Source organism: Streptomyces sp. NPDC016845 (assembly GCF_044332585.1).
Classification (GTDB): domain Bacteria; phylum Actinomycetota; class Actinomycetes; order Streptomycetales; family Streptomycetaceae; genus Streptomyces.
The window spans coordinates 113,956-168,542 of the sequence record NZ_JBIRPI010000011.1; the positions used below are offsets into that span (position 1 = coordinate 113,956).

Sequence of the window (54,587 nt, forward strand, 5' to 3'; positions counted from 1 at the left end):
GGTGGCGGCGGCGCGCGCGGAGGCCGCCTGGCTGCGCGGCGACCCGGCGGGCGTCCTCGAAGCCGTCGAACCGGTCCGCGCCCACGCCGGACAGCTGCCCGCCCCGCCGCAGCTGCCCGAACTCGGCTACTGGCTCACCAAAGCGGGCCGGGCCGTGGCACCGGGCGACTCCGGGCACCCGTACGCGCTCCAGGCGGCGGGCCAGTGGGACAAGGCGGCCCGGCTCTGGCAGGAGGCCGGTTTCCCGTACGAGCACGCGGCGGCCCTCGCGGAGAGCCCGGACCCGGCGGTCAAGCTGAACGCGCTCGCGACGCTGGACGCGCTCGGCGCGCTGCCGCTGGCCCGCCGGGTCCGGGCCGAGCTGCGGGCGCTCGGTGTGCGGCACGTGCCGCGCGGTCCGCACGCGACGACGCGGCGCAACCCCGCGGGCCTGACGCCACGCCAGCTCCAGGTCGTCCGGTTCCTGGCGGAGGGGCTCACCAACCAGGAGATCGCGGACCGGCTCGTCGTCTCCGTCCGCACGGTCGACAACCACGTCCGCGCGGTCCTGGAGAAGCTCGACGCGCCCACCCGGCACCGGGCCGCCGCCCGCGCGCGAGAGCTCGGACTGCTCGACGCGGACAGAACGTAGGTAGCCGTCACGCCAGAAGTGAGTACCCGGCGCGCATGCCGGGCAGCGGTCCACGCCCGTAGAACGGGCATACCACACTCATCGTCTCCGGGGGCCCGCATGACCATCACACCTGCCCAGGCAGCGACACGCGAACTCGCCGACTTCAGCGGGGAGTTGATCGGGCCGCAGGACTCCGCGTACGCGGAGGCGCGCGCCGTCTACAACGCCATGATCGACCGGCGTCCGGCGCTCGTCGCGCGCTGCGCCGACGCCGCCGACGTCACGCGCACCATCGGCTTCGCCCGCCGCCACGGCCTTCCGCTCGCCGTGCGCGGCGGGGGCCACCACGGCGCGGGGCTCGGTACCTGTGACGGCGGGGTCGTCGCGGACCTGTCGCCGATGAACGCGGTCGAGGTCGACGCCGCCGCCCGCACCGTACGCGTCGGCGGCGGCGCCACCTGGGGCCTGGTCGACGCGGCCACGCACGAGCACGGCCTCGCCACGCCCAGCGGCATCATCTCCACCACCGGTGTCGGCGGGCTCGCGCTCGGCGGCGGCCTCGGCCACCTCACCCGCCGCTTCGGCCTGACCGTCGACAACCTCCTCGCCGCGGACGTCGTCCTGGCCGACGGCACACAGGTGCGCGCGGACGCCGACGAGAACACGGACCTGTACTGGGCAATCCGGGGCGGCGGCGGCAACTTCGGCGCCGTCACCGCGTTCACGTTCCGGCTGCACGAGCTGGCCACGGTCGTCGCGGGTCCCACCTTCTGGCCGGCCGAGCAGGGCGCCGAAGTCCTCGCCGCCTACCGGGACTTCATCCCGTCCCAGCCCCGCGACGTCAACGGCTTCTTCATGTACGCGACCGTGCCGCCCGCGCCGCCGTTCCCCGAGGAGCTGCACCTGCGCAAGGTGTGCGCCGTCGTCTGGTGCCACACGCACGACGACGCGGAGGCGGCGGGGAGGGCGATGGCCCCGTTCCTCGACGCGGTCCCCGAGCCGCTCCTCCACGCGGTCGCGCCGATGCCGCACCCGGCGCTGCAGTCGATGTTCGACGGGCTCTACCCGCCCGGCGACCAGTGGTACTGGCGGGCCGACTTCGTGCGGGACATCCCGGACGAGGCGGTGGCGCTGCACGCCAAGTTCGGGCCCGAGGTGCCGAGCATGCAGTCCACGATGCACCTCTATCCGATCGACGGCGCCGCGCACGACCACGCCGCCTCCGACACCGCCTTCCACTACCGGGACTCCCGGTGGGCGAGCGTCTACGCGGGCGTCGACCCCGACCCGGCCAACGCCCGGCTGATCAAGCGCTGGACGGTCGACTACTTCGAGGCGCTGCACCCGTTCTCGGCGGGCGGCGCCTACGTGAACATGATGATGGACGAGGGGCAGGAGCGCGTACGCGCAGGCTACCGGGGCAATTACGCCCGGCTCGCCCGTATCAAGGCGGCGCTCGACCCGGAGAACGTGTTCCGTCTCAACCAGAACATCGAGCCGGATCCGGCGGCCGGACCCTGACCTGACCTGGCCTGACCTGACCCGTCCCGGCCCGCCGTCGACGCGCCGGGTGCGCTCGGGGAACGTAGCGTGGCCCGCATGTGCTGGAGCGCGACGGCCGACCTCGTGGCGGGGAGCGCGATCACCGCCGTGGGGGTCGCCTGCGTGACGCGGGCCGCCCGGACCCGGCCGCGCGCCGTTCCGCTCGCGGCGCTCCCGCTGCTGCTCGGCGCGCACCAGATCACCGAGGCGGTGATCTGGAACGACAGCGGCGGTCACGGCCCCGCCGTCGTCGCCTGGGCGGTGATCGCCCTGCCGCTGCTTCCGCTCTGGATCCCGGCGGGGGTGCTGTGCGTGGCGCGGCCCCGGGCCCGCCTGCGGGTGTGGCCCCTGCTCGCGTGCGGGGTGGTGACCTCGGCCGCCCTCGCGTACGCCCTGGCGACGAGGACCGTCACCGCCACCGTCCGGGGCCACACCATGGCCTACGAGATCGGCCTGCCGCACGCCGGATTCCTCGTCGCCGGCTACCTCCTGGCCACGATCGGCTCCCTGCTCCTGTCCGGCGAGGCGGGCCTGATCCTGCTCGGCTCCCTGGTCGGGGCCGCCGCCGCCGTGTGCACGGCGCTCTGGCGGTGGGAGTTCGTGTCGACGTGGTGCGCGGCGGCGGCGGTGTGCTCGCTGGTGCTGTACGCGTGGACGCGCCGGGCGGCGGCAGCGGCGCCGGGCGCGCGCTGACGAACCCCCCTCACGGAGCAGGCCCTTGCTACTGGCATGCGCGAGAGTTAGAGTCTCTAACAGACGCAAGCAGCACTCACGCCATCGCCGTCAGGCCATTCAGGGGGTTCACCCATGACCAGCACCCAGTCACCGCACGTCGTCCTCGGTTCCGGCCCGGCCGGAACCGCCCTCGCCGAGGAGTTGGTGCGCCGCGGGCACCCTGTCCGGCTCGTCGACCGCAAGGGCGAGGGGTCCGAGCGGGCGGGCGTCGAGCGGTTCGCCGCCGACGTCGGCACCGCGCGGGGCGCGCGGGCCGCGGTGGCGGGGGCCGCCGTCGTGTACCACTGCGTCAACGTCGCCTACCACCTCCAGGTCGAGGCGATGCCGGGCATCCAGGAGGCCGTCATCGGGGCGGTCGAGGAGAGCGGGGCGCGCCTCGTCGTCCTCGACACGCTGTACCCGTACGGCGAGACCGGCGGCGCCGTGATGACGGAGGACTCGCCCTGGAACGCCACGTCCCGCAAGGGCCGGATGCGCGCGGACCTCGACGAGAAGTACCTGGCGGCGCACCGCGCGGGCCGCGCCCGGGTGGTGCTCGGCCGCTCCGCCGACTTCTTCGGGCCCGGCGTCCTGAACTCGACGCTCGGCGGCGCCGTCTTCCCGGCGGCGCTCGGCGGCGGCGAGGTCCCGGCCTTCGGCGACATCAGCCTGCCGCACAGCTACACGTACATCGGCGATGTCGCCGCCGGGCTCGCCACGCTCGGTGAACGCCCCGACGGCGACGGCCGCGTCTGGCACCTGCCGACCGCCCCGGCCCTGCCCACCCGCGAGATCCTGGCGATGGTGGAGCAGCGCACGGGCCGGCCCCTCGACCTCACGGTCATGGCGGAGCCGCGCCCGTTCGGCCCGTTCGACGAGCGGTTCATGGCCGAGTACGCCGAGATGTTCTACCAGCACACCGAGGTGCAGATCATGGACTCGACGGCCTTCGAGCAGCATTTCGGCGTACGCCCGACACCCCTGCCCGAGGCGCTGGACGCGACCCTCGCCTGGTACAGGGCCGCGCTGTGATCACAGGACAGGCTCAGCGCCTGATCTCCTTGATCTTGAGCATGCGCGTGATGACCTTGTCCAGCTCCGCGTCGTCGAAGACCTTCTTCCAGTCGTCGCGGACGATCGACTCGCGGCCGTAGTCCATCGCGATGAGGCAGGCGTCGGAGAACGGGTTGGAGCCCTTCAGGGTGTTGGCGAGGGCGACCTGGGTGTGGCCGAGGAGCATCGCGCGGGCCGCCTTCTCGGGGACGCCGACGGTGTGCACGGTCTCGTGCAGCGCCTCGGTGAGGAGCGCGCCGACCATGCAGGCGATGGTCTCGACGAGCGTCGGCTCCAGGACGGCGAGCTGCTTGACGGTGACCCAGTGGACATCGACGACGGGCGCGTACATGGAGCGGATGACGGCGTCGGCGAGCGCCTGCTTGCCGGCGTCGCCGCCCTCGTACGCGGCGACGACCTCCTGCGGCGCGGCGATGCCGCCGAAGGTGTCCTGCCACTCCTCCTTGGTGGTGCGCTCCAGGAAGACGGACGGGTGGCAGGGGTGCGCACAGGCGTAGTGCACGTCGTCACGGGCGAAGAGGAGGCCCGCGTACGCGGCGGCCGGGTCAAGCGTGAGGACGACGGTGCCCGGCTTCATCAGCGGGACGAGCTGCTCGGAGACGGTGCCGAGGACGATGTCCGGCACCGCGAGGATCACGACGTCGGCCTCCTTGGCGGCGACGTCGGAGTCGGTGAGGTCGCGGCCGAGGGAGCGGATCAGCTCCTGCCCCTTCGGGGACGCCTCGCTGAACAGGACCCGGAAGTCGCTGTCGACCAGGTTGTTGGAGACACGCTGGCCCATCTTGCCGGCGGCCCCGATGACGGCGACTGTCTTGTTCTCGGTGGCCATGGTCATTCGCTCCTCAGAGGGGTGTGCGGAAGGGTGTTGCTCAGGAGAGTGGTGATGCTGTGCCGCGTCCACTGGTGTTCGAGCCGGGCGGTGGCGTCGAAGCCCTCGTCCTGCCACGGGAGCCAGTGCTCCACGATCTGGTTGAGGCCGCGCTCGTCGGGGCGGACCGCGGCGGTCAGGCCCGCGTGGTCGAGCAGCCCCGTGCCGAGCGGGCAGCCCGCGTAGGTGAAGCCGACCCAGCCGTCGCGGCGGGTGAAGGCGAAGTCCTTGACGTGGACGTTCACCACGTACGGGGCGGTCGCCGCCACCACGTCGGCGGGGCGCTCCAGGCGGGCCACGCTGTTGCCGGGGTCGAGGACGACACCGAGGTGTGGGGTGTCGACGCCCTTGACGACGGACAGGAGGTCGTCGGTGGACACCTGCTCATACGTCTCCAGGCCGAGGGTCACACCTGCCGACACGTATGCGGGCAGCGCCTGCCGCAGCAGGGTGACGGCCTCGTCGACCGACGGCCGGTGGTCGGCCGTGTTCATCATCGAGCGGACGAGCGTCACGTCCAGCCGCCCGGCCATGTCGAGGTACTTGGCCAGGTGCTCGGGGCGGACGCCCCTCGTGCCGAGTTCCAGGCGCAGGCCCAGGTCACGGGCGGCGTCGCGGACGTCGGCGAGGCGCGCGGCGTCGTACGTCTCGATGTCCGGGTAGTCGCAGATCTGGAAGACCTGACCGCCCAGCTCCTTGGTGTCGACGAGCATGTCGAGCAGGGAGAGCGGCTTGGGCGCGCGTCCGGAGATCCGCCAGAAGTAGGCGTAGGTGCTGATGCCGTACGCCATCACGCCACCGCCGTACGGGAGGTGAGCGCCTCGGCCTCGTCGAGGATCGCGCCCACCGCCGCCGGGTCGTGGGCGAAGCGGCCGAGGAAGAGTCCGCCCGCGGAGCCGCCGAGGCGGGTGAGCAGGCCGGGCCCGGCGCTGCCGCCGTAGATGACGGTCGAACCGGCGTGCTGGGGGCGGGAGTCGAGCCACTCCCCCAGCGCCGCGCACACCGTGGTGATGTGCTCGGGCGAGGCGGGCTCGGGGGCGCCGATCGCCCACTGCGGCTCGTAGGCGAGGACGACCTTGCCACGCATGCCGTACAGCAGGCGGGCGGCCTCGGCGACGGTACGGCGGGCGGCCTCCGCCGGCTCGACGGGGTCGAGTTCTCCGACGCACAGGACGGGAACCAGCCCGTTGCGCAGGGCGGCGGCGGTCTTCGCGGCGACGACCGTGTCCCCCTCGCCGTAGAGGCGGCGCCGCTCGGCGTGGCCGACCTCGGCGTACCGGCAGCCGATCTCCTTCAGGTACGGCCCCGACACCTCGCCCGTGTACGCGCCGACGTCCTCCGTGGCGACGTCCTGCGCGCCCACGTCGACGCCGCTGCGCGCGAGGATCCCCGCCACGGGCACGATCGCCGGGAAGGCGGGCAGCACGAACAGGCGGGCCGCGCCGCTCGTGACGGCCGGGTGCCGGTCGGCCAGCTGGACGACCTTGCGCGCCCAGTTGAGGGTCTCGTGGTGGCCGAAGTACATCTTCAGGCTCACCCCGAGCAGGACGGGGGACGTCATCAGGCGGCCGCCTCGGACTCGTTCTCGTAGTCGCTCATCAGGCGGACCTTCGCGGCGGACGGCGAGGAGTCGTCGAAGCGGTAGGTCAGCCACTCGGCGGCGAGGCGGCGGGCCAGTTCGAGGCCGACGACGCGCTGGCCGAAGGTGAGGACCTGCGCGTTGTTGGAGAGCACCGCGCGCTCGACGGAGAAGGAGTCGTGGGCGGTGACGGCGCGGACGCCCTTGACCTTGTTCGCGGCGATCGCGACACCCAGTCCTGTGCCGCAGACGAGCAGCGCCCGGTCGGCCTCGCCGCGCGCGACCAGCTCGGCGGCGGCGATGGCGACCTTGGGGTAGGCGGTGTGCCCGTCGGCGTCCACACCGACGTCGGTCACGGAGGCGACCAGGCCGCTCGCCTCGAGGTCCGCCTTGAGGGCTTCCTTGTACTGGAATCCGGCGTCGTCGCAGCCGACGACGATCCGCAGCTTCTCACTCATGGGTGCGTGTCCTTCGTGGGGTTACTTGCAGGTGGTGAGCGCGCCGTGCACGGCGCGGACGATCAGGGCGAGGGAGTGCGCGCCCGCGTCGGGCGTGCCGAGCGACTTCTCGGCGTGCGGCCGGGCGCGGCCCATGCGGGGCAGGAGGTCTGCGGTGGCGCGGGCGGCGCGCTCGGCGGCGTCGGCGGCCGTGCCCCACGCGGTGGCGAGGTGGGCCCCGGCCGAGACCTGCTGGTCGAGCGTCTCGGCGAAGGGAACGAGCACGTCCACCATCGTCTTGTCGCCGACCTCGGCGCCGCCGGTCCTGCGGACGTTCTCGGACGCCTTCAGGACTCCGTGGGCGACGGTCGCCGGGGTCGGCCGTCCGGTGTCGCCGAGCGCGTCGGCGAGGGCGCGCAGGACGATGCCCCACAGCGCGCCCGAGGTGCCGCCCGCCTTGTCGGCCCAGGCGTCTCCGGCGGCGGTCAGGAGCGTACGGGCGCCCGCCCCTGCCCCGCCTGCCTCGCGGGCGGCGGCGTAGGCGGCGCCCGAGCCGCGCCGCATGCCGATGCCGTGGTCGCCGTCCCCGGCGACGGCGTCGATGCGGCCGAGCTCGTCGGCGTGCGTGTCGACGGTCTCCGCGAGCAGGCGCAGGGCGTCGAGGGCGGTGGCGGCGGCCCGGCGGGACTCCTCGCTCGCCTCTGCTCGGGGCGCGGTGCCGATCTCGGCCTCGTACACCTCCTCCTCGGTGACCACGGCCGCGACCGGGGCGGCGCCCTTGCGGTAGGCGGGGGTGTCGGCCGGGGCGGTCCACAGCGGTTCGAGGGTGGCGTCGAGCCAGGTCAGGGTGAGGGAGACGCCGGCCATGTCGAAGCTGGTGACGAGTTCGCCGACCTCCGGGTCGACCGTCTGCACGCCCGCCTCGGCGAGGAGCTGGGCCACGCGCCGGTAGACGACGAAGAGCTCCTCGTACTTGACGGAGCCGAGGCCGTTGAGGATGACGGCGGCGCGCTGCCCGTCCGGGGTGGTGACACCCTCGGGCAGCTCCTTCAGAAGCGCGGAGACGAGGAGTTCGGCCGCCTCGTCGGCGGAGGGCACGGCGGCTTCGCCGATTCCGGGTTCGCCGTGGATGCCGAGGCCGACGGCCATCCGGTCCTGCGGGACGGAGAACAGCGGGTGGTCGGCGCCCGGCAGGGTGCAGCCGGAGAAGGCGATGCCGAAGGAGCGGGTCCGGGCGTTGGCGTGCGCGGCGGCGTCGGTCACCTCGTCGAGGGACAGGCCCTGCTCGGCGGCGGCCGCCGCGGCCTTGAAGACGGGCAGGTCGCCCGCGATGCCGCGGCGCTTGTGGGCCTCGTCGGGGGCGGCGCTGGAGAGGTCGTCGGTGACGGCGAAGGCGCGGGTGGGGACGGACTCGGCGGTGAGGCGTTCGGCGGCCTGGCCGAAGTGGAGGACGTCGCCCGCGTAGTTGCCGTAGAGGAGGAGGACGCCGCCGCCGGACTCGGCGGCCCGTGCCACGTTGCGTATCTGCTGGGCGGAGGGCGAGGCGAAGACGTTGCCGACAGCGGCGCCGTGCGCGAGGCCCTGGCCGACCAGGCCGGAGAAGGCCGGGTAGTGCCCGGAGCCGCCGCCGATGACGACGGCCACCTGGCCCGGCGTCTTCGCGGTGGCCCGCACCACGCCGCCGGGAACGGGGCGCACCCAGCGCCGGTGGGCGGCGGCGAACCCTTCGAGGGCTTCGTCGGCGAAGGCGGCGGGGTCGTTGTAGAGGCGGGTCATCGCTGGTTCTCCGCGAGTGCAGGGGTGGTGGACGGGGAGTCGGGGGTACGGGCGGCGAGCCAGATCATCAGCGCGGCGGAGAGCAGCATGAAGGCGCCGACGAGGTAGAGCGGTACGTAGTAGCCGCCGGTCCAGTCCTTGAGCCAGCCGGTGATGTAGCTGGAGGCGAAGCCCGCGATGTTGCCCGCCGTGTTGATCAGGGCGATGCCGGCCGCGGCGGCCGCTCCGGTGAGGAAGCGGGAGGGGACGGCCCAGAAGACCGGGAGCGCGGCGAAGATCGAGCAGGCGGTGACCGTGATGACGGCGACGGTGGCGGCGGGCGAGCCCATGTAGAGGGCGAGCGGGATGGTGACACCGCCGACGATCGCGGGCCCTGCCACGTGCCAGGTGCGAGTGCCGTGCCGGGTGGCGTGGCGCGTCCAGAAGAAGAGGACGATGGCGGCGGGCAGGTACGGGATCGCGGTGATCCACGCCTTGTCCATCACGCTGAACGTGGTGTCGTACTGGTCCTGGAAGCCGTTGATGATCGTCGGCAGGAAGAACGCGAGCGCGTAGAGCCCGTAGACGAAGCCGAAGTAGACGACGGCGAGGATCCAGACGCGGGTGTTGGTGAACGCCCGCTTCAGGTCGCCCTTGGCGTGGCCTCCGTCGTTGCCACCGTCGTTGCCACCGTCGTGGCCGCCGTCGTTGCCGCCGTCGTGGCCGGTCTTCCCGGCGTTCTCGGCGGCCAGCTCCTTGGTGAGCCAGTCGCGCTCGCCGGGCGTCAGCCACTTCGCGTCGGCCGGGCGGTCGATCAGGTAGAACCAGGCGATGACGCCGAGCAGGATCGCCGGGATCGACACGAACAGGAACATCACGCGCCAGCCCTCGAGGCCGAACAGGCCGTGGTGGCCGATCAGCCAGCCCGCGAGCGGGGCGCCGAAGACGGTGGTCAGCGGCTGGGCGAGGTAGAAGAGGCCGAGGATCTTGGTGCGGTGGCGGCTCGGCACCCACTGGCTCAGGAAGAGGATCGCGCCGGGGAAGAACCCGGCCTCGGCGACGCCGAGGAGGAAGCGCAGCGTGTAGAGGCCGCCGCTGCTGTTCACCCAGGTGAAGAGGAGCGACACGATGCCCCAGGTGACCATGATCCGGGCCAGCCAGCGGCGGGCGCCGAACCGGTGCAGGGCCATGTTGCTGGGGACTTCCAGGACGATGTAGCCGAGGAAGAAGATCCCGGAGGCGAAGCCGAACTGGGCGGCGGTCAGGGCCAGGTCCTGGCCCATTCCGTTGGGCTCGGCGAACGACACCGCGGTGCGGTCCAGATAGTTCACGAAGAACATCAGGGCCACGAACGGGACGAGGCGGATCGAGATCTTCTTGATCGCCGACGTCTCGACGGCTGATCTCGCCTCCGTCGTCACGGGCGGCGCGGTGCTGGCAGGCATGGCGACTCCTCGGCTCGCCGGACAGCTCTGTCCGGACTTGGGTCACTCTCGGCGCAAGCGGCGGGCAGCGGAGGCTGTCCTCGCCGGTGGGGGCCGATCTGCGTGTCACGCTATGCCTGATTCGCAAATTGGTCACCAATTTACCAATGTGGCGAGCGTCGCACTTGCCGCTGCTGGTTGAACCCTTGACAAAGCTGGCTGCCAGGGATGACGCGCGAGGGGGCGGGCGGCCGTCTGGTCTACTGGTGACCGTGACCAGTCAGCCCGCCTCCGCCACGCCCGGCGACCAGCCCGACCTCGCCCGACTCCTGCGCCCCGTCGTGCGCGAGTCCTCGGTGAGCGAGGTCGCCAAGCGCCTCCTCGACCACCTCTCCGCGGGCAACATCCGGCCCGGGACCCGGCTGCCCGCCGAGCGCCAGCTCGCCGAGGCGCTCGGCGTCGCGCGCTCCAGCGTCCGGGGCGCGCTGTCCGCGCTCGACGTGCTCGGCATCATCGAGATCCGCCCCGGTTCGGGCTCGTACGTGCGCGAGGGCACCTCGGAGTTCCTGCCGCGCGCCATCAACTGGGGCCTGATGCTGGGTCAGCGCCGGACGAGGGACCTGGTCGAGGTCCGCACCTACATGGAGGGTGTGTCGGCCCGGCTCGCCGCCGAACGGGCGACGGACGAGGACGTGGCCCGTCTGGAGGAGCACCTGCGCCACATGCGGGAGGCGGGCAGCGACGTCAAGGCGTTCATCGATGCCGACATCGCCTTCCACCTGGAGTGCGCGAGCATCGCCCGCAACACGGTCCTCAGCGACATCCTGCACTCCATCCGGGCGCTGCTCCAGGTGTGGATGGAGCGGGTCAGCGACATCGAGGGCACGGTCAGCGGCACCCTGTGCGAGCACGACGCCGTGCTGAAGGCGATCCGCGACCGGGACCCGGAGGCGGCGGACCGGGCGATGGCCGAGCACATGCGGATGGCCAGCGCGCGGCTGCGGGAGTCTGTGGAGGTCTAGGGCTTTCAAAACCCTGAGGCTCTCCGACTCTCCGACTCTCCGACTCTCCGGCTCTTAGGCTCTAGAGCCCTGAGGCCCTAGCTGAACGTCCGGCGGTACGCCTGTGGGCTGACGCCAGTCGTGCGCTTGAAGCGGTCGCGGAACGCGGTCGGCGAGCCGAAGCCGACCTGCGCGGCGATCCGTTCCACGGGATGCCCGGTCGTCTCGAGCAGATGCTGGGCCTGCCGGATGCGGGCGCGGTGCAGCCACTGCAGCGGGGTGGTACCGGTCTGCTCGCGGAAGCGGCGCATCAGCGTTCGGGTACTGACACCCGCGCGGGCGGCGATGTCGGCGAGGGTGAGTTCGCTGTCCAGGTGGTCGCGGAGCCAGTCGAGCAGCGGCTCGAAGGAGGCGCCCCGCGGTGCGGGGGCCGGGGTGTGGTCGTGGACGATGAACTGCGCCTGGCCGCCCTCGCGTTCGAGCGGCATGACGGAGAGCCGGGCCGCGTCTGCGGCCACCGCCGAACCGTAGTCGCGGCGGATCATGTGCAGGCACAGATCGAGTCCGGCGGCGGCGCCGGCCGAGGTGAGGATCTGCCCGTTGTCGACGTAGAGGACGTCGGGGTCGACCTTCACCTCCGGGTAGGAGGCGGCGAGCAGGTCCGCCGCGATCCAGTGGGTAGTCGCCCGCAGCCCGTCCAGAAGTCCGGTGGCGGCGAGCGGGAAGGTGCCCGCGCAGATGGAGGCGATACGGGTGCCTCGCCCGGCCGCCGCCCGGAGCGCGTCATGGACGGCGGGTGACAGCGGGGCCGTGGGCGCCGCGGTGCCGGGCACGATGATCGTGTCGGCGCCCTTGAGACCCTCCAGGCCCCGGTGCGCGCGGATCGTGAACGTACCCGCGTCCACGTCCTCCCGCTCCGCGCAGACGCGGACCTGGTAGCCGGGTCTGCCGTCCGGGAGGCGGGTGCGGCCGAAGACCTCGATCGGAGTGGACAGATCGAAGGGGATCACGTGGTCGAGGGCGAGGACGGCGACGAGGTGCATGGCGAGAACATAGCGCGTGGCCGAGTTACCGCCACCGCCTGATGCCGTGTGCGCGGGTCGGAAACCGCTGCTGAAGCGGCTTGGCGTTATCCCGTTGGCACTCGGCATCAATGCCACTGGGAGCGGCGTCCGCGAGTGCTTAACGTCGGCATGAGCCCGGCGCGGACCGGGCCCGTCGCACGCGAAGGAACCTCCCTCATGCACGTCCAGATCGTCCTCTTCGACGGTTTCGATCCGCTCGATGTCGTCGCCCCGTTCGAGGTCCTGCACGCGGGCGGTGCCGCGTCCGGCGGCGCCGTCGGCGTGGAGCTGGTCTCCGCCGAGGGCCCGCGCGAGGTGGGCAGCGGGACCGGCGGGCTCACGCTGCGGGCGACGGGCACTCTCGACCCGGCGCGCGCCGGAGTCGTCCTCGTGCCCGGCGCCTCGGGACCGGTCGAGGAGAGCGGCACGGCCGAGCCCGCCATTCCCGTCCTGCTCGGCCGCACCCTGGACACCGCTCTCCCCGCGCTGCTCGGGGCCGCGATGGGCAACCCCGAGGTGACCGTCGCCACCGTCTGCGGCGGCTCGCTCGTCCTGGCCGTCGCGGGACTCATCGAGGGCCGCCACGCCACCACGCACCACATGGGCCTCGACCTGCTCGACGCCACCGGCACGCACGCGGTGCGGGCCCGCGTCGTCGACGACGGCGCCCTGGTCACCGGCGCGGGCGTCACCTCCGGCCTCGACCTGGCCCTCCATCTGCTGGAGCGCGAGGTCGGTCCGCAAGTCGCGCACGCCGTCCAGGAGTTGTTCGCCCACGAGCGTCGGGGCACGGTGTGGCGCGCCGAGGGCCCGGCGCCCGTCGCGTTCTGAGCACCCACCCGATCCGCCGCACCGCACCCCGTTGAGTGAAGAGGCACCCCGTTGAGTGAAGAGAGAGACGAAGTGTCCGTCGAAGGCATCTGGGACCTGTCCGTCGCGACCCCGATCGGCACGATCGACGCCGTCGTGGAGTTGCGTGAGGACGGCTCCGGGATCACCGGCAGCGCACACGGGGCGGGCCAGGAAGTGCCGCTCACGGAGGTGTCGCTGACCGGCGACCGGCTCAGCTGGAAGCAGGCCGTCACCAGGCCCATGCGGCTGAACCTGGTGTTCGCCGTGACCGTCGACGGCTCGACGATGAGCGGCACTTCGCGCGCGGGGCGGCTGCCCGCCTCGAAGGTCAGCGGCGTGCGCCGCGCCGACGCTCCGGGCGCGGGCCGCCGACCATGACGAAATTCCTGCTCAGCCTGCACGTCCTCGCCGCTGTGCTGACCGTAGGGCCGGTCACCGTCGCCGCGAGCATGTTTCCCAGGACCTGGCGGCAGGCGCTCGCGTCACCGGGCGAGGCCGAACCGGTGTCGACGCTGGGCACGTTGCACCGCATCTGCCGGGTCTACGCCGGGATCGGCATCGCCGTACCGCTGTTCGGGTTCGCGACGGCGAGCAGCCTGGGCGTGCTCGGCAGCGCCTGGCTGATCGTCTCGATCCTGCTGACGGCGGCGGCCGCCGCGGTCCTGGCGCTGCTGATCCTGCCCGCGCAGGAAGCGGCGCTCGGCGCGGTGCGGCAGTCCGGCGCGCCGCCCCTCCCCCGCAGCGCGGCTCAACTGGCAGCCCTCACCGGAGCGTTCAACCTGCTGTGGGCGACGGTCACGGTCCTGATGATCGTCCGCCCCGGTTCCACGACAGGGGCGTGACGGGGCGGCTGCGACCTCCGGGGGCTCCCGGCCGGGCGGCGGCCGGACGGGACCGCTCCCGCCGTGACCGGTTGAACACCTGACGAACACCCGGCGAAGCCCGGCGGCAGGACCCGCCGCCGCGCCGGGCGGGTCCGTACCGTCGCTTCATGAGCTGGCTCGAGATCTCCCTCACCGCCGCGGGGCTGCTGCTCGGTGCCGTCTCGATCCTCACGCCGTTCGTCGCCGACCGGCGGGCGCGGCGCAGCAGGCGGATCGGCTTCCGCAAGCAGATGGACATCGCGATAGGCCACAACGGTCAGGTCAGCGGGGCCGATCCGCGGCTCGGCCTCTTCAACGACCTGCCCGCGATGCGGGACGCGACGCTCGTGCTCCTGCGCGTCGAGAACGACGGCTCGCGCCACATCGAGGAGTCGGACTACATCGACCCCTCGACGCAGTACGGGCTGACCGCCGAGTTCCCGGGGCGGCGCATCGAGGCGCAGGACGTCACGCTGCCCGAGGAACACACCAACCTGATGGGCTACTTCGAGAACCAGCCGGGGCTGCTCGTCGCCGGGCCGAGCACCCTGCGCGTTCCGCGCGTACCGCTGAAGCCGGGCGCGCACTACAAGATCCTGGTGCTGCTCACGGGCGGCCAGGAGGGCGATCCGGTCACCGTCACCGGGGACCTCAAGGACGGCACGCTCCACGAGAACCACAGCCTCACCCCGGACGAGAAACCGCCGGTCTTCAGCAGGCAGGCCCGCTGGACGACGGTCATGCTCGGCCTCGCGCTGATCGCGGCGGCCACGCTGCCGCTGCTCGTGCCGCCACCACTGCCGGACGACTGCGAGACCGGGTCGCTGCGGCTCACGGGGTCGACGGCGTTCGCTCCGGTCATGAGCGAGCTGGCGACGAAGTACCGGGAGCACTGCGACGACCGCCCCGACATCACGGTGGTCGCGCACGGCAGCCGCACCGGGGTACGCGAACTCGCCCTGTCCGACGGCGAAACCGACGACGACGGGGCGACCGTCGTCGCGTTCTCGGACGGGCCGCGCCCGGCGAGCTACCGGCGGCTGAGCGAGAACCGCGTCGCCGTGTCCCTGTTCACGCTGCTCGTCCACGACGACGTACGGCTGACGAACCTGTCCGTCGCCGACGTGCGCCGCCTCTACCGGGGCGAGATCCGCAACTGGAGCATGCTCGACGGGCCCGACCTGCCCGTCGTCCTGGTCAGCCGCACCTCCGGGTCCGGCACCCGCAGCGCGCTGTCCGCCCGGGTCCTCGCGGGCGCCGACGAACCGCCCGCCTCCTCCGACGACTGTGTGACGCGCACGGTCCGCGCCGCGCCCGTCCTGCGCTGCGAGCTCGACTCGACGGAACAGGTCATCTCCACCGTGGCCCGCACCCCGGGCGCCCTCGGCTACAGCGAACTGCGCGCCGCGTCACCGCCGGACGCGCCGGGCGGAGTGCACCCCGTCACCCTCGACGGACGCACGCCCGACCCGGACCGGCTCACCGGCAGCGGCTACCCGTACCGCGAGATCGAGTACGCGTACACCTACGGCCGCCCGCCCGCGGACTCGCTGGCGTCCAGCTTCCTCGCCTACGCGATCGACAACGGGACCGGCAAGGGCGTGGTCGCCACGCACGGCCATCTGCCGTGCGGGACGGCGGTGGGGCTGCGGGTGTGCGGAGGGGCGGACTAGGGCCTTTCGTCCTTCGGATGGTTCGGGTAGCGCACGAAGAGGATGCCGTGGACGTCGCCGTCGGGTGCGGCGTAGCGGTGCGGGGCGTCGGCACGCCAGTGGGCCTGACCGCCCGGGCCGACCGTCTGCGGCGCGTCGGGCAGGCCGACGACGGCGGTGCCGGAGAGGACCATCAGGCTCTCCGTGGTGTGCGGGACGTGTGCGGCCGAGTCCTGGGTGGCGCCGTCGGCGATGGTGATCCGGAAGACGTCGGTGGCGGCGTCGGCGTCCTCGTACCGCTCCAGGAGTACGGCGGTGACGGCGCTTCCGGAGACGCCGCCCGCGCCTTCGCGCACGCCGGGCGGCGGATCGTCCAGAACGGCGGAGAGCGGGCTGCCGAGCGCGGTGGTCAGTGCGTAGAGCGTCTCCAGGGTCGGGTTGCGCAGGCCGCTCTCCAGCTCGGAGAGGGTGCCCTTGCCGACGCCGGAGCGGCGGGCCAGCTCCGACAGGGAGAGGCCGCGCTCCTGGCGCAGCGCCTTGAGCCTGCGTCCCACTTCGTCGTGGAGACCCATCCCGCGCCCCTCCGGTCCCGTGTTGGTTGACGGTTCGACATCCGCATCCCTAGTGTTCCACATACAGAACGTTCCATTTATGGAACGCACGGAGCGCATGCACGGAAGGCGACTGCCCCATGTCCCTCCTTTCCCACCTCACCCGCGTACGCGCCCTCGCGCCGCCCTCGGCGGTGGCGGCGGGGCTGATCGCCGTCACCGTCGGTGTGACCAGTTCGGCGGCGCTCGTCTTCACGGCGGCGCGGGCCGCGGGGGCGGACGCGCGGGAGATCTCGTCGTGGATGCTCGCGCTCGGCGTCGGTCTCGCCGTGACGTGCGCCGGGCTCTCGCTGCGGTTCCGGGCGCCCGTGGTGACCGCGTGGTCGACGCCCGGCGCGGCGCTCCTGGCCACCGGGCTCAGCGGGGTGTCGATGGGGAAGGCGATCGGGGCGTTCGTCTTCAGCGCGGTGCTGATCCTGGTGAGCGGGCTCACCGGGTGGTTCGCCCGCGTCATGGACCGCATCCCGGTGCCGCTCGCGGCGGCGCTGCTCGCGGGGGTGCTGCTGCAGTTCGGCACGGGGCTGTTCGCGGAGATGGACGGCGCCTTCGCCATCGCGTTCCCGATGTTCGTGCTCTACCTGTCGGCGCGGAAGCTGCTCCCCCGGTACGCGGTTCTGCTCGCCCTGGGCGGCGGCGTCGTGGCATCGGCCCTGACGGGCGGCTGGCACCTGGAACGAGTCCAGCTCTCCCTCGCGCACCCGGTGTTCACGGCACCGGAGTTCGACTGGAAGGTGCTGATCAGCGTCGGCGTACCGCTCTTCGTCGTCACGATGGCCTCCCAGAACCTGCCGGGCGTCGCGGTACTGCGCGCCTCCGGGTACGAGGTTCCCGTCTCGCCCCTGCTGACGTGGACCGGGGCGGTGCAGGCGGTGCTCGCCCCGTTCGGCGCGTTCGGCATCAACCTGGCGGCGATCACCGCGGCGATCTGCACGGGCGAGGAGGCCCACCCGGACCGCGAACGCCGCTTCCTCGCCGCGGTCTGGGCGGGCGTCTTCTACCTCTGCATGGGCCTGCTCGGCGCCACCGTGGCATCCCTGCTGGTCGCGATGCCGCACGCCCTGGTCATGGCTGTCGCGGGCATCGGCCTCCTCGCCACCATCGAGGCATCCCTGGCCTCGGCCCTCTCCGACCCGACCGCCCGCGAGGCCGCGGTGGTCACCTTCCTGGCCACCGCCTCCGGCGTGACCCTGCTCGGCATCGGCTCGGCGTTCTGGGGCCTGCTGGCGGGGGTACTCACCAGCGCGGTGGCGGCATTGAGCCGCCGAGAGCGGGCGAAGCGGAGCCCAGCCGCATCCCAGCCGGGGGCATCTGCGCGAACGGGGGGTTGAGGCTCGGCCGGGAGCGAGACCTGCACCGCGACCCCGCACCGGCCAACTCGTCGGAGACGCCGCGAGCGCTGCTCCGAGGCCCCGCACCCGGAGCGCCTGCGCAAACAGGAAGCCGAACCTCGGCCGGAAGACAGCCCGATACCGCGACCCCACACCGATCAGCACAGCGGAGACACCCACGCGAACAAGAGACCCGGATCCCGCAGCCCAAGACGCCCCCGCAAACAAGAAGCTGAGCCTCGGCCAGGAGACACCCGATACCGCGCCCCCACACCGATCAGCACAGCGGAGACACCCACACGAACAAAGGACCCGGACCCCGCAACCCGGGCAGTCGTCCGGGCGGCGCCCGAGCGCCCGACAACCCGTCGGCGGCAATTCAGCCCCTGCCCCCGGCGCCCCGCCACCGCGACCCGGCCGCGACCCCTCCCCTCAGGCACGCCCGTCAGGCACGCCCGTCCGGCACACCGGCCATGCACACCCCCGCGAACCGCCGCGTGAACTCCCCCCACGCCGCCGCCATCGCCCCCTCGTCCGCCTCCGCCCGCGCGCGCAGCGCATCCCGGTCCACACCCCGCGCCGCGAGGCGGTCGCGGTCCCATGTCGCGATGCGGGACGCCTCCGCCTCCGGGTGGAACTGGGCGCCCCAGGCCCGCGCGCCGACCCGGAACGCCTGGTGGGGGCAGGCCTCGCTGGACGCCAGCCAGACCGCTCCCGGCGGGAGACGGGTGATCGCGTCGACGTGGCGTTCGATCGCGGGGACCGTGTCGCCCAGAGCGTGCAGCAGCGGGTCGTCCGCGGCCTCCGGACGGAGGCGGATCGGGATGCTGCCGTACTCGGGGCGGCCGTGCTCAGGGCGTACGGTGCCGCCCGCCACCTGCGCGAGCATCTGGCCGCCGAGACAGATGCCGAGGAAGGGGGTGGCGCCGGCGAGCGCCTGCCGCACCAGGGCGCGGGTGGCGGGGAGCCAGGGGGCGCGCTCGTCGTCGTCGGGCAGGTAGCCGCCCCCGAGCACCACCAGCGGGCGTCCGCCGAGCGTGCCGGGCAGGTCCTCACCCTCGTACGGGCGCAGCACCCGCACGTCGAGGCCCGCCTCGCGCAGCCAGGCACCGACCCGGCCGGGCCCGCCACCCGGGGTGTGCTGAATCATCAGGACCGTCGGCATGTCTCACTCCCCTGCTTTCTCCCCGCGCAGCAGATCAGGGCCCCGCACACCCCGTCAACAACACCGTCGCACCCGTACGCTGAGACGCATGTCCCACCCTTCAGACGCGTCAGCCGCCGCAGCACGCCGCACCGGCCGCCGCGCGGCCCAGGAGCGCCGCCGGTCCGCCCAGCTCAGCGAGGTCACCCTCGATGACGGACGCGTCGTGGTGATCAAGCGGGCCGAGACCGACGGCGTCCCCGGCGCACTCCGCGCCGAGGCCGCCGGGCTGCGCTGGCTCGCCGCCGCGAAGACCGTCGCCGTACCCGAGGTGCACAGGCAGGACGACGCTGACGCCGCCGACGACGACGAGTGGCTGGTGACCGACCGGGTGGCCGAGGGACGGGCGACCGCCCGGAGCGCGGCCCGGTTCGGACGGGACCTCGCCGCACTGCACGCCACCGGCGCCCCCGCCTTCGGCGCCCCGCCCCCCGGCGGGCCGGAGGACGCGGCCATCGGCCTCGCCCCGATGCGCAACGTCCCCGGCGACGACTGGCCACGCTGGTACGCCGAGCACCGCGTACTGCCGTACGTACGGCTCGCGGTCGACGGCGGCAGCCTCACACCCGCCGAGTCCGACACCGTCGAGAAGACCCTCGACCGGCTCCCCGAACTGGCCGGCCCCGCCGAACCGCCCGCCCGGCTCCACGGCGACCTGTGGAACGGAAACGTGCTGTGGGGCCAGGACGGCGCCGCATGGCTGATCGACCCGGCCGCGCACGGCGGCCACCGCGAGACCGACCTGGCGATGCTGCACCTGTTCGGCGCACCGCACCTGGACCGGATCCTCGACGGCTACCAGGAGGCGGCACCGCTCGCGGACGGCTGGCGGGACCGCGTCCCGCTGCACCAGATCTTCCCGCTGCTCGTGCACACGGTGCTCTTCGGCCGCGGTTACGCCGAGCAGGCCCTGACCGCGGCCCGGCGGCAACTGACGCGCTGACCCTATGAACTGACGCCCCGTCAGGTTAAGCTCCGCCGCATGACTTCCACGGTGGTCTGGGGCACCGGCAACGTGGGCCGCGCGGCGATCCGAGCCGTCGACGCCCACCCCGGGCTCGAACTCTCCGGCGTGCTCGTGCACGACCCCGCCAAGGACGGCCGCGACGCGGGCGACCTGGCCGGTCTCGACCACGCCCTCGGTGTCGCCGCGACGACCGACGTCGACGCGGTGCTCGCTCCCCGGCCGGGTGCGGTCTTCTACGCCGCCTCCGGCGACCTGCGCCCCGACGACGCCCTCGCCGACATCTGCCGCGCCCTGCGCACCGGCGCGGTCGTCGTCAGCCCCGCCCTCTACCCCCTCTACGACCACCGGAGCGCGCCCCCGGACTTCACCGACCCGGTGCACGCCGCGATCGAGGAGGGCGGCGGCTCCCTGTTCGTGTCCGGCGTCGACCCCGGCTGGGCCAACGACGTACTGCCCCTCCTGGTCAGCGGCCTCGGCACCCGCGTCGACGTGCTGCGCTGCCAGGAGATCTTCGACTACTCGGCGTACGACCAGGAGGACTCCGTCCGCGATCTCGTCGGCATGGGGCACCCGATGGAGTACGAGCCGCTGATGCTCGCCGAGACCGTCCCCACCATGGTCTGGGGCGGACAGCTGCGCCTCATGGCCCGCGCGCTCGGCGTCGAGCTCGACGAGATCCGCGAGACGCTGGAGCGCCGCCGCCTGGAGTCCGACGTGACGACCGCCGCCATGGGCGACTTCGCGGCGGGCACCCAGGGCGCCGTCCGCTTCGAGGTGCAGGGGATCGTGGACGGCGAGGTCCGCATCGTCGTCGAGCACGTCACCCGCATCCACCCCTCCTGCGCGCCCGACTGGCCGCTGCCGCCCGGCGGCGGGGCCGGCGCGCACCGCGTCGTCGTGGAGGGCCGCCCACGGATCGAGGTCACCGTGCAGGCCACCGACGAGGGCGGCAACCACGCGGCGGGCGGCAACGCGACCGCCGTGGGACGGCTCGTCGGCGCGATCGACTGGCTCGTGGCACAGCCGCCCGGTCTCTACGACGCCCTCGACGTGCCCGTACTGCCCGCCACCGGCCGACTCGGGAGGAAGCAACCATGAGGATCGAGCCATGAGGATCGACATCCCGGACGGCGAGGAGCCCATCCCCTACGTGTGGGGCGAGATGGTGCCCGGGATCGGGCCCGCGGCGGCCCGGTTCTCGATGGCGGTCTACGACCACTCGTCCCTCGGCCTGCGCGAGTTCGAGGCGGCCCGGCTGCGCGTCGCGCAGATCAACGGCTGTCTGTTCTGCCTGGACTGGCGCACCGAGCGGGACGGCGAGAAGGTCGAGGCGTCCTTCGTCGACGCGGTGGAGGGCTGGCGGGACACCACCGCGTTCGACGAGCGGACCCGGCTCGCCGCCGAGTACGCGGAGCGGTACACCCTCGACCACCACGGGCTCGACGACGCGTTCTGGGAGCGGATGACCGCCCACTACAGCCAGGCGGAGATCGTGGAGCTGAGCATGGCCATCGGCTCGTGGCTGGCGTTCGGCCGCCTCAACCACGTACTGGGCCTCGACACGGTGTGCGCCCTGCCCAAGCCCTGAACCGGGCTCGGGCAGGGGACGGCGGGGTTCTCACAGATCAGCCGCGATGATCTTCTCGATGTTGCGCTCGGCGAGCGCCGTGATCGTCACGAACGGGTTGACGCTCGTGTTGCCCGGGATCAGCGCGCCGTCGATGACGTACAGGCCCGGACAGCCGTGCAGACGCCCGTAGTTGTCGGTCGCCCTGCCGAGGACCGCGCCGCCCAGCGGGTGGTACGTGAGGTGGTCGCCCCAGATCTTGTACACGCCGAAGAGGTCGGTGCGGTAGATCGTGCCCTCCTTCGCGTTGATCTTGTCGAAGATGGTCTTGGCCGCGTTGATCCCGGGCTGCTTCCACGCGGTCTGCCAGTTCAGGTCGATGCCGCCGCTCGACGGGTTGTACGTGAACTGCGCCCGGTTCGGGTTCTTGGTGATGGACAGGTAGAACGACGCGTACGTCTCGATGCCGGTCGGCAACGGGGCGACCTCGGCGAACGCGCCGCCCGCCGCCCAGTTGTCGATGCCGGCGGTCGGGATCGACGACTGGAGGGACCCGGTCGGGTCCCACAGGTGGTTGGCGCGGCCGCACATCACGTTGCCGTTGTCGCCCCAGCCCTTGCCGATCTCCCCGTTGAGCGCGGGCAGCGCGCCGGTGGCCTTCAGCTTGGTGAGGAGCTTGCTCGTGCCGACGCTGCCCGCCGCGAAGAAGACCCGGTCGGCGGTGATCTCCTTGGTGGCCGTGGTGGCGCCCGTGGTGGAGAGCTGCTCGATGCGTACGGTGTAGCCGCCGCCGGAGGCAGGGGCGACCGAGACGACCTTGTGCAGCGGGGAGATGCTGACCCTCCCCGTGGCCTTGGCGCGCGGGAGGTACGTCTTCTGCAGGGACTTCTTGCCGTAGTTGTTGCCGTACAGGATCTCCCCCGCCAGCGCCGACCTCGGCGCCGTGCCCGCCTGCTCCCGCTTCATGTAGTCCCAGTCGTACACGTCGGGCACGAAGACGAAGGGGAAGTTCGAGCGCTGGGCGTGCTTGCGGCCGACGCGCGCGTACTGGTAGCACTCGGCGGTCTCGAACCAGTCCGGGTCGATGGTGGTGACGCCCAGACCGGCGTTGGCGCGCGGGTAGTACGTGCCGTACATCTCGTTCGCGTCGACGGTCGGGAGGATGGCGCCGAAGTTCTCCCGCTTCGGCGTGACGGCCATGCCGCCGTTGACCAGCGAGCCGCCGCCGACGCCGCGCCCCTGGTAGACGGTGATGCCCGCGAAGTCCTCGGCGTCGAGGATGCCGGTGTACTTCGGGACGTCCTTGTCGATGGGGAAGCCGAGGAAGTTGCTCAGCGGCTGCTTCGTCCGGGTTCTCAGCCAGAACGATCTGTGGTCGGGGCTCGTCGTGTTGGCGAAGATCTTGCCGTCCGGGCCCGGGGTGTCCCAGGCCATGCCCATCTCCACCATCTGCACATCGACGCCCGCCTCGGCGAGCCGCAGCGCGGCGACGGATCCGCCGTACCCGGTGCCGATGACGAGGGCGGGGATGCGGGCTCCGTCCGCGACGGCCGAGGTCGCGCCGCGCTCCGCGGCGACGGCGTGCCCGCTCAGCGCCACGGCGCCGAGAACAGAACCTGTTCCAGCGAGAAAGCCGCGGCGCGAAATTCCGTTACGGGCCACTTCAGGACGGGTTGAGTCGGTCATCGGGGGTTCCTCACTCTCGACGGAATGGGAACGAGTTCTACTGTTGATCGCCAAACAAGTCGATGCATACCGATAAGTAACGTTCCGTGGACGCGCACGACGGAACGACAGAGCGGCGTGGCGATCACATCGCCACGCCGCTCTCTCCGTGCCCGCGGGTCAGGGCTTGCGCGCCACCACCGCGTAGATCCCGCTGGGCTCGGCCCGCGGCGCCGGCTCCTCGCGGTACCACTCGGGCGCCGTCACCAGACCGGGCTCCACGGGCTCGAGGCCCTCCAGGAACCGGGCCACCCCGTCACGCGTACGGAAGCCGAGCTTGATGCCGCCCTTCGCGTACTCGGCGGTCACCTGGTCCGACAGCTCGGGGAAGATGTCGGACGAGGCGTGCGACAGGACGAGATGGCTGCCGGAGGGCAGCGCGTCGACGAGCGTGGAGACGATGTCGTACGGGTTCTGCTCGTCGGAGATGAAGTGCATGAGCGCGATCAGCGACAGCGCGATCGGGCGGTCGAAGTCGAGGATCGTGCGGGCGTGCTCCAGGATCGCCTTCGGGTCGCGCACATCGGCCTGGATGTAGTCGGTCGCGCCCTCGGGGGTGGAGACGAGGAGGGCCTCCGCGTGCCGCAGCACGATGGGGTCGTTGTCGGTGTAGACGACCTTCGCGGCGGGGACGACCCGCTGCACGATCTGGTGCAGGTTCGGCGAGGTCGGGATGCCCGTGCCGACGTCCAGGAACTGGTCGGCCCCCTGCGACGCGAGCCAGGCCGCCGCCCGGTGCATGAACTCGCGGTTCTGCCGCGCCGCGTCCCGCGCCTCGGGCGGCAGCTGCGAGCCGACGGCCTCGTCGACGGGGTAGTTGTCCTTGCCGCCGAGCAGCCAGTCGTAGACCCGTGCGGGGTGCGCCTGGCTGGTGTCGATCTTCGGCCGGGGGGCGGGTGCCGTCATGGGCGGACTCCATCGTCGCGAGAGCGGGACAAGGCGGATGACCTTGGGCTCAGTCTGCCATGTCAACTACGCGGGTCGATCCCGGCGTTGGGGGGTCACCGCGGGTACGGTGCCGACGACGGACCGTAGATCCGTCCCCGCGGAACCGTAGCCCCCTCCCCCGCAGAAGGGACCCGCCGTGCGCGACTGGCGACACGAACTCGGCCTCGAACCGCACAGTGAGGGGGGATACTTCCGGCGCATCTATTCGGGCCCGCAAGAGGTCGCGACCGCGCACGGGCCGCGCCCCTCGGCGACGTCCATCTACTACCTGCTCGACGAGGCGCGGCCGAGCGGTCTGCTGCACCGCAACCGCAGCGACATCCTGCACTTCCTCGTCGACGGCGGCCCCTTGGAGTACGTCACCGTCGACCCGGAGGGCGCGCTCGGCCGCACCGTCCTCGGCGCGGACGCCGAGCGCTTCCTGCTCGTGCCCGGCGACTGGTGGAAGGCGTCGCGTCTGGTCGACGGTGCCCGGCACGGCCTCGTGGCGGAGGTCGTCACGCCCGGGTTCGACTACGCCGACCACGAGTTCGCGCCGCGCACCGTGCTCGACGAACTCCCGCACCTCGCCGACGAGTTGCGGGGATTCGTACGCCACGGCTGATTCAGCCCAGGGTGCGGACCGGGCTGCCCGCGAGGTACGCCTCGATGTCCTCGACCGCGCCCTCGAAGTACCCGTCGTAGTTGCGGCGGGTGACATAGCCGAGGTGGGGCAGGCCGAGGAAGTTCGGGGCGGTGCGCAGCGGATCGTCCAGGGGCAGCGGCTCGGTCTCGAAGACGTCGCTGCCCGCGCCGGCGATCCAGCCCTCGCGCAGGGCCCGTACGAGCGCCTCCTGGTCGACGATCGCCGCGCGTGAGGTGTTGACCAGGTAGGCGGTGCGGCGCATCGCGCGCAGCTCCCCGGCGCCGACGAGGCCCCGGGTCCGCTCGCTGAGTACGAGGTGCACGGAGACGAAGTCGCTGGTGGCGAGTAGTTCTTCCTTGGACGCGGTGAGCGTGGCCCCGGCCTCTGCGGCGCGCTCCTCGGTGAGGTTCCGGCTCCAGGCGGCGACGTCCATGCCGAACGCGGCGCCGATCCGGGCCACCCGGGTGCCGATCTTGCCGAGCCCGAGCAGGCCGAGGCGGCGCCCGTGCAGGTCGGCGCCGAGCGTGGACTGCCAGGGGCCGCCGGAGCGCAGGTTGCCGTTCTCGGTGACGACGGACCGGGCGAGTCCGAGGATGAGGGCCCAGGTCAGCTCGACCGGCGGCGCCGAGCCGCTCGGCGTACCGCAGACGGTGACTCCGTGCGCGGCCGCGGCCGCCAGGTCGATCGAGGCGTTGCGAAGCCCCGAGGTGATCAGCAGCCGCAGCTTGGGCAGCCGAGCCAGCAACTCGGCCGGGAACGGCGTGCGTTCCCGCATCACGACCACGATCTCGCAGTCACCGACCGCCGCGACGAGCTCGTCGTGACCGGTGATGTGGTCGTGCAGGAAGCGGACATCGACGCGGTCCGCGAGGCGCGCCCAGTCGGCGCTTCCTCGGGCGACGTCCTGGAAATCGTCGAGTACGGCACAACGCAACATGGGCACCAGTATCACCCTGCGGCCCAGCCTTCACGGAGTTGGTACGACTTGGTACGGACGAATGCCTTGACGTGTCAACGTCACATCTCTTAAATCAACTCTTGAAATCACCGCTCCACACGCAACCCCCTTGTCTTCACTTTCTGGCGCGCCCGAGACAGGCGCGATCCCCCTACCCGAAGTGATGTGATCCCCCATGCGCATACCTCTGCGCCACAAACTCCCCTCGGCCGCCGCCGCGCTCCTGTGTCTGGGTGCCGGTCTGCTCCCGTCGGCGCAGGCCGCCGAGACCGCCGGCAGCGGTGCCGCCGCGGTCACCTTCTCCGACGAGTTCGACGGGGCCGCGGGCTCGGCGGTCGACGGTTCGAAGTGGCAGACCGAGACCGGCGACAACGTCAGCAACCACGAGCGGCAGTACTACACGTCGGGCAACAGCAACGCGGCGCTCGACGGCCAGGGCCACCTGGTCATCACCGCCCGCAAGGAGAACCCGTCCAACTACCAGTGCTGGTACGGCTCCTGCCAGTACACCTCGGCGCGGCTGAACACGTCGGGCAAGTTCACGACGGTGCACGGCCACGTCGAGGCGCGGATGAAGATTCCGCGCGGGCAGGGCATCTGGCCGGCGTTCTGGATGCTCGGCGACGACATCGGTTCGGTCGGCTGGCCCAACTCGGGCGAGATCGACATCATGGAGAACGTCGGCTTCGAGCCGAACACCGTGCACGGCACGATCCACGGGCCCGGATACTCCGGCTCGGGCGGCATCGGCGCGGGCTACTCGCTCCCCGGCGGCCAGGCGTTCGCGGACGACTTCCACACGTTCGCCGTCGACTGGACGCCCAACTCCATCAAGTGGTCGGTGGACGGCACGGTCTACCAGACGCGCACGCCCGCCGACGTCGGCGGCAACCAGTGGGTCTTCGAGAAGCCGTTCTTCGTCATCCTCAACCTGGCGGTCGGCGGCGACTGGCCCGGCGACCCGGACGGCAGCACGCAGTTCCCGCAGCAGCTGATCGTGGACTACGTGCGGGTCTCCGGCTGACCGGACCCCGATAGCCGAAAGGCCCCGCCCGACCACCTTCGAACGTGCGTGATCGAGCGGGGCCGCGGCGCGTCTCAGGCCGACGCGCGGCACTCCGGGTGGCCCCAGCCGTCGGGGTTCTTGGCGATCTCCTCGCCCGCGGTGTACGCGCGTCCGCAGCGGCAGCGGCCGGGGAACTTGGCCTTGAGCGTGCGCACCGAACCGCTCGAAGACCCTGCCGTGCGCTTCTTGGCGGTGGCGGCCCGGGTCGAGCCGCCGGACGCCTTGCCCGCCGTCTTCTTCGTCGACGGCGCCGAGGGCGGCGGCACGGGCGAGCCGAGGGCGCTGCCCGCGTCCTCCTGCTGGACCGCGGCCTGGCTGGCGGCGCGGTCGGCGAAGTCGTTGAGCGGGTCGCCGTCGACCTGGTGCGCGGGCACGTACTTGAACTCGACCTTGCGGCCCTCGAGCAGCGCGTCGATCCGGGCGACCAGCTCCTGGTTGGCGACGGGCTTGCCGGACGCCGTCTTCCAGCCCTTGCGCTTCCAGCCCGGCAGCCACGTCGTGACCGCCTTCATCGCGTACTGCGAGTCCATCCGGACCTCGAGCTCGACCTCGCGGCCGACGGTGGTCAACAGCCGTTCGAGAGCGGTGAGTTCGGCGACATTGTTGGTCGCCGTGCCCAGCGCGCCGGCCTCCCACTGGACGGGCCGCTCGTCACCGTCCGCGACGACCCATGCCCATCCCGCGGGTCCGGGGTTTCCTTTCGACGCGCCGTCACACGCGGCGATCACACGTTCTGCCATGCCTCGATCATGCCAGGGTCCGCGCCCGATCGAGGATTGCTGACGTGTCCACGCCGAACGGCAGGGTGCCGAAGGCCACACCCCAGTCCCGGTCGAGCCGTGAGGCGCAGAACGCGTCCGCGACGGCCGGCGCCCCGTGCCGTACGAGGAGGGAGCCCTGGAAGACGAGGGCGAGCGTCTCCACGAGGCGGCGGGCGCGGAAGTGGAGCGCGTCGGGGTCGCCGCCGAGCGCGGCCAAGTCCTTGCGGAGCCGGGCCACGGCCTCGTCGAGCCGCCGGTCGGCGCCCGCCGCCAGGTCCACCTCGGCGAAGTACGCCTCGACGGTCGCGGGCTGCCGGGCCATGGCGCGCAGCACGTCTAGCGCGGCGACATTGCCCGAGCCCTCCCAGATCGAGGGCAGCGGCGCCTCCCGGTACAGACGGGGCATGCCGGAGTCCTCGACGTAGCCGTTGCCGCCGAGGCATTCGAGGGCCTCGGCGGCGTGCGCGGGGGCCCGCTTGCACACCCAGTACTTGGTGACGGCGAGGGCGAGGCGGCGCAGGTGGTCCTCGCGGCCGTCGCCGCGCGCGGAGCGGTCGACGGCGCCCGCGAGACGCATCGCGGCGACGGTGGCGGCCTCCGCCTCGACGGCCAGGTCGGCGAGGACGTTGGCCATCAGCGGCTGCTCGACGAGGCGGGCCCCGAAGGCGCTGCGGTGCGTGGCGTGGTGCACGGCCTGGACGAGGCCCTGACGCATGCCGGACGCGGAGCTGACCGCGCAGTCGAGCCGGGTCATGTTGACCATCCTGATGATGGTGGCCACGCCCCGGCCCTCCTCGCCGACGAGGGTGGCGAGGGCGCCCTCGTACTCGATCTCGGAGGAGGCGTTGGAGCGGTTGCCGAGCTTGTCCTTGAGGCGCTGGAGGCGGATCGCGTTGAGGGTCCCGTCGGGCAGGACGCGCGGCACCAGGAAGCAGGAGAGGCCGCCCGGCGCCTGGGCGAGCGTGAGGAAGACATCGGACATGGGGGCGGACGTGAACCACTTGTGGCCGGTCAGCGCGTACTGTCCCGGCTCCCCCGTCGGCACGGCGCGCGTGGTGCCCGCGCGGACGTCGGAGCCGCCCTGCTTCTCCGTCATCGACATCCCGGCGATGATGCCGCGTTTGCCGGTGGGCTCGCGCAGCCCGAAGTCGTAGACGCCGGAGGTGAGCAACGGCTCGTAGACGGCGGCGAGTTCGGGGGAGGTGCGCAGGGCGGGGACGGCCGCGTACGTCATGGAGACCGGGCAGAGGTGGCCGGGGTCCGCCTGCCCCCACACATAGACCTTGGCCGCGCGGGCGACGTGGGCGCCGGGGCGGTCGTCGGCCCAGGGCGCGGCGTGCAGACCGCGCTCCATGGCGACGGTCATCAGCTGGTGCCAGTACGGGTGGAACTCGACCTCGTCGACGCGATGGCCGTACCGGTCGTGGGTGTGCAGCTCGGGGTGGTGGCGCTCGGCGAGCCTGCCCCACTCCTGGGCCTGCCCGGAACCGGCGAGGGTGCCGAGGTCGTGCAGCTCCGGCTCGGCCCAGGCGGCGCCCTCGCGGCGCAGCGCCTCCAGGAGGGCGGGGTCGGCGGCGACGTCGTGGCCGGTCAGGGGCGGTACCTGGTTGGTGACTTCGTGTGTGGCCCGGTGCGTTGTTCGCTGTGCGGCTTCAGGCGTGGTCGGCATCGACGGCTCCCAGGGTTCCGAGGGCTCGCAGGGTGAAGGTGAGCAGGGCGGGGACGGCGTCGGGGCCCCGGTCCGGGTCGGAGAGCGGGCCGATGAGCGCCTCGGCGCCCGCGCCGACCAATGCGGCGGCCGTCAACTGCGCGTCCTGCGGCGGCAGTTGACCGGTGCGCACGCCGTCGGTGATGTGCTCGGCGAAGACGTCGCGGAACGCGCGCCGGAAGACCAGGCGCTCGGCGTCCACCGCCGGGTCGACCGGCTCGGCGAGCAGCGCGTACGCCAGGCGCGGTGACTTCAGGGCGCGGCGCGCGAACGTCTCCACGACGGCGACGACCCGCTCGGCCGGGGTGCCGGCGGGCCGGGCCGCCGCTTCCCTGACGGCGGCCACCTCGCGCGTGACGACGCGCCGGAACAGCTCGACGGACAGCTCGGCCTTGCTGGGGAAGTGCCGGTACACGCTGCCGGTGGCGATGCCCGCGCGCGCGGCGACGGCGGACATGGAGCAGCCCGCGTACCCGTGCTCGGCGAGCAGCGCGGTGGCCGCGTCGAGGACGGTGGCGCGCTGGGCGTCGATGCGGGCCTGCACGGCAGGGGTTCGGCGGTAGGGCACCTAAGGAGTGAAGCACTGATTCATTGCTTCAACAAGGGGCGCGTCACGAGCGAGGACGGTGCTTGTCGGGCGAGGCTCAGTCGGTCAGGTCGACGCGGACGGTGAGGAGCTGGGTGCCGAAGACGCGGACGGCGGCGCTGTTGTAGCGCGGAAGGGCTTTGAGGCGGGCGCGGGCGTCGTCCTCCGGGAGCAGGTGCGCGACGCCGTGGTGCCAGCGGCCGCGCAGGCGGACCCGGACCCTCGGGTCGGCCTGGATGTTGCGCACGTACTGCGAGGCGAGCCCGAACTCGGACACCAGCCAGAACGAGTCGCCGACACGGCGCCCGCCGACCGGGGTGCGCCGGGCCAGGCCCGAGGTGCGGCCGGTGGTCTCGATGATCACCTGCCCCGGCATCCGGAGCGACACGGGGTTGGCGACCCGGCGCTGAAATGTCGTGACGATGCGGTGTCTGGTCTCCTGGGCGCGCGACATGGGCCGCACTGTAGCGGGGGTTGTCCCCCGTACGGATCGTCCGGGTGTCCCGATGGTGCGGGCGGGCGCGGTCGGCGATCGTCGTTCTCCACGGCGTTCGACGCCGCGGTCGCGCTGCTCGCGAAGTCCGCGAGGTAGCGGCGGGGGCGACGAGAAGCCCCGGCCATGGCGGGGGACCACGGCCGGGGCGGCTTCGAGGTGGACACGGATGGCGGTCGCCTCTCGGCGGGGGGCTCCGCAGGGCTTCAGCCGAACGATCTTCCCTGCGGGCTATGGATGAGGCCCGGGGACACTGTTCCATCCGCGTCCACGGTGGGTTCAACGGAAGAGGGGGCGGAGTTGTTCCCCGCCCTTCTTTTCCATGGCGTGAGGTGGGTCACGGGCCGTGAATCTGCGCTCACGAGGGCGCCGGACGGTTCACGCCGGGCCGAGCGCCTCCAAGCGGCGCTGGATCGCCTCCAGCGCGCCGGGGCGGCGGCCCGGGACCTGATGCCGCAGCGCGGACAGCGCGGGCGCCCGGTCCTTCGCGCGGGCCGGGTCGGCGATCTGCTCCCACTGGTGGTGGGCCCGGTCCACGGCCGCCTCCACGTCCTCGTCGGTCCGCGCCTCACCGCGGGCGAGGCGGGCCTGCGCCACCGCCGTCCACAACTCGCAGCTGCGCGGCGGGTCCTGGGCGAGCCGCGCCAGGTCCGCCCGCACCTCGAGCCAGTGAATGGCCTCCGGCGAACCGGCCCCGTGCGCGCGCAGCGCCTCGCTCTCCCACATCGCGGCGATCGCGGCGGCCTCACTGTGCCGACCGGCCCGAGCGGCGGCGAGCAACACACCATGCGGGTCGCCTCCGGCGGCCGGGCGGGGTCCGGGGGCCGGGGCGGACACGGGGTGCGCCGCATCGGGCCGGGCGGGGGCGGACGGCGCGGGTGCGCCGTGCGCGGGTGCGCCGTGCTTGGGTGGGGTCTGCGCGGGCCGGGCGGGAACGGTCGGCCCGGGTCCGTCATGGGCGAGCGGGGCCCGCCCGGGCCGGACGGGGGCGGCGGACGCGGGTACGGCCTGTGCGGGCTGGGTCGGCAGAACCGAGCCGGGTCGCACCGGGGCCGCCGGGCCGGGCGTCACCGGCGCCGCGGTGCTCGGCCGCGCGGACGCCGCCCGGCCGGAGGTCGCCGGGCTCGTCGGCGGCACGGCGGGCGCCGTCGGCATCGCCGCGCCGGGCGCCGGCGGTGCCGGACGGGTGGCTGCTGTGGCTGCCCCGGGCGTCGGACCAGATCCCCCCTGCGCCGCACCCGGTCCCCCCGTCGGTGCCGGGTGTCGCGTGTCCTGGGAGAGGAACAGGGCGTTCGGTGGGCCCGCGTGCAGGGCGACCGCTTCGTGGAGGCGGGAGCGCGCGGGGCGTTCGCCGGTGCGCCAGATGTCGGCGTAGGACTTGAGGTAGTCGGGGGTGGCGACGGTGCGGCGGGGCGGGGGCGGGGCGACGCGGCCGTACAGGCGTACTCCGTGGCCGAGGCCGAGGCCGCCGGTGCGGACGTGGTCCCAGGCGGCCGCGTCGGTGACCAGGTCGACGACGACGCTCGTGGTGTGCGGGCGGCGCAGGGCGAGTTCGCCGGTGAGCCAGTGCCAGGGCAGAGCGGTGTAGCGCAGGGTGGACGGGGTGGTGCGGGCCAGCGCGAAGTGGAGCAGGCGCTGGCGGTGGTCGAGGTGGAGCTGCCCGGTGATGTAGAGGTGGAGCGGGCCCGGCAGCGCGGCGGCCGTGCGGATGCGGGTGAGGACGGCCTGCGGGTCGAGCGGGTCGGCGAGTTCGACGACGGTGGCCGCCGCCGTGCCGGTCAGGGCGCTCGGCGGGACCGCCGCGAGCGCGGGCAGCACGGCGGCCGCGTCGATGAGGCATCCCTTGCCCGCGGGGGCGGCCGCGAGCAGCAGCGCCGTCCCCGGCTCGGTGGGGTGTTCCTCGTGGGTGCCTTGCGCGTTGATCACACCAGCACCGTAACCGCTGTCGGTCGCGGGCCGCGCCCCGCTCATCCGGCCGCGGCCGCCGCGGGGTCGGCGCGCAGCGCGGCGCACAGCCAGTCGCGCGCGGCGCCCGGGATCTTCCGCACGCTCGGCGGCGGCCCGGGGATCGCGACGATCGCCTCGCTGGCGGCGTCGGGCGGTCCCCGGTCCGCCGTCCTCGCGCGGCCGACCGTCGGGTACTTCGAGCCGGCGACCGGGCACTGGCCGATGCTGTCCGCCCCGCGGGACGTGGCGAAGGTCCTTTGTGCGGGCCGCCGCGGACGAGGGCGAGCGGCTGTCGCCTGCCCTCCGAACGTGCGAACCGCCCGCCGGACCACGAAGCTGAGAGGCATGGACAGAGCGGACGGACTGGACGGGTACCCCACGGTCGTCGTGCACGCGGCGCAGCCCGGCGGGCGGCGCGTCGCCATCCACGGCGAGGACGCCGGGCTCGCGACCTCGCGCGCGGACGTCGTGGAGCTGCTGCGCCGCGCCGGGCTCGCGGACGCGCGCCTCGACGACCCCGGCTTCATCGAGTGGCGCGGCGGTGGCAGCGCGGTCTGGCCCGCCCTGACCGGCAGCCCCGACGACGGGATCTGACGCGCTACGGGTCTGCGCTCACCGGTAGCCGGTCGTGTCGGCGGGCTTCCCCGCGTCCTGGACCTCGACGATGTAGCGCCAGGCGTCGGGCCTGCTGCCGTCGAGGTCGGTGAAGCCGTAGACCTGGGCGAGGCCGCCGCTGGAGAGCGAGGTGCCGTTGAAGCGGGCCGCGTCCGGGTCGGCGGCGAGTGCGGCGACCGCGCGGCCGACGTAGCGCGGTGTCTCGGAGATGGCGAAGTGCGGCTGGTCCTCGAGGGCGTCGCGCCAGGTCTCCTCGGTGACGCCGAACGCGTCGAGCATGATCTCCGAGCGCATCCAGCCCGGGGTGAGGGCCACGGCGGTGGCGCCGCGCGGGCCGAGTTCGTGGCCGAGTGAGAACGCCATCCGCAGCACGGCGCTCTTCGCCAGGTCGTAGAAGAAGGAGTTGCGGTAGTTCGCGGCGTTGTATTCGGCGGTGCCGTCCGTCATCTCCACGACGAGGCCGCCCGGGTGGCGCAGCAGGAGCGGCAGCGCGAAGTGGCTGGTGATCGCGTGCGTCTCGACGGCGAGGCGGTGCAGCCTGAGGCCGTTGTCGAGGTCGTGCTCCCAGATCGGCTCGGACCAGGCGAAGAGGTGTTCCCCGCCCCAGATGTCGTTGACGAGGATGTCGAGACGGCCCTGTTCGCTGTCGATCCGCTCGACGAGGGCGCGGACCTGGTCGTGCTCCAGGTGGTCGGCGGGGACGGCGATGCCGCGCCCGCCCGCCGCCCTGACGAGCTCGGCGGTGTCCTCGATGGTCTCGGCGCGGTCGTACTCGGAGCGCCGGGCGCGCGTCGTGCGGCCGGTGACGTACACGGTGGCGCCGGCCGCGCCCAGTTCCACGGCGATTCCGCGGCCCGCGCCGCGGGTGGCTCCGGCGACGAGCGCGACCCTGCCGCCGAGCGGTCGCCGGCGGTCCTGCTGCCCGGATGTGTGTGTCACGTGGTCTCCCCTGGTGTGTCTCGGGTCGTGCGGCGGCTGCTCATCGAGCATCCCCCGCAATCCCGACACCTTCTGTCCGCCTTTCCGGGAAGAGCGGAAAGGCGGACAGCGAGGGGAGAGACCGTCAGGCCGCGCGGCGCGCCCGCGCCCCGTGGCGGCGCACGATGTCCGCGTACCGGTGGCCACTCCCCTTGATGGTGCGCTTCTGCGTCGCGTAGTCGACATGCACGAGGCCGAACCGCTTGTCGTAGCCGTACGCCCACTCGAAGTTGTCCAGCAGCGACCAGGCGAAGTACCCGGCGAGCGGGGCGCCCTTGCGGACCGCGCGGGCGCAGGCCGCGATGTGGTTGACGAGGTACTCCTCGCGCTCCGGGTCGTCGACCGTGCCGTCGGGGCGGACGACGTCCGGGTACGCGGAGCCGTTCTCGGTGATGTACAGCTTGCGGGCGCCGTACTCGTGGGTGAGGCGGAGCAGCAGCGACTCGATGCCCTTCGCGTCGACCTCCCAGTCCATGCCGGTGCGCGGGACGCCGAGGCGGCGCACCGCGTCCGCGTACGGGGCGGGGCCCGCCGGGTGGTCGGCGATGGCGGACGGGAAGTAGTAGTTCAGGCCCAGCCAGTCGAGGGGCTCGGCGATGGTCGCCAGGTCGCCCGCCTTCTCCGGGAGCTCGACCCCGTAGACCTCGAGCATGTCGGCGGGGAAGCCGCGGCCGTGCACCGGGTCGAGCCACCAGCGGTTGGAGTGGCCGTCCATGCGGCGGGTCGCGGCGATGTCCTCGGGGCGGTCGGTGGCGGGTTCGAGGTAGGCGAGGTTGTTGACGATGCCGACCTCGGCGCCGGGCACGGCCGCGCGGATCGCCTGCGTGGCGAGGCCGTGGCCGAGGAGGAGGTGGTAGGAGGCCTGGACGGCGGCGGTCAGGTCGGTCCAGCCGGGCGCCATGCGGCCTTCGAGGTGGCCGATCCACGCGGAGCACAGGGGTTCGTTGAGCGGCGTCCAGTGCTTGACGCGGTCGCCGAGGCGCTCGGCGACGACGGCCGCGTAGGCGGCGAAGTGCTCGGCGGTCTCGCGGGCGGGCCAGCCGCCGCGGTCCTGGAGCACCTGCGGCAGGTCCCAGTGGTAGAGGGTGACGGAGGGGGTGATGCCCTCGGCGAGGAGCGCGTCGATGATCTCGTCGTAGAAGTCGAGGCCCTTGGCGTTGACGGCGCCGTCGCCGCCGGGCATCACACGCGGCCAGGCGACCGACAACCGGTAGGCGTTGGTGCCGAGTTGGCGCATGAGGCCGATGTCGTCGCGCCAGCGGTGGTAGTGGTCGCAGGCGATGTCGCCGTGGTCGTCGTTGTCGACCTTGCCGGGGGTGTGCGAGAAGGTGTCCCAGATGGAGGGCGAGCGGCCGTCCTCGGCGACGGCGCCCTCGATCTGGTACGCGGACGTGGCCGTGCCCCACAGGAAGTCGTGCGGGAAGGCGGCGAGGTCAAGGGGGTCGGACACAAGGTTCCTTTCAGAGGTCACGAAGGCGCGCTCACTTGACGGCGCCGGCGGTCAGACCGGTGACGAGAAAGCGCTGGAGGAGCAGGAATCCGGCGACGACGGGCACGCTGACCACCAGGGACGCGGCCATGATCTGGTTCCAGTACACGTCGTTGAGGTTGGCGTAGGCGCCGAGGCCCACCGAGAGGGTGCGGGTCGTCTCGTTGGTCATGACGGAGGCGAAGAGCACCTCGCCCCAGGCCGTCATGAAGGAGTAGACGGCGACCGCGACGATGCCCGGGATGGCGGCGGGCACGATGATGCGGAACAGCGCGCCGAGCGGACCGCAGCCGTCGACGAGGGCGGCCTCGTCGAGGTCGCGCGGCACCGACTCGAAGTACCCGATCAGCATCCAGATCGAGAACGGCAGCGTGAACGTCATATAGGTGAGGATCAGTCCGCCGCGCGAGCCGAACAGGGCGATCCCGGTGGCGTTGCCGACGTTGACGTAGATGAGGAACAGCGGCAACAGGAAGAGGATGCCGGGCAGCATCTGCGTCGACAGGACGGTCACCGTGAAGACGCGCTTGCCGCGGAAGCGGTAGCGGCTGACCGCGTAGGCGGCGAAGACGGCGATGATGACCGAGCAGACCGTCGCCGCGCCCGCCACGATCACCGAGTTCATGAAGTACTTGGCGAGCGGGACCGTCGACCAGATGTCGATGTAGGGGCGGATGGTCAGGCCACTCGGTATCCAGTGGAACTCGCCCTGGACGTCCTGGAGCGGCTTGAGCGAGCTGGACACCATGACGAACACGGGGAGCAGCACGAAGGACGCGAGGAGCGTCAGGAAGATCCGGCGGGACCACACGAAGGACCGGGGCGCCGCCATCGGCGACCGGTGCCGCGCGGGGGCGGCGAGCTGGGTGTCAGACATCGGCGGTCTTCCTTCCCCGCGAGGTGAGCACCAGGTAGATGCCGGTCACGACGAGCAGGAACAGCAGGAGCAGGACGGACATGGCGGAGCCTGTGCCGAAGTTCCAGGTGACGAACGACGACTGGTAGATGTGGACGGAGATGAGGTCCGCCGCTTCGGGCGCCGCCTTGCCGAACATCACGTACGGCGTGTTGAAGTCGTTGAACGTCCACAGGAACAGGACGAGGACGAGGACCTGGTTGACGGGGCGGAGCGAGGGCAGGGTGATGCGGCGCAGCTGCTGCCACAGGCCCGCGCCGTCGAGGTTGGCGGCCTCGTACATCTCCTTGGGGATGTTCTGCAGGCCGGCCATCACGATGAGGAAGGCGAACGGCCAGCCCTTCCAGACGGAGACGGTGAGCAGCGCGTAGAAGCTGTTGTCGCCGATGAGCCAGAACGAGGGCTTGTCGGTGACGCCGAGCTGGTCGTGCAGGACGTGGTTCACCAGGCCGTTGTCGTGCTGGAACATGAAGACCCAGGTGATGACGGCGGCGTAGACGGGCAGCGCGTACGGGATGAGGAACAGGGCGCGCAGGATGCCGCGGCCCTTGAACGTCTCCTGCATGTAGATCGCGGCGGCCGTGCCGATGGCCCAGCACAGGCCGACGGAGAGGACCGTGAACAGGCAGGTGACGAAGAAGGAGTGGAGCAGGGCCTGGCCGACCGGGGCGTCGAAGTCGACGGCCACCTTGAAGTTGTCGAGGCCCGACCAGGGGGCGGTGCCCCAGTCGCGGATGTAGAACTGGGTGAGCTCACGGAAGCTCATCACGATCCCGATGACCATCGGGATCAGATGTACGAGGAGTTCCAGGGCCAGGGCCGGCAGGAGGAGCAGGTACGGCAGGCCGATCCGGCGGATCCGCCCGGGGCGGCGGCTCTTGCCGCGCGCCGCCCCGGGGGAGTTCTTGCCGGGGGCCCGCCCCTCCCCCGCCTCGGTGGCGGGGGTGGTGGCGGTCGTGGTCATGTGGGTCTCCGCACTCACTTCGTCGGCATCGACTGCTGGGCCTTGGTCAGCGCGGCCTTCACGGACTCCGTGGTGACCGGCTTGCCCGCGGCGGCGTCCGCGAAGAGCTCCTTCACGGCGGTGCCGACGGCGGTCTCGAACTGCGACTCGTCGGCGACCTGCGGCAGGGGGGCGGCGCTCTTGGCGAGGGTGTCCTTGAGGACGGCGGTGGCCTGCGCGTTGAACGCCGGGTCGGTCTGGGCGTCCTTGACCGGCGGGATGGAGCCGTAGGTCTTGTTCAGGAGCGTGGACTCCTCGGTGCTGGTCATGAACTTCACGAACTTCGCGGCGCCGTCGAGGTTCTTGGTGTTCTTGAAGACGGCGATGTTGATTCCGGCGACCATGGAGTTGGTCGCCTGGCCCTGGCCGGGTGCGCCGGACTGGACGGGGGCGGGCACGACGCCGTAGTCGCTGTCCTTCATGCCCTGCGACTTGAAGGTGGAGGCGGCGGCCTGCCACAGCACCATCGCGGTCTTGTTCTTGGAGAAGTCGCTCAGGGACTGGTTCTGCGCGTACTCGGCGTTGCCGGGCGCGATGATCTTGTCCTTGGCCATCAGGTCGACGTACTGCTTGACGGCCGTGACGGCGCCGTCGGAGGTGAAGTCGGGCTTGCCGTCGGCGGTGAACCAGTCGGCGCCGTGCTGCTTGGCGAGGACGAAGACCTGGTGGATGTTGTTGGAGAGGTTGGAGCCCTCGGCGGCGAGGCCCCACTTGCCGTCCTTGGAGATCTTCTTCCCCGCGGCGACGACCTCGTCCCAGGTCGTCGGGGGCTTCGCTATGCCCGCGTCCTTGAACATCTTCTTGTTGTAGTAGAGCGCGTACGACATCGAGTACAGCGGGATCGCGGCCGGGTCCTTGCCCTCCGCGCCGGCCGAGCCGAGCGCGGACTCGACGAACCGGTCCTTGCCGCCGATCTTCTCGAAGTTCTTCGCGTCCCAGGGCAGCAGCGCGCCGCTGGCCTGGAGCGAGGCGCTCCAGGTGTTGCCTATGTTGAGGACGTCGGGTCCCTGTCCTGAGGTGGTCGCGGTGAGGATCCGGTTGAGCAGGTCCGACCAGGGGATGACTTCGAGCTTGACCTTGATCCCGGTCTGCTTCTCGAACTTCTCGAGCTCGGGCTGGAGGACCTTCTTGTCGACCGAGATGCTCGCGCCCTGGTTCGACGCCCAGTACGTCAGGGTCTTCGGGGAGTCGTTGGACCCGCCGCCCGAGGACGAGCCGCCTCCGCAGGCGGTCGCGGCGAGGGCGAGCGAGAGGGTGGCAGCGCCGACGGCTGCGGCTCGGATTCTGCTCATGGCTCCAGGTGTCCCTTATCCGGAGGAACCCCGACTGCTTCAAGTAGTGAACGCCGTCAGGGCTTAATTTAGGCTGTGAGTTAAGCCGCACAAGAAGAGGGCGTCAAGAGATCGGACACGGGTATCTTGCGCGAGGCGGGGGTTGTCGGCGTCCAGAGGGCGCAGGGAGAGGGAGAACATGGCCGGGCGGAACGGGCGGACAGTGCACGACCTGCGGCGCGAGAATCGCGCGGCCCTTTTGCAACAGTTGTATTTCGATGGCCCGCTGAGCCGGTACGAGCTGGGCCCGGCGACCGGGCTGAGTTCAGGTTCCGTCAGCAATGTGGTGGCCGAACTGGCCGCCGAGGGCTTGGTCGAGGAGGCGGGCAGCGTCGAGTCCGACGGCGGCCGACCGCGTACGTTGCTGCGGATCGCGCCGGACTGCGGCCTCTTGATCGGCGTGGACGTCGGCGAGAACCTGGTCCGCGTCGAGTTGTTCGACCTGGTCCTGACCGAACTCGCGCGCGTGGAGCTCCCGTTGGCGGAGCGCGACCGCTACGACGTCGACCTCGTCGTGGGCCACATCCGCGACGGCATCGCCGAGGTCCTGGCCGCGGCGGACGCGGACCCGGGGCGGCTGCTCGGCGTGGGCGTCGGGGTCCCCGGCATCGTGGCGCGCGAACCGGAGCGCGGGGCGGTCGTGCACGGCCAGACGATCGGCTGGCCGGAGGTCCCGCTGGAGCAGTTGCTCCGCGAGAGCTCCCAACTCCCGCCCGAGGTGCCGTACTTCATCGACAACGGTGCCAAGACGCTCGGCCAGGCGGAGATGTGGTTCGGCGCCGGTCGCGGCGCGGGCAGCGCGGTCGTCGTCCTCTTCGGCTCGGGCGTCGGCGCGTGCGTCGTCGCCGAGGAGGGGGCGGAGGGCCGGGCCGTCGAGTGGGGGCATCTGACCGTACGGGTACGGGGGCGGCGCTGCCGGTGCGGTGCGCTCGGCTGCCTCGAGGCGTACGCGGGGGCGCAGGCACTGGTCGAACGGTGGCGGGAGGCGGGCGGCGCCCCGAGCGGGGACGGCGGGGAGGAGGCGGCGCTCACGGAGTTGCTGGAGACGGCGTACGGGGGCGAGCGTTCCGGGCCCGGCGACTTCGATGAGCGCCCCGGCCTCGACGGTCGCGGCGAGCGCCCCGGCTTCAGCGGTCGCGGCGAGCGCCCCGGCCTCGACGGCCTCGACGGGCGTCCTGCCCCGGACGGTCCCGACGCGCGCCCCGGCCTCGACGGCTCCGGCGAGCGTCCCAACCCCGGCGGCTCCGACGCGCGTCCTGATCGCGGCCATCCCGACAGGCGCCCCGGCCTCGGCGGCTCCGGCGAGCGTCCCAACCGCGGCGGCCCCGATGCGCGTCCTGAGCTCGGCCATCCCGACGGGCGCCCCGGCCTCGACGGCTCGGGCGAGCGTCCTGATCGCGGCGCCCCCGACGCGCGCCCCGGCCTCGGCGGCCCCGGCGAGCGTCCCGACCCTGGCGGCTCCGATGCGCGTCCTGATCGCGGCCATCGCGACGGGCGCCCCGCCTCCGGCGGCTCCGGTGGTCGCCCCGACCCAGCCGGCTCCGGCGAGCGTCCCGCCCCCGGCGGCCCCGACGGGCGCCCGGCTCCGGGCAGTCCCGACGGGCAGTGCGGCCCCGACGGGCGCCTCCGCCCCGAAGGCACTTCCCCCCTGGAGCGGGCCCTCGCGCTCTCCGTTCTGGAGGAGACCGCCGAGTACCTGGGTGCGGGCCTCTCCGACCTGATCAATCTCTTCCAGCCCGAACGCATCCTGATCGGTGGCTGGGCGGGCCTGCGTCTCGGCCCCCGCTTCCTGGACTCGGTACGCCGCCACATCGGCACGTACGCCCTGCACTACCCGGTCGGCCGCGTCGGCGTCGAGCTGGGACGGCTCGGCCCGGACGCGGTGACGGTCGGCGCGGCCACGCTGCCCCTGGCCGGGTTCTTCGCGCGGGGCGGGCGCCGGGCGGAACCGGCCCCCGCGCAGGAACTGCCGGGCTGGCGGCGGGCGTTGGTGGCGCGCAGGGGGGTCCGGGGCCGGGTCCCGGCGGAAAGTCAGGAGGTCGCGCAGTAACTCGGTCGGCGCAGCCGCGCCCCGCGTGTTCTGATGAGGCGTGCGAGAGACGAACGACAGCGCGCCGCAGGTCAGGGTGCGGAGCGCGGAGGACCTGCCAGGGTGTGTCGCCGTACTGCGGGCGGTGCACGAACAGGACCGCTACCCGGTGAGATGGCCGCCGGACCCCGAGCGCTGGCTGGCTCATGACGCGGACGACACGGGCTGGGTCGCACAGCTCGACGGGCGGATCGTCGGGCATGTGCTGCTCGTGCGGCCCGACGGGGGCGACGTGGCGCCCGGCCTGCTCGCACCGGACACGCCGGTGGCCGTCGTCAGCAGGCTGTTCGTCGACCCCGCCGCCCGGGGCCGGCGGATCGGCGCGCTGCTGCTCGACCGGGCCGCGCGCGAGGCCCAAAGCCGTGGAGCCCGCGCCGTCCTCGACGTCGTCACGTCCGACCGCGCGGCCATCGCCCTGTACGAGCGGCTGGGCTGGGAGTTCCTCGCCGCGGGCCAACAGGAGTGGGGGCCGGGCGAGTTGGTCGACGTACGGTGTTACACGGCACCGCCCGTACCCACCCTGAAGGAAGTTCGCTGACGCAGGCCGGCCGGTAAGCCGGTCAGGGCGTTCCTCCGGCAGGGCCGCGAAGGGCTCGCGGTGTCACCGCGTCCGGTTCTGTGAGGTGGCTGTCCATGGTGGTGTTCAGGTCGGCCATGAACGCTTCGACCTGTTCCAGGAACCGGGGCGGGTAGGGCGACATCGCGGCGTCGAGGCGGTGGGCGAGCGGGCCGAAGAACTCGTCCGCCCGCTCCTGGATGTGCCCGCCGCTGCGCAGTGTGACGATGCGCCGGTCGGAGTGCTCGCGGGCCCGCGTGATGTGCCCGGCCGCCTCGAGGCGGTTCAGCAGCGCGGTGGTGGCGCCCGTGGACAGGGAGATCCGCTCGCTCAGCCGCGCCGGTGACAGGCAGGCGCCGCGCTCCTCGGCGGCGGCGATCTCCAGGACCGCGGTCGCGTCCGTGGAGTGCAGGCCCAGCCAGGCGGCGAAGCGCCGGCTGAGCTCGGCGTAGTGGCCGCCGTAGATCCTCAGCGACTCCATCAGTCGCTCACGCTGCTCCGCGACACCGTCGCGCACTGCTTCCTCCACGCCTTCGCCCTTCTCTCCTGTCACACGGTCCGCACGGCCACTCCGCTTTGACAACCTACCGCCACCACTTTACCTTCATGATGGAATTACTTCACCATGGAGGTATCTGGCATGCGCGACCCGTCCCCCGTCCCCGAGGAGACGACCGAGCCCTACCGGTGGCGGTGGCTGATTCTGGCGGTGATGATCGTCGCGGAGATCATGGATCTCCTGGACGCCTCGATCGTCAACGTCGCCGGACCGGACCTGGAGAGATCCCTCGGCGCCGACTCGGTCGGACTGCAGTGGGTGATCGGCGGCTACGCCCTCACCCTGGGCGCCGGGCTCGTACTCGGTGGCCGCCTCGGCGACCGCTACGGCCGGCGCCGGATGTTCCTGATCGGACTCGCCACCTTCACCGCGGCCTCGCTGCTGTGCGCGCTCGCGCCGAACATCGAGTCGCTGATCGCCTTCCGCCTGCTGCAGGGCGTCGCCGGAGCGATGCTGCTGCCCCAGGGCCTGGGCCTGCTGCGGGAGAACTTCTCCGGCCCCGAGCTCACCAAGGTCTTCGCGATCTTCGGACCCGTCCTCGGCCTGGGCGGCATCATCGGCCCGGTCCTGGGCGGCTTCCTCATCGAGGGCGACTTCTTCGGCCTGGGCTGGCGGTCGGTGTTCCTGGTCAACCTGCCCATCGGCATCGCGGCACTGGTCGTCGCCGCGAAGTTCGTGCCCAAGAAGGCGGGCGACCGCGCCGTACGGGTCGACATGACCGGAGCCGCCCTGGTCGTGGCATCCTGCGCCCTGCTGGTGCTGCCGCTCAACCAGGGCCAGGAGAACGGCTGGCCGCTGTGGACGTGGCTGTCCATGGCCGCCTCGGCGATCGGGTTCACCCTGTTCGCCCTCCAGCAGCGCCGCACGGCAGCCGCGGGCCGCGAACCGCTGGTGACGCCGGGCCTGCTGCGCAAGCCCGCCTTCACCGTCGGCCTCGGCGGCATCGCCCTGTTCTTCGGCGGACTGATCGGCACCCAGCTCGTACTCACCCTGTTCCTCCAGATCGGCCGGCACTTCACCGCCGGCGAGGCGGGCCTCGGCAACCTGCCCCTCGCCGTGGGAACCGCGATCGGCGGCGCCGTCAGCGGCGCGTTCCTCGCCGACAAGATCGGCCGCAAGGTGCTCCAGATCGGACCGCTGGTCCAGCTGGCCGGCGCGGCCGTGCTGTGGTTCGAGCTCGACGGCCTCGACGCCGCCTCGTTCTCGATCTGGGACATCGCCCCCGGCGTGGCGGTGGCGGGTATCGGCGCCGGCATGGTGATCGCCGCCCTGTTCAGCTTCATCCTGGCCGCGGTCGACGACGACGAGATCGGGTCTGCCTCCGGTGTCCTGTCGGCGGTCCAGGCGGTCGGCGGCTCCATCGGCGTCGCGGTCTTCGGCTCGGTGTTCTTCGCCCGGGCCGAGACCGGCGACTTCACCGGCGGCTTCCACCACGCGCTGATCGTCCAGGCGTGCCTGCTGGTGGTCTTCTTCGCGATCACCTTCCTGCTGCCCAAGAAGGGCCGCCCCGAAGAAGAGCAGCACGGCATCACCCCCGGGACAACCGCCGACGACTCCGGCACCAAGCAGCACCTCCCCATCTGAGCTGCGGTCAGGGCCGTGTACAACACGCGGCCCCGGCCGCCCCGAACCGCCTGCGACGCACCCTCGGGCCCGGCGCCCGGATGCGCGGAACCGCCAGCCCGGGATATCCTTTCATGTCCGCATTTCTGCGGGGTGCAGTCCGGCCCCGCACCACGAACTGGGGGCTCCGATGCGCGCATGTTCCCGACTCGTCACGGTGGCCGCGGTCGCCGTGACCGCCCTCGCCGCCCCGGTCACCGCCTCGTCGGGCGCCCCGGCCGCGACACCGCCCCGCTGCGCCGAGAAGGACCTGACGCTGCGCGCCGAGCCGTCCGACGACAGTGACGGCGTACTGAAGCTGAGCGTGCGCAACGACTCGGCGCGGGCCTGCCTCGTCGACCGCGTACCGACCGTCACTTATGCCGAGCTGGACGGCGCCGCCCTTCCGGTGCCGACCGTGCCGCACGCGGGGCGCACCCTCGCCGCGCACACCACGGTGTACGCGGCGGTCCGCTCCCTGTCGGACTCCGAGGACGCCGAGGACGGAGCCCGTACGGTCCTCGCCGTGCACGTGGTCACCGTCCCCGACCACGACGGGCGGACGTTCCAGGCGCTGAAGCTGGGCGCCCCGGCCGGCGTGCGCGTATACGAGCCGGTGACGACCCTGTGGCAGTCGTCGGCGCACCGGGCGGAGACGGTCCTGGAGGAGCAGACGACCGGCCGGGGCATGTTCGCCGCTTAGGCGCCCCCGGGTTCCGGGAGCCGTTCTCGCTGCCGGAACCCGGTGGCGTACGCCGGGTTCGCGGCGTACGTGGATCAAGCAAGTGCCAAGACGGGTGCCAAGACCGGACGCTTCCGTCACTTCCTGAAACGCCAACCGCCCGTTGTACGCGCAATGTTGCGTTCGCACCCGGCAATCTCTTCGAACTTCGGCCGCAACCCTTGACGACCGCATCTCACACCTGAAACATGCCTGGCCAAGAGAGCGCTCCCACACCCCCACTCGTTCACTTCATGAACCAGGAGAGCCGCGTGTCCGTCCTCCCCCCACGCCCCACACACCCCGCAAGCCCCGCAAGTCCCTCACGTCGTGCGGTCCTCGGTGCGGCGGCCGCTGTCGCCGCGACGCTGCCCGTGCTCGGCACCGCCGTCGCCTCCGCGGCCGAGTCCGCACCCCGCGAGGCGAAGGTCGCGGGCGGCGGTGACCTCGGCCCCAATGTGATCGTCTTCGACCCCTCCACCCCCGGCATCCAGGCCAAGCTCGACGAGATCTTCAAGCAGCAGGAGTCGGCTCAGTTCGGCGCCGGGCGCTACGCGCTGCTGTTCAAACCGGGCACGTACAACGGGCTCAACGCGCAGCTCGGCTTCTACACCTCGATAGCGGGCCTCGGCCTCTCCCCCGACGACACGACCATCAACGGGGACGTGACCGTCGACGCGGGCTGGTTCGACGGCAACGCCACGCAGAACTTCTGGCGCAGCGCGGAGAACCTCGCGCTCGTACCGGTCAGCGGCACGAACCGGTGGGCGGTCGCGCAAGCGGCGCCGTTCCGCCGGATGCACGTACGCGGCGGGCTCAACCTGGCGCCCGACGGCTACGGCTGGGCCAGCGGCGGCTACATCGCCGACAGCCGGATCGACGGGGCCGTCGCCCCGTACTCGCAACAGCAGTGGTACACCCGTGACTCGTCGGTCGGCGGCTGGGAGAACGCGGTCTGGAACATGGTGTTCTCCGGCGTCGAGGGCGCGCCCGCGCAGAGCTTCCCCGACCCGCCCTACACGACGCTCGACGCGACGCCGGTCTCCCGCGAGAAGCCGTTCCTGTACCTCGACGGCGCCGACTACAAGGTGTTCCTGCCGGAGAAGCGGACGAACGCGCGCGGCACGAGCTGGGGCGGCGGTACCCCGCGCGGCACGTCGGTGCCGCTCGACCAGTTCTACGTGGCGAAGCCCGGGGACGGCGCGGCCACCCTCAACGCCGCGCTCTCCGACGGCCTGCACCTCCTGCTGACCCCCGGCGTCTACCACCTGGACGCGCCGATCCAGGTGGACCGCGCGGGCACGGTCGTCCTCGGCCTCGGCTACGCCACGCTCATCCCGGACGGCGGAGCCACCGCGGTCGAGGTCGCCGACGTGGACGGGGTGCGGCTCGCCGGATTCCTCATCGACGCGGGAACGGTCAACTCCGAGACGCTGCTCGAAGTCGGCCCGCAGGGCGCGTCCGCCGACCACTCGGCCGATCCGATCACCGTGCAGGACGTGTTCGTGCGGATCGGCGGCGCGGGCGCGGGCAAGGCCACCACCAGCATGGCGATCAACGCGCGGCACACCATCGTCGACCACACCTGGGTGTGGCGCGCCGACCACGGCGAGGGCGTCGGCTGGGACACCAACCGCGCCGACTACGGCGTCGTCGTCAATGGCGACGACGTCCTGGCCACCGGCCTGTTCGTCGAGCACTTCAACAAGTATGACGTGCAGTGGAACGGCGAGCGCGGGCGCACGATCTTCTACCAGAACGAGAAGGCGTACGACGCGCCGAACCAGGCCGCGATCCAGAACGGCTCGGTGAAGGGCTTCGCCGCCTACAAGGTCGCCGACAACGTGACCACGCACGAGGGCTGGGGCCTCGGGTCCTACTGCAACTACACCTCGGACCCGACCATCCAGCAGGGCCACGGCTTCGCCGCCCCGGACACACCGGGCGTGAAGTTCCACGGCCTCCTCGTGGTCTCGCTCGGCGGCAAGGGCCAGTACGACCACGTCATCAACGACATCGGGTCCGCCACCTCCGGCGACTCCACGGTGCCGTCGACGGTCGTGTCATACCCCTGACATCCGCGCCTTCGTACGGGGGCGGGCCGCGCCGATGAGCGACTCGTCGTGGACCCGGGCGCCGGGCAGCTGGTGCCGGGCCGCGACGAGCGCGGTGCCGATGTCGCGGGTGCCGGTGGCGACGCAGAGCGTGTACGACACGTCGTCGAGGCGGCGACGTGCCTCGGCGCCGCCCTCCCCGGCGTCGAGCACACTGAGCGTCTCGTACTCGCGAACGAGATCGGCCAGCAGGGCGGGGTGGGCCAGCAGCATCGTCGGGGCTCCTTGTCGTCGGGGGCGTCCCCGCCCGTGTGCCCTGGCGTTTCACCCGCAAACGGGCGGAATGATCGCACCCGGCTTACCGTCGGCAGGCGGCGGTGAACCGGGTGCGGTGGCGCTTGGGCGGCTCGGCCTCGTCGAGCGGCACCACCGCCAGGTCCTTCATGGAGAGCCCCGATGTCCCGTGGGCATCGACGACGAGTTCGTCCGCGCCGTGCCGGTGGCGGCCGGTGCGCGCGCCGGGTTCGAGGAGCGCGGCCGGGCCGGGGCGCCGCCGGTCCCGGGCAGGATGAGGCGCCGCTATGCCGGTGTGGCGGGCACCGGCTCCACCGCGAGGAGCGAGGCGTCGTCCTGGAGTTGGTCCTCGGCGTAGTGGAGCAGGTCGGCGGCGAGGGCCGAGGTGAAGGCGGCGAGCCGGAGGCGGCTGAACTCGGCCGCGCGTTCGGCGAGGGGGTAGAAGGTGCCGCCGGCGTCGCGGGCCTCGGAGACGCCGTCGGTGTGCAGGAGCATCCGGTCCCACGCGGTGCGGGGCACGGGCTGGGCGGCGCACCAGCCGTGCGCGAGGTCGAGCAGCCCGAGCGGAGGTGCGGGCGCGGGCACGGCGGCCGGTACGGCGCCGCCGCCGCGCAGCAGTAAGGGCGGCGGGTGACCGCAGCAGACCAGCTCGGCGGAGCCGTCCGGGGCGACGGAGACGAGGGTGGCGGTGACGAACCGGTCGGGTTCGTCGGAGTGCGCGACCAGCGAGTGCAGCCGGACCGCGAGCACCTCCAACGACCGTTGCCGTGCGGCGAGTTCACGCCAGGCAGTGAGCACGGAGTCGGCGGTGCGGGAGAGCGCGGGGCCCTTGCCCATGACGTCCCCGATGAGCAGCCGGGTGCCGAACGGAGTGGCGACGGCGCCGTGGACGTCACCGCCCGCGCCGTCCTTGCCGGCGCCCGTGGCCACCCGGCGCGCGCTCACGCTGAGGGTGCCGACCGTCTCCGGGGCCGGGTCTGTCGTACGCGGGCGGGTGGTCATGGGTGCCTTCCTGGGCGGCCACGGCAACGGGTCGGGCCGCGGTGATCGCGAGGGGTGCCGGGAAGTGTAGTCAGCCGGGTGCCGTGTGTGACGTCTTCCCCGAAGTGCGCGCAGCATGTGCCTCCGGCACCCGGATTGTGCCCGCGGCATGTGGCCCGTGGCGCGGACCCGACCGCGGGAGAGCAGTGTCCCACCTCCGCCCGGCTCGCGCGGGGTGATCCGGTGAAGCCGCCAGGAGCGGGGCGGAACGCTTCTACCGTGGCGGGACAAGACGCGTCGTCCCGCCCGCCGCCGATCGCCCCGTACGAAGTGAGACCGCACATGAACCGCAGCTCCGGCCGCCGCACGTGGGGTGAACTGCCCGCCGAGGCCACCAGTTTCGTCGGACGGCGGCGCGAGCTGGCGCAGCTGGCCGACGTCCTCGCGCGGGCCCGCCTGGTGACGGTGACGGGGCCCGGCGGCGTCGGCAAGACCCGTACGGCGGTGCGCGCGGCGTACGAGCTACGGCCCACGTTCCCCTCCGGGGTGCAGTTGGTGGAGCTGTCGGCGCTGAGCGACCCCGAGCTGCTCGCCAACACCGTCGCCGCGGCGCTCGACCTGCCCGAGCAGACGGCCCGCCCGCCGATCGAGGTGATCGCGGACTATCTGGCGGAGCGGGAGCTGCTGTTGCTGCTCGACACGTGTGAGCACCTGGTCGACGCGTGTGCGCTGCTCTGCGACGAACTCCTGCGCGCGGCACCACGGTTGCGCATCCTGGCGACGAGCAGGCAGCCGCTCGACGTGGCGGGCGAGCACGTCCTCGCCCTCGGGCCGCTGAGCGTGCCCGAGCCGGACGCCACCGGTCCCGCGCGGACGAGCGAGGCGCTCGACCTGTTCGCGGACCGGGCGTCGGCGGCCGTGCCCGGTTTCACCGTCGACGACGGCAACCGGGCGGACGCGCTGGCGCTGTGCCGCCGCCTCGACGGCATCCCGCTCGCCATCGAGCTGGCGGTCTCCCGGCTGCGGGCGCTCTCCCTCGGTGAGGTCCTCGCCCGGCTCGACGACCGCTTCCGCCTCCTGACGGGCGGGCGGCGCACCTCGGTGCCGCGCCACCAGACCCTGCGGACCGCGATCGGCTGGAGCCACGACCTGTCGACCGCGCCGGAGCGGCTGCTGTGGGCCCGGCTCGCCGTGTTCGCGGGCGAGTTCAGCCTCCAGGCGGCGGAGGCGGTGTGCGCGGACCCGGTCGCGCGCGCGGGCCCCGTACCCGGCGTGGCGCTGCCCGTGGAGGACGTCCTGACGGCGCTCATCGGCCTGGTCGAGAAGTCCGTCGTGATCCGCGTGGAGACGCCCGAGGGCACCCGCTACCGCCTCCTCGACACGATCCGCGAGTACGCCGCCGGGCAGCTGTCGGCGCTCGGCGGCGAGGAAACGGTCCGGCGCCGCCACCTCGCCTACTTCGCGGAGGTGGCCCGTTCCTTCGACGAGGAGTGGACGGGCGACGCGCAGGTCCCGCTGCTCCGGGCGCTCGTGCGCGACCGCGCGAACGTCCGGGCCGCCCTCGAACACTGCGTCTCCTCGTCCCTGCTGCACGGGCAGGGGCTGCGGATGGCGACGGCCCTGTGGGGCTACTGGCACACCACGGGCCTGCTCACCGAGGGCCGCTACTGGCTGCGCCGCACCCTGGACGGGTGCCGCGACGAGACGCCCGTACGCGTCAAGGCGCTCTGGCTGAGCAGCTGGTACATGGATCTGCAAGGTGAACGCGGCGGCAACGAGGAGCTGCTGAAGGAGGGCGAGGCGCTCGCCGAGCGCATCGACGACCCGGTCGGCGCCGCGTGGACGCTCGCCTTCCAGGCCCACCGCCGCTACTTCTCCGGCCTGATGGACGGCTGCGCCGAGGACTTCACCGAGGCGCGCGAGCGGATGACGGCGCTCGGCGACGACACGGGCCTCATGATGATCGGCTTCTACGGCGGGTTCATGCTCGTCCTCTCCGGCGACCACGAGCGGGGCATCGCCTGGTGCGACGACTCGCTCGCGCGCAGCGCCGCGCACCCCGGCGAGCAGTGGGCGCGCGGCTGGGCGCTGTGGGTCAAGAGCGTCGGCCTGTGGCTGCGCGGCGACCACGAGGCGGCCGTCGCCTGCTCACGAGAGGCTCTGCTCAGCAAGGCGGCGCTGCACGACCTGATGGGCGTCGCCCACTGCCTGGAGGGGCTCGCCTGGTACGCGGCGCAGGTGCGGCGCTTCGACCGGGTCGCCGTGCTGCAGGGCGCGGCGGACGCTCTGTGGCGCCGCTCCGCGAAGGAGGCGAGGTTCGGGATCCCGGCGCTGCACGCGCTGCACGCGGACGCGGCGGCGCAGGCCCGCTCCGCGCTCGGCGACGACGGCTACCGCGACGCCTTCGCCGAGAGCGGCCTGCTGCCGCTCGACACGGTGGTGGAGCTGGCGCTCGCCCTCGAACCGGCCGCGGCCCCGGCCGTCGGCTCCCGGCGCCGCGGCCCCGCCGATGTCCTCACGCCCCGGGAGCGGCAGGTCTCCGCGCTCGTCGGCGACGGTCTGACGAACAGGGAGGTCGCGGCCGAACTCGCGGTGTCGAAACGGACGGTCGATTCCCATGTAGAGCACATCCTCACCAAGCTCGGCTTCACCTCCCGTGCCCAGATCGCGGCGCTGCGCGCGCCGGCGGCGCCGGACGCCGCGATTCCGCCGTCCCAGGTGTGACGAAGCGGGTCATTGCGGAGGCCGCAGCCGCTACGGTGAGGAGGAGGGACACGCACCCGAGGTCCCGCGGAGGCCGGATGGGCGACGAAGCTGCACGGGGGCCCGGGCCGCTGCCGAGGCTGCGGCTCGACGAACTGCTCGAAGAACTCCAGGTCCGTATCGATGCCGTGCGCGGCACCCGCGACCGCCTCCAAGGACTCCTTGAAGCGGTCCTCTCGGTCGGCCAGGAGCTGAACCTGTCCCAGGTGCTGCGGCGCATCGTGGAGGCGGCGGTGGTGCTCGTCGACGCGGAGTACGGCGCCCTGGGCGTCATCGGCGAGGACCGGCTCAAGCTGTCGCAGTTCCTGCCGGTGGGCATCGACGCCGAGCTGCAGGCCCGGATCGGCGATCTGCCCTCCGGGCACGGTCTGCTCGGGGAGCTGATCCGCCACCCCGAGCCGCTGCGCCTGCCCGAACTGGCCGAGCACGCGGCGTCCTCCGGGTTCCCGCCGCACCACCCGCCGATGCACACCTTCGTCGGGGTGCCCATCCGGGTGCGCGACGACGTGTTCGGCAATCTGTACCTCACGCAGAAGCGCGGCGGCATGGACTTCGACGACGAGGACGTGGCGGTGCTGCAGACCCTTGGCGCCGCCGCGGGCGTCGCGATCGAGAACGCGCGCCTGTACGAGGAGGTACAACTCCGGGAGCGCTGGCTGTCCTTGAGTGCCGAATTCACCGGCAGCCTGCTCTCCGGCACGGCCGAGATGCCGGTGCTCCGGCTCATGGTGGAGCGGGCCCGGGAGATCGCGGCCGCGGACCTCGGCATGGTGGCGCTCGTCATCCCGGGCACCGAGGACCTGCACGAGACGCTCGCCCTCGGCGAGCACGCGGAGCCTCACCACGACGTGACGCTGCCCCGCAAGGGCACCTTCGCGGGCGCCGCCCTCACCGCCGGGAAGCTGGTCACCTCGGACGACGTGCGCAAGGACCCGCGGATCACCTACCAGCCGGCCCGCTGGGAGGGGCTCGGCCCCGCCGTCGCCGTGCCGATCGGCACGCCCGAGAGCGTGCGCGGCGTGCTCACGCTCGCGCGCCGGGCGGAGCGGCAGCGGTTCGCCGCCGCCGAGCTGGTGCCCCTGGTCGGGTTCGCCGGGCAGGCCGCGCTCGCCCTGGAGCTGGCGGAGCGGCGCCGCGACGCGGAACAGATGAGCCTCCTGGAGGACCGCGACCGGATCGCCCGGGACCTGCACGACCTGGCGATCCAACGCCTGTTCGCGACCGGGATGACGCTGCAGAGCGCGCAGCGGTTCGTGCAGCACCCGGAGGCCGCCGAGCGCCTGATGCGGGCGGTGGACGACCTCGACACCACCATCAAGATCATCCGTTCCACCATCTTCGGACTGCGCGAACAGGAGGCGCCGCCGTCGGGGAGCGGCCTGCGGATCCGGACGGTCCGGGCCGTGGAGGACGCGGCGCGGGTCCTCGGCTTCACCCCGGCGCTGCGCATGGAGGGCCTGATCGACGTGGACGTGCCCACGGCCGTCGCCGACGACGCGGTGGCGGTGCTCGGCGAGGCGCTGACGAATGTGGCACGGCACGCGCGCGCCTCCAAGGCGGAGGTGGCGCTCCTCGTACGCGGCCGGACCCTGACCCTGGTCGTGGAGGACGACGGTGTCGGCATCCCGGACGTGGCGGACGAGCACCGCAGCGGCCTGGCGAACATGGCGGCGCGCGCCCGTGGCCGCGGCGGCACGCTGACCCTCGCCCGGCGGGAGAGCAATGGCACGCACCTGGAGTGGCACGTGCCGTTGCAGAAGGGAAGCTGACGTTGCTGAAGGGGCGCTGACAGGGCTCGGAGGGCTGCGCCGCGGGCTCAGGCGCAGGCTTCATTGCGGGCGCGGTGGCAGCCTGCTGGCCATCACCGCGGCCTGGATGCGCCGCTCCACGCCCAGCTTGGCGAGGAGGCGCGAGATGTTGTTCTTCACGGTCTTCTCGGACAGGAACAGGCGCAGGCCGATCTGCCGGTTGGTCAGCCCCTCCCCCACGAGGGCGAGGATGTCCCGCTCCCGCTCGGTGAGGTCGGCGATCCGGTGGTCCGCCGAGGAGGCCGAGGAGTCGGGGCCGCCCTGCTCCGCGCCGTAGGACTCGGGCCCGCGCAGGCTGCGCATCAGCCGGGCCGTCGTCGCCGGGTCGAGCATGGACTGGCCGGAGGCGACGGTCCGTACGGCGGAGACCAGGTCGGACCCCCGGATCTGCTTCAGCACATAACCGGCGGCACCCGCCATGATGGCGTCGAGCAGCGCGTCGTCGTCGTCGAACGACGTCAGCATCAGACAGCTCAGGGAGGGCAGCAGACCGCGCAGTTCGCGGCAGACGGTGATGCCGTCCCCGTCCGGGAGACGGACGTCGAGCACGGCGACGTCGGGGCGCAGCGCGGGTCCTCTGACGAGGGCCTGCGCCGCGGTGGCGGCCTCCCCGACGACCTCCATATCGGGTTCGGCGCCGAGCAGGTCCCGCAGCCCGCGGCGGACCACCTCGTGGTCGTCGAGGAGCAGGATCCGGATGGGACGGTCCGCGGAGAAGGTGGGTGGCTCGGGCATACGTCCCCCTCGGATGTGGTGTCCCTAGATCCTGCGGCCCCGAACGGTGATCCGCCAGGGCCGAACGGCCCTGACCGGCGCGGCGGTCAGGGCCGTCGAGGCGGGGCCCCACGGCCCTCGAGTGGGTCTCAGGCGGCGTCGTATCCGTACGGGGCGTACAGGTCGAGGAGGCGGGAGCGGGTGACGCTGAGGCGGTGGGCGAGGATCTGGCCGACCCACTGGGCGACGAACGAGCCGAGTCCGGGGTCGGACGCGCACATCAGGCGCACGGTGAACGCGTCGAACTCGTGGGCGCGCACGGGGGTCTCGGTCTGCGCCCCGAGCTGCCACACGTAGGGCGGGAACAGCCAGGACCAGCCGATCAGCTCGCCACGGCCGAGCGACTCGATGACGGGGGCCCGCCGGCCCGGTACGCGCATGTCCAAAGCGATGCTGCCGCTGCGCAGGATCCAGAAGCGGTCCGCGCGCGAACCCTCGTCGAAGAGCCTGGTGTTCGGCAGGAAGGTGACCTCACGGGCGATGCGCATCAGCCGGCCGCGGTGTTCCTCGGGCAGGGTCTGGCTCATGCGCGGGGCCATGGTGGTCATGGGCTGCCTCCTTTCGGGGGCGGCGCAACGACGGCCGGGAACACTTCCCTCCGGTTACCGCCCGCCCGGGCCGCGTGGGTCGGCGCTCGGTCCGGGCGGCGGTCGTCGCACGGACCGGACCGCCGTCGTGCGATACCTCGACGATCGCCGCCCGCGCCCGCTACGCCCAGGGGCCGAACGGCCCTGACCAGGGGGCCTGTCGGATCGGACGGCGGGCCCGACATTCGTACAAGACGGGGCGGGGCGGACCTCCGCATCATCGGGCGCATGACTGACCGACAGAAGGAACACGGCGGCGAGCCGCCCCACGGGACGCACGTCGTACGGGACGGCTCTCCCGACGCGCCGCCCCTGCTGCTCATCCACGGTTCGGGGGCCGCGGGCGGCTGCTGGGACCCGATGGTCCCGGCGCTCGCCCGCCGCCACCACGTCATCCGCGTCGACCTCCCGGGGTGCGGGAACTCCCCGCCCGCCAGGTCCTACGCGGTGCCGAGCCAGGCCGGGCAGGTGGCGGCGCTCCTCGACTCGCTCGGGCTGCGCCGGGTCCCCGTGGTCGGCCACTCCAGCGGCGGCTACGTCGCCACGGCGCTGGCCGAACTCCGCCCCGAACTGGTGCGCTCGCTCACTTTGATCAGCACGGGCCCGAGCATGGCGGCGCTGTCCCCGCAGCCGCTGCCCCTGCGGGTCCTGCTCGGCCCGCCGTTCGGGCGGCTGCTCTGGGCGCTGCGTTCGGACACGTGGATCCGGGGCGGGATCAGGGCGACGACGGCGGGCCCGGTGGAGGTGCCGGACGGGCTCGTCGCCGGGGTGCGCGGGATCTCGTACGGCACGTTCCGCAGAGTGCTCCGCGCGAACGAGGCGTACATCGCCGAGCGGACCGTGCCCGAGCGGCTCGCCGCGCTCGGTACCGGTGTACCGGTCCTGGTCGTCTTCGGCGCGTCCGACCCGCGCTGGGACCCGGCGTCGGCGCGTCGGTACGAGGCGGTGCCGGGCGCACGGATCGAGATGCTGCCCGGGGTCGGTCACATCCCGCCGCTCGAAGCGCCCGGGGCCACCGGTGAACTGCTCCTGGCGTTCGTGACGTCGGGTGCCGAGGCGTCCTAGGCTGGAGCGCATGCCGGTGACAGAGGTCTCCTCACCGCCCGACTGGGCGTCCATGGACATCGCGGTGCCACGCCCCGCCCAGCGGCTGCCCGGGGTCAGCATGGCCGGGTTCCGCCGGCGGGGCCCCGCGCCCATGGACATCGCGATGGTCGCGCACCCCTCCGTCACCCTGCTCCTCGACCTGAGCGACGGGGACGGGATCGTCTACGACGCCCGGGGCGGTCAGGGTCGCGGCAGCGTCGTCATCGGGCTCCTGCCGGGTGAACTGCGGGCAGGGGGCCGGGTCGGCGCGTGTCTGCAGATCCGTCTGGAGCCGGCCGTGGCGGCGGCGGTACTCGGCGAATCGGCCGAGCTGCGCGGGGCGGTCGTGTCCCTCGCGGACGTCTGGGGCCGGGCGGCGGAGCGCGCAGAGGAGCGGCTGCGCGCCGCCGCGTCCTGGGACGAACGGTTCGCGGTCGCCGGGGAGTTGC

At 72.7% G+C, this 54,587-nt stretch carries 53 protein-coding genes and 1 pseudogene (2 of these 54 only partly in view); 26 read left to right on the forward strand and 28 right to left on the reverse strand.

Annotated features, from left to right (window positions below; translation table 11 throughout):
- From ACH4RC_RS25270 to ACH4RC_RS25285, 4 genes are all read left to right on the forward strand, one after another.
- Positions 1-631: the 3' portion of an ATP-binding protein gene (locus ACH4RC_RS25270; protein ID WP_398204928.1), read on the forward strand. 1,970 nt of this gene lie to the left of the window's left edge; only the last 631 of its 2,601 coding nucleotides appear in the window; the start codon falls outside the window, past its left edge; the stop codon is at positions 629-631.
- Between the two features lie 99 nt (positions 632-730).
- A complete protein-coding gene (locus ACH4RC_RS25275; protein WP_398204930.1) occupies positions 731-2,134 on the forward strand; it encodes an FAD-binding oxidoreductase in 1,404 nt (467 codons plus the stop codon).
- A gap of 78 nt (positions 2,135-2,212) precedes the next feature.
- On the forward strand, positions 2,213-2,848 hold the full coding sequence (locus ACH4RC_RS25280; protein WP_398204932.1) for a DUF6629 family protein: 636 nt from the start codon (positions 2,213-2,215) through the stop codon (positions 2,846-2,848).
- Positions 2,849-2,962: 114 nt separating this feature from the next.
- Complete coding sequence (locus tag ACH4RC_RS25285; protein ID WP_398204934.1) at positions 2,963-3,901, forward strand: NAD-dependent epimerase/dehydratase family protein; 939 nt, start codon at positions 2,963-2,965, stop codon at positions 3,899-3,901.
- Positions 3,902-3,914: 13 nt separating this feature from the next.
- On the opposite strand, the gene ACH4RC_RS25290 is transcribed toward ACH4RC_RS25285, so the two are convergent.
- Genes ACH4RC_RS25290 through ACH4RC_RS25315 form a run of 6 tightly spaced genes read right to left on the reverse strand, consistent with a single transcriptional unit; the run spans position 3,915 to position 10,027 of the window.
- Positions 3,915-4,772, reverse strand: a complete 858-nt coding sequence (locus ACH4RC_RS25290; protein WP_398204937.1) for a phosphogluconate dehydrogenase C-terminal domain-containing protein — start codon at positions 4,770-4,772, stop codon at positions 3,915-3,917.
- Positions 4,773-4,774: 2 nt separating this feature from the next.
- The gene (locus ACH4RC_RS25295; protein ID WP_398204938.1) at positions 4,775-5,602 is read right to left on the reverse strand and encodes a sugar phosphate isomerase/epimerase family protein; all 828 of its coding nucleotides are present in this window, start codon (positions 5,600-5,602) and stop codon (positions 4,775-4,777) included.
- Entirely contained in the window at positions 5,602-6,372 is a 771-nt protein-coding gene (locus ACH4RC_RS25300) for a triose-phosphate isomerase (protein WP_398204941.1), read from the reverse strand. The genes ACH4RC_RS25295 and ACH4RC_RS25300 overlap by 1 nt, the downstream gene beginning before the upstream one ends.
- Positions 6,372-6,848, reverse strand: coding sequence for a ribose-5-phosphate isomerase (locus tag ACH4RC_RS25305; protein ID WP_398204944.1), 477 nt, complete (start codon positions 6,846-6,848; stop codon positions 6,372-6,374). Before ACH4RC_RS25305 ends, ACH4RC_RS25300 begins: the two co-directional genes overlap by 1 nt.
- 21 nt (positions 6,849-6,869) lie before the next feature.
- Positions 6,870-8,603, reverse strand: a complete 1,734-nt coding sequence (locus ACH4RC_RS25310; RefSeq protein ID WP_398204945.1) for a dihydroxyacetone kinase family protein — start codon at positions 8,601-8,603, stop codon at positions 6,870-6,872.
- Positions 8,600-10,027 (reverse strand): MFS transporter, encoded by a 1,428-nt coding sequence (locus ACH4RC_RS25315; RefSeq protein ID WP_398204948.1) that lies wholly within the window; start codon positions 10,025-10,027, stop codon positions 8,600-8,602. Before ACH4RC_RS25315 ends, ACH4RC_RS25310 begins: the two co-directional genes overlap by 4 nt.
- Before the next feature lie 245 nt (positions 10,028-10,272).
- Between ACH4RC_RS25315 and ACH4RC_RS25320 the strand changes: the two genes are divergently transcribed.
- Positions 10,273-11,028 (forward strand): FadR/GntR family transcriptional regulator, encoded by a 756-nt coding sequence (locus ACH4RC_RS25320; protein ID WP_398204950.1) that lies wholly within the window; start codon positions 10,273-10,275, stop codon positions 11,026-11,028.
- 77 nt (positions 11,029-11,105) lie between these two features.
- Here the strand turns inward: ACH4RC_RS25320 and ACH4RC_RS25325 are convergent, their stop codons facing one another.
- On the reverse strand, positions 11,106-12,050 hold the full coding sequence (locus tag ACH4RC_RS25325; protein WP_398204953.1) for a GlxA family transcriptional regulator: 945 nt from the start codon (positions 12,048-12,050) through the stop codon (positions 11,106-11,108).
- Between the two features lie 198 nt (positions 12,051-12,248).
- On the opposite strand from ACH4RC_RS25325, the gene ACH4RC_RS25330 reads away from it, so the two are divergent.
- The 4 genes from ACH4RC_RS25330 (at position 12,249) to ACH4RC_RS25345 (ending at position 15,459) form a co-directional block, all read left to right on the forward strand.
- Positions 12,249-12,902, forward strand: coding sequence for a DJ-1/PfpI family protein (locus ACH4RC_RS25330; protein ID WP_398204956.1), 654 nt, complete (start codon positions 12,249-12,251; stop codon positions 12,900-12,902).
- 72 nt (positions 12,903-12,974) lie between these two features.
- Complete coding sequence (locus tag ACH4RC_RS25335; protein ID WP_398205170.1) at positions 12,975-13,301, forward strand: hypothetical protein; 327 nt, start codon at positions 12,975-12,977, stop codon at positions 13,299-13,301.
- Complete coding sequence (locus tag ACH4RC_RS25340) at positions 13,298-13,765, forward strand: hypothetical protein (RefSeq protein WP_398204958.1); 468 nt, start codon at positions 13,298-13,300, stop codon at positions 13,763-13,765. Before ACH4RC_RS25335 ends, ACH4RC_RS25340 begins: the two co-directional genes overlap by 4 nt.
- A gap of 149 nt (positions 13,766-13,914) precedes the next feature.
- Positions 13,915-15,459: a substrate-binding domain-containing protein gene (locus tag ACH4RC_RS25345; protein WP_398204960.1), complete on the forward strand. Its 1,545-nt coding sequence runs from the start codon at positions 13,915-13,917 to the stop codon at positions 15,457-15,459.
- On the opposite strand, the gene ACH4RC_RS25350 is transcribed toward ACH4RC_RS25345, so the two are convergent.
- Positions 15,456-16,010: a helix-turn-helix domain-containing protein gene (locus ACH4RC_RS25350; RefSeq protein WP_398204962.1), complete on the reverse strand. Its 555-nt coding sequence runs from the start codon at positions 16,008-16,010 to the stop codon at positions 15,456-15,458. The genes ACH4RC_RS25345 and ACH4RC_RS25350 overlap by 4 nt on opposite strands.
- A gap of 119 nt (positions 16,011-16,129) precedes the next feature.
- Here ACH4RC_RS25350 and ACH4RC_RS25355 point away from each other — a divergent pair, with 119 nt between their 5' ends.
- Positions 16,130-17,377, forward strand: a complete 1,248-nt coding sequence (locus tag ACH4RC_RS25355; RefSeq protein ID WP_398204965.1) for a benzoate/H(+) symporter BenE family transporter — start codon at positions 16,130-16,132, stop codon at positions 17,375-17,377.
- Positions 17,378-17,822: 445 nt separating this feature from the next.
- On the opposite strand, the gene ACH4RC_RS25360 is transcribed toward ACH4RC_RS25355, so the two are convergent.
- Positions 17,823-18,542 (reverse strand): type 1 glutamine amidotransferase, encoded by a 720-nt coding sequence (locus ACH4RC_RS25360; RefSeq protein WP_398204967.1) that lies wholly within the window; start codon positions 18,540-18,542, stop codon positions 17,823-17,825.
- Between the two features lie 88 nt (positions 18,543-18,630).
- On the opposite strand from ACH4RC_RS25360, the gene ACH4RC_RS25365 reads away from it, so the two are divergent.
- The 3 genes from ACH4RC_RS25365 to ACH4RC_RS25375 are packed head-to-tail and all read left to right on the forward strand — an operon-like array spanning position 18,631 to position 21,136.
- Positions 18,631-19,524 (forward strand): fructosamine kinase family protein, encoded by an 894-nt coding sequence (locus ACH4RC_RS25365; protein WP_398204969.1) that lies wholly within the window; start codon positions 18,631-18,633, stop codon positions 19,522-19,524.
- 39 nt (positions 19,525-19,563) lie between these two features.
- Entirely contained in the window at positions 19,564-20,646 is a 1,083-nt protein-coding gene (locus ACH4RC_RS25370; RefSeq protein WP_398204972.1) for a dihydrodipicolinate reductase, read from the forward strand.
- Between the two features lie 10 nt (positions 20,647-20,656).
- The gene (locus ACH4RC_RS25375) at positions 20,657-21,136 is read left to right on the forward strand and encodes a carboxymuconolactone decarboxylase family protein (protein ID WP_398204975.1); all 480 of its coding nucleotides are present in this window, start codon (positions 20,657-20,659) and stop codon (positions 21,134-21,136) included.
- Between the two features lie 30 nt (positions 21,137-21,166).
- On the opposite strand, the gene ACH4RC_RS25380 is transcribed toward ACH4RC_RS25375, so the two are convergent.
- Both ACH4RC_RS25380 and ACH4RC_RS25385 read right to left on the reverse strand, forming a co-directional pair.
- Positions 21,167-22,801: a GMC oxidoreductase gene (locus ACH4RC_RS25380; protein ID WP_398204978.1), complete on the reverse strand. Its 1,635-nt coding sequence runs from the start codon at positions 22,799-22,801 to the stop codon at positions 21,167-21,169.
- A gap of 159 nt (positions 22,802-22,960) precedes the next feature.
- Entirely contained in the window at positions 22,961-23,746 is a 786-nt protein-coding gene (locus tag ACH4RC_RS25385) for an SAM-dependent methyltransferase (protein WP_398204981.1), read from the reverse strand.
- Positions 23,747-23,924: 178 nt separating this feature from the next.
- On the opposite strand from ACH4RC_RS25385, the gene ACH4RC_RS25390 reads away from it, so the two are divergent.
- Positions 23,925-24,392, forward strand: coding sequence for a cupin domain-containing protein (locus tag ACH4RC_RS25390; RefSeq protein WP_398204984.1), 468 nt, complete (start codon positions 23,925-23,927; stop codon positions 24,390-24,392).
- 1 nt (position 24,393) lies between these two features.
- Here ACH4RC_RS25390 and ACH4RC_RS25395 read toward each other — a convergent pair whose 3' ends face one another.
- A complete protein-coding gene (locus ACH4RC_RS25395) occupies positions 24,394-25,350 on the reverse strand; it encodes a D-2-hydroxyacid dehydrogenase family protein (RefSeq protein ID WP_398204987.1) in 957 nt (318 codons plus the stop codon).
- Between the two features lie 196 nt (positions 25,351-25,546).
- Here ACH4RC_RS25395 and ACH4RC_RS25400 point away from each other — a divergent pair, with 196 nt between their 5' ends.
- On the forward strand, positions 25,547-26,395 hold the full coding sequence (locus tag ACH4RC_RS25400; RefSeq protein ID WP_398204989.1) for a family 16 glycosylhydrolase: 849 nt from the start codon (positions 25,547-25,549) through the stop codon (positions 26,393-26,395).
- A 74-nt stretch (positions 26,396-26,469) separates the two neighbouring features.
- On the opposite strand, the gene ACH4RC_RS25405 is transcribed toward ACH4RC_RS25400, so the two are convergent.
- From ACH4RC_RS25405 to ACH4RC_RS25430, 6 genes are all read right to left on the reverse strand, one after another.
- On the reverse strand, positions 26,470-27,177 hold the full coding sequence (locus ACH4RC_RS25405) for a ribonuclease H (protein ID WP_398204991.1): 708 nt from the start codon (positions 27,175-27,177) through the stop codon (positions 26,470-26,472).
- Between the two features lie 7 nt (positions 27,178-27,184).
- Positions 27,185-28,867, reverse strand: a complete 1,683-nt coding sequence (locus tag ACH4RC_RS25410) for an acyl-CoA dehydrogenase family protein (protein ID WP_398204994.1) — start codon at positions 28,865-28,867, stop codon at positions 27,185-27,187.
- On the reverse strand, positions 28,851-29,474 hold the full coding sequence (locus tag ACH4RC_RS25415) for a TetR family transcriptional regulator (protein WP_398204996.1): 624 nt from the start codon (positions 29,472-29,474) through the stop codon (positions 28,851-28,853). The genes ACH4RC_RS25410 and ACH4RC_RS25415 overlap by 17 nt, the downstream gene beginning before the upstream one ends.
- A gap of 76 nt (positions 29,475-29,550) precedes the next feature.
- The gene (locus ACH4RC_RS25420) at positions 29,551-29,946 is read right to left on the reverse strand and encodes a nitroreductase/quinone reductase family protein (RefSeq protein WP_398204998.1); all 396 of its coding nucleotides are present in this window, start codon (positions 29,944-29,946) and stop codon (positions 29,551-29,553) included.
- Between the two features lie 417 nt (positions 29,947-30,363).
- The gene (locus tag ACH4RC_RS25425) at positions 30,364-31,911 is read right to left on the reverse strand and encodes a hypothetical protein (RefSeq protein ID WP_398205001.1); all 1,548 of its coding nucleotides are present in this window, start codon (positions 31,909-31,911) and stop codon (positions 30,364-30,366) included.
- Positions 31,912-31,952: 41 nt separating this feature from the next.
- The gene (locus ACH4RC_RS25430; RefSeq protein ID WP_398205004.1) at positions 31,953-32,279 is read right to left on the reverse strand and encodes a hypothetical protein; all 327 of its coding nucleotides are present in this window, start codon (positions 32,277-32,279) and stop codon (positions 31,953-31,955) included.
- Between ACH4RC_RS25430 and ACH4RC_RS25435 the strand changes: the two genes are divergently transcribed.
- Positions 32,278-32,526, forward strand: a complete 249-nt coding sequence (locus tag ACH4RC_RS25435; RefSeq protein WP_398205006.1) for a hypothetical protein — start codon at positions 32,278-32,280, stop codon at positions 32,524-32,526. The genes ACH4RC_RS25430 and ACH4RC_RS25435 overlap by 2 nt on opposite strands.
- An 18-nt stretch (positions 32,527-32,544) precedes the next feature.
- Here the strand turns inward: ACH4RC_RS25435 and ACH4RC_RS25440 are convergent, their stop codons facing one another.
- The 5 genes from ACH4RC_RS25440 to ACH4RC_RS25460 form a co-directional block, all read right to left on the reverse strand.
- Positions 32,545-33,537: an SDR family oxidoreductase gene (locus tag ACH4RC_RS25440; protein WP_398205007.1), complete on the reverse strand. Its 993-nt coding sequence runs from the start codon at positions 33,535-33,537 to the stop codon at positions 32,545-32,547.
- Between the two features lie 73 nt (positions 33,538-33,610).
- Positions 33,611-34,975 (reverse strand): GH1 family beta-glucosidase, encoded by a 1,365-nt coding sequence (locus ACH4RC_RS25445; protein WP_398205009.1) that lies wholly within the window; start codon positions 34,973-34,975, stop codon positions 33,611-33,613.
- Positions 34,976-35,006: 31 nt separating this feature from the next.
- Complete coding sequence (locus ACH4RC_RS25450; RefSeq protein ID WP_398205012.1) at positions 35,007-35,891, reverse strand: carbohydrate ABC transporter permease; 885 nt, start codon at positions 35,889-35,891, stop codon at positions 35,007-35,009.
- Positions 35,884-36,894, reverse strand: a complete 1,011-nt coding sequence (locus ACH4RC_RS25455) for a carbohydrate ABC transporter permease (protein WP_398205027.1) — start codon at positions 36,892-36,894, stop codon at positions 35,884-35,886. The genes ACH4RC_RS25450 and ACH4RC_RS25455 overlap by 8 nt, the downstream gene beginning before the upstream one ends.
- A 14-nt stretch (positions 36,895-36,908) precedes the next feature.
- Positions 36,909-38,225: an ABC transporter substrate-binding protein gene (locus tag ACH4RC_RS25460; protein WP_398205029.1), complete on the reverse strand. Its 1,317-nt coding sequence runs from the start codon at positions 38,223-38,225 to the stop codon at positions 36,909-36,911.
- A 178-nt stretch (positions 38,226-38,403) separates the two neighbouring features.
- Between ACH4RC_RS25460 and ACH4RC_RS25465 the strand changes: the two are divergent.
- From ACH4RC_RS25465 to ACH4RC_RS25475, 3 genes and pseudogenes are all read left to right on the forward strand, one after another.
- Positions 38,404-39,327, forward strand: a pseudogene (locus tag ACH4RC_RS25465) (ROK family protein); the annotation flags it as partial.
- Positions 39,301-40,314 (forward strand): ROK family protein, encoded by a 1,014-nt coding sequence (locus tag ACH4RC_RS25470; protein WP_398205172.1) that lies wholly within the window; start codon positions 39,301-39,303, stop codon positions 40,312-40,314. The pseudogene ACH4RC_RS25465 and the gene ACH4RC_RS25470, both read left to right, overlap by 27 nt.
- 40 nt (positions 40,315-40,354) lie before the next feature.
- The gene (locus ACH4RC_RS25475; RefSeq protein WP_398205032.1) at positions 40,355-40,891 is read left to right on the forward strand and encodes a GNAT family N-acetyltransferase; all 537 of its coding nucleotides are present in this window, start codon (positions 40,355-40,357) and stop codon (positions 40,889-40,891) included.
- Between the two features lie 22 nt (positions 40,892-40,913).
- Here ACH4RC_RS25475 and ACH4RC_RS25480 read toward each other — a convergent pair whose 3' ends face one another.
- Positions 40,914-41,390, reverse strand: a complete 477-nt coding sequence (locus ACH4RC_RS25480) for a MarR family winged helix-turn-helix transcriptional regulator (protein WP_398205174.1) — start codon at positions 41,388-41,390, stop codon at positions 40,914-40,916.
- A gap of 159 nt (positions 41,391-41,549) precedes the next feature.
- Here ACH4RC_RS25480 and ACH4RC_RS25485 point away from each other — a divergent pair, with 159 nt between their 5' ends.
- From ACH4RC_RS25485 to ACH4RC_RS25495, 3 genes are all read left to right on the forward strand, one after another.
- On the forward strand, positions 41,550-43,052 hold the full coding sequence (locus ACH4RC_RS25485) for an MFS transporter (RefSeq protein WP_398205035.1): 1,503 nt from the start codon (positions 41,550-41,552) through the stop codon (positions 43,050-43,052).
- Positions 43,053-43,221: 169 nt separating this feature from the next.
- On the forward strand, positions 43,222-43,773 hold the full coding sequence (locus ACH4RC_RS25490) for a DUF4232 domain-containing protein (protein ID WP_398205038.1): 552 nt from the start codon (positions 43,222-43,224) through the stop codon (positions 43,771-43,773).
- Positions 43,774-44,045: 272 nt separating this feature from the next.
- The gene (locus ACH4RC_RS25495; RefSeq protein WP_398205041.1) at positions 44,046-45,866 is read left to right on the forward strand and encodes a coagulation factor 5/8 type domain-containing protein; all 1,821 of its coding nucleotides are present in this window, start codon (positions 44,046-44,048) and stop codon (positions 45,864-45,866) included.
- On the opposite strand, the gene ACH4RC_RS25500 is transcribed toward ACH4RC_RS25495, so the two are convergent.
- Positions 45,855-46,118: a DUF5133 domain-containing protein gene (locus ACH4RC_RS25500; RefSeq protein WP_398205044.1), complete on the reverse strand. Its 264-nt coding sequence runs from the start codon at positions 46,116-46,118 to the stop codon at positions 45,855-45,857. The two genes, ACH4RC_RS25495 and ACH4RC_RS25500, sit on opposite strands and share 12 nt — an antisense overlap.
- A gap of 306 nt (positions 46,119-46,424) precedes the next feature.
- Positions 46,425-47,141, reverse strand: a complete 717-nt coding sequence (locus tag ACH4RC_RS25505) for a PP2C family protein-serine/threonine phosphatase (RefSeq protein ID WP_398205047.1) — start codon at positions 47,139-47,141, stop codon at positions 46,425-46,427.
- Positions 47,142-47,462: 321 nt separating this feature from the next.
- Between ACH4RC_RS25505 and ACH4RC_RS25510 the strand changes: the two genes are divergently transcribed.
- Both ACH4RC_RS25510 and ACH4RC_RS25515 read left to right on the forward strand, forming a co-directional pair.
- Complete coding sequence (locus ACH4RC_RS25510; RefSeq protein ID WP_398205049.1) at positions 47,463-49,844, forward strand: LuxR C-terminal-related transcriptional regulator; 2,382 nt, start codon at positions 47,463-47,465, stop codon at positions 49,842-49,844.
- A gap of 77 nt (positions 49,845-49,921) precedes the next feature.
- Positions 49,922-51,652, forward strand: coding sequence for a GAF domain-containing protein (locus ACH4RC_RS25515; RefSeq protein WP_398205051.1), 1,731 nt, complete (start codon positions 49,922-49,924; stop codon positions 51,650-51,652).
- A gap of 60 nt (positions 51,653-51,712) precedes the next feature.
- Here ACH4RC_RS25515 and ACH4RC_RS25520 read toward each other — a convergent pair whose 3' ends face one another.
- The gene (locus ACH4RC_RS25520) at positions 51,713-52,426 is read right to left on the reverse strand and encodes a response regulator (RefSeq protein WP_398205053.1); all 714 of its coding nucleotides are present in this window, start codon (positions 52,424-52,426) and stop codon (positions 51,713-51,715) included.
- A 128-nt stretch (positions 52,427-52,554) separates the two neighbouring features.
- Positions 52,555-53,013 carry a Crp/Fnr family transcriptional regulator gene (locus tag ACH4RC_RS25525; RefSeq protein WP_398205056.1) on the reverse strand — a complete coding sequence of 153 codons (459 nt, stop codon included), beginning with the start codon at positions 53,011-53,013 and terminating at the stop codon, positions 52,555-52,557.
- A 267-nt stretch (positions 53,014-53,280) separates the two neighbouring features.
- Between ACH4RC_RS25525 and ACH4RC_RS25530 the strand changes: the two genes are divergently transcribed.
- Together ACH4RC_RS25530 and ACH4RC_RS25535 are read left to right on the forward strand one after the other, a co-directional pair.
- The gene (locus ACH4RC_RS25530; protein WP_398205058.1) at positions 53,281-54,117 is read left to right on the forward strand and encodes an alpha/beta fold hydrolase; all 837 of its coding nucleotides are present in this window, start codon (positions 53,281-53,283) and stop codon (positions 54,115-54,117) included.
- Between the two features lie 10 nt (positions 54,118-54,127).
- Positions 54,128-54,587: the 5' portion of a helix-turn-helix domain-containing protein gene (locus ACH4RC_RS25535; protein ID WP_398205060.1), read on the forward strand. The gene runs 392 nt beyond the window's last position; 460 of the gene's 852 nt are visible here — the first part of the coding sequence; it begins with the start codon at positions 54,128-54,130; its stop codon lies off the right edge, out of view.

Excerpts from the sequence above, each read along its gene's own strand:
- ACH4RC_RS25435 (WP_398205006.1), top strand. The coding sequence starts at position 32,278 with ATGGACAGAGCGGACGGACTGGACGGGTACCCCACGGTCGTCGTGCAC.
- ACH4RC_RS25325 (WP_398204953.1), bottom strand. The coding sequence starts at position 12,050 with ATGCACCTCGTCGCCGTCCTCGCCCTCGACCACGTGATCCCCTTCGAT.
- ACH4RC_RS25370 (WP_398204972.1), top strand. The coding sequence starts at position 19,564 with ATGACTTCCACGGTGGTCTGGGGCACCGGCAACGTGGGCCGCGCGGCG.
- ACH4RC_RS25480 (WP_398205174.1), bottom strand. The coding sequence starts at position 41,390 with ATGGAGTCGCTGAGGATCTACGGCGGCCACTACGCCGAGCTCAGCCGG.
- ACH4RC_RS25395 (WP_398204987.1), bottom strand. The coding sequence starts at position 25,350 with ATGTTGCGTTGTGCCGTACTCGACGATTTCCAGGACGTCGCCCGAGGA.
- ACH4RC_RS25520 (WP_398205053.1), bottom strand. The coding sequence starts at position 52,426 with ATGCCCGAGCCACCCACCTTCTCCGCGGACCGTCCCATCCGGATCCTG.
- ACH4RC_RS25405 (WP_398204991.1), bottom strand. The coding sequence starts at position 27,177 with ATGGCAGAACGTGTGATCGCCGCGTGTGACGGCGCGTCGAAAGGAAAC.
- ACH4RC_RS25460 (WP_398205029.1), bottom strand. The coding sequence starts at position 38,225 with ATGAGCAGAATCCGAGCCGCAGCCGTCGGCGCTGCCACCCTCTCGCTC.
- ACH4RC_RS25290 (WP_398204937.1), bottom strand. The coding sequence starts at position 4,772 with ATGGCCACCGAGAACAAGACAGTCGCCGTCATCGGGGCCGCCGGCAAG.
- ACH4RC_RS25380 (WP_398204978.1), bottom strand. The coding sequence starts at position 22,801 with ATGACCGACTCAACCCGTCCTGAAGTGGCCCGTAACGGAATTTCGCGC.
- ACH4RC_RS25525 (WP_398205056.1), bottom strand. The coding sequence starts at position 53,013 with ATGACCACCATGGCCCCGCGCATGAGCCAGACCCTGCCCGAGGAACAC.
- ACH4RC_RS25420 (WP_398204998.1), bottom strand. The coding sequence starts at position 29,946 with ATGTCGCGCGCCCAGGAGACCAGACACCGCATCGTCACGACATTTCAG.
- ACH4RC_RS25330 (WP_398204956.1), top strand. The coding sequence starts at position 12,249 with ATGCACGTCCAGATCGTCCTCTTCGACGGTTTCGATCCGCTCGATGTC.
- ACH4RC_RS25350 (WP_398204962.1), bottom strand. The coding sequence starts at position 16,010 with ATGGGTCTCCACGACGAAGTGGGACGCAGGCTCAAGGCGCTGCGCCAG.
- ACH4RC_RS25450 (WP_398205012.1), bottom strand. The coding sequence starts at position 35,891 with ATGTCTGACACCCAGCTCGCCGCCCCCGCGCGGCACCGGTCGCCGATG.
- ACH4RC_RS25495 (WP_398205041.1), top strand. The coding sequence starts at position 44,046 with ATGAACCAGGAGAGCCGCGTGTCCGTCCTCCCCCCACGCCCCACACAC.
- ACH4RC_RS25490 (WP_398205038.1), top strand. The coding sequence starts at position 43,222 with ATGCGCGCATGTTCCCGACTCGTCACGGTGGCCGCGGTCGCCGTGACC.
- ACH4RC_RS25360 (WP_398204967.1), bottom strand. The coding sequence starts at position 18,542 with ATGCCGACGGTCCTGATGATTCAGCACACCCCGGGTGGCGGGCCCGGC.
- ACH4RC_RS25440 (WP_398205007.1), bottom strand. The coding sequence starts at position 33,537 with ATGCTCGATGAGCAGCCGCCGCACGACCCGAGACACACCAGGGGAGAC.
- ACH4RC_RS25500 (WP_398205044.1), bottom strand. The coding sequence starts at position 46,118 with ATGCTGCTGGCCCACCCCGCCCTGCTGGCCGATCTCGTTCGCGAGTAC.
- ACH4RC_RS25280 (WP_398204932.1), top strand. The coding sequence starts at position 2,213 with ATGTGCTGGAGCGCGACGGCCGACCTCGTGGCGGGGAGCGCGATCACC.
- ACH4RC_RS25310 (WP_398204945.1), bottom strand. The coding sequence starts at position 8,603 with ATGACCCGCCTCTACAACGACCCCGCCGCCTTCGCCGACGAAGCCCTC.
- ACH4RC_RS25385 (WP_398204981.1), bottom strand. The coding sequence starts at position 23,746 with ATGACGGCACCCGCCCCCCGGCCGAAGATCGACACCAGCCAGGCGCAC.
- ACH4RC_RS25410 (WP_398204994.1), bottom strand. The coding sequence starts at position 28,867 with ATGCCGACCACGCCTGAAGCCGCACAGCGAACAACGCACCGGGCCACA.
- ACH4RC_RS25285 (WP_398204934.1), top strand. The coding sequence starts at position 2,963 with ATGACCAGCACCCAGTCACCGCACGTCGTCCTCGGTTCCGGCCCGGCC.
- ACH4RC_RS25300 (WP_398204941.1), bottom strand. The coding sequence starts at position 6,372 with ATGACGTCCCCCGTCCTGCTCGGGGTGAGCCTGAAGATGTACTTCGGC.
- ACH4RC_RS25455 (WP_398205027.1), bottom strand. The coding sequence starts at position 36,894 with ATGACCACGACCGCCACCACCCCCGCCACCGAGGCGGGGGAGGGGCGG.
- ACH4RC_RS25345 (WP_398204960.1), top strand. The coding sequence starts at position 13,915 with ATGAGCTGGCTCGAGATCTCCCTCACCGCCGCGGGGCTGCTGCTCGGT.
- ACH4RC_RS25485 (WP_398205035.1), top strand. The coding sequence starts at position 41,550 with ATGCGCGACCCGTCCCCCGTCCCCGAGGAGACGACCGAGCCCTACCGG.
- ACH4RC_RS25315 (WP_398204948.1), bottom strand. The coding sequence starts at position 10,027 with ATGCCTGCCAGCACCGCGCCGCCCGTGACGACGGAGGCGAGATCAGCC.
- ACH4RC_RS25515 (WP_398205051.1), top strand. The coding sequence starts at position 49,922 with ATGGGCGACGAAGCTGCACGGGGGCCCGGGCCGCTGCCGAGGCTGCGG.
- ACH4RC_RS25530 (WP_398205058.1), top strand. The coding sequence starts at position 53,281 with ATGACTGACCGACAGAAGGAACACGGCGGCGAGCCGCCCCACGGGACG.
- ACH4RC_RS25295 (WP_398204938.1), bottom strand. The coding sequence starts at position 5,602 with ATGGCGTACGGCATCAGCACCTACGCCTACTTCTGGCGGATCTCCGGA.
- ACH4RC_RS25430 (WP_398205004.1), bottom strand. The coding sequence starts at position 32,279 with ATGCCTCTCAGCTTCGTGGTCCGGCGGGCGGTTCGCACGTTCGGAGGG.
- ACH4RC_RS25340 (WP_398204958.1), top strand. The coding sequence starts at position 13,298 with ATGACGAAATTCCTGCTCAGCCTGCACGTCCTCGCCGCTGTGCTGACC.
- ACH4RC_RS25275 (WP_398204930.1), top strand. The coding sequence starts at position 731 with ATGACCATCACACCTGCCCAGGCAGCGACACGCGAACTCGCCGACTTC.
- ACH4RC_RS25375 (WP_398204975.1), top strand. The coding sequence starts at position 20,657 with ATGAGGATCGACATCCCGGACGGCGAGGAGCCCATCCCCTACGTGTGG.
- ACH4RC_RS25365 (WP_398204969.1), top strand. The coding sequence starts at position 18,631 with ATGTCCCACCCTTCAGACGCGTCAGCCGCCGCAGCACGCCGCACCGGC.
- ACH4RC_RS25510 (WP_398205049.1), top strand. The coding sequence starts at position 47,463 with ATGAACCGCAGCTCCGGCCGCCGCACGTGGGGTGAACTGCCCGCCGAG.
- ACH4RC_RS25305 (WP_398204944.1), bottom strand. The coding sequence starts at position 6,848 with ATGAGTGAGAAGCTGCGGATCGTCGTCGGCTGCGACGACGCCGGATTC.
- ACH4RC_RS25505 (WP_398205047.1), bottom strand. The coding sequence starts at position 47,141 with ATGACCACCCGCCCGCGTACGACAGACCCGGCCCCGGAGACGGTCGGC.
- ACH4RC_RS25355 (WP_398204965.1), top strand. The coding sequence starts at position 16,130 with ATGTCCCTCCTTTCCCACCTCACCCGCGTACGCGCCCTCGCGCCGCCC.
- ACH4RC_RS25400 (WP_398204989.1), top strand. The coding sequence starts at position 25,547 with ATGCGCATACCTCTGCGCCACAAACTCCCCTCGGCCGCCGCCGCGCTC.